Source organism: Lysinibacillus sp. BPa_S21 (assembly GCF_023337795.1).
Taxonomy (GTDB): Bacteria; Bacillota; Bacilli; order Bacillales_A; family Planococcaceae; genus Lysinibacillus.
On sequence record NZ_JALIRS010000008.1, the window covers coordinates 1 to 57,671 of the forward strand.

Here is a 57,671-nt window from a genome sequence, read left to right on the forward strand (position 1 = left end):
AAGCCAGAGTCGTGGATAGAAGAGCTAAAGTCGCGGACCAAAGCCAGAGTAGTGGATAGAAGAGCTAAAAACGTGGATAGAAAAGCCAAAGTCGTGGATAGAAGAGCCAGAGTCGTGGATAGAAGGCCAAAGTCGTGGACAAAAGCCAAAGTCGTGGATAGAAGAGCTAAAGTCGTGGATAGAAAAGCCAGAGTGGTGGATAAAAGCCAAAGTCGTGGATAGAAAAGCCAGAATCGTGGATAGAAGAGCCAAAGCGACGGAAGAAAGAGGCAGAACGACGGAAAGATAAGACCGCGACGGAAAGAAGAGCCGAAGCGACGGAAAGAGAAGCCAGAACGACGGAAAAAAGAGCCGGAACGACGGAAAGGTAAGGCCGCGACGGAAGGAAGAGCCGAAGCGACGGAAAGAGAAGCCAGAACGACGGAAAGAGAAGCCAGAACGACGGAAAGAAGAGCCTGAACGACGGAAGGAAGGTCTGGAACGACGAAAAGATAAGACTGCGACGGAAAGAGAAGCCGGAGCGACGGAAGGAAGAGCTCGAACGACGGAAAGAGAAGCCAGAACGACGAAAAGAAGAGTCAAAGCGACGGAACATCAAGGCGAACAAAAAAAGACATCTCAGAAATAAATCTGGGATGCCTTTGATAGTTTTATTTGCGGTCGTTACGATCCATAATTTGGTCGATTAGGCCATATTCTTTTGCGCGCTCAGCAGTCATGAAGTTATCGCGGTCTGTATCTCTTGCAATGACTTCAAGTGGTTGACCAGTGCGTTCTGATAAAATACCGTTTAATTTTTCACGTAAGAATAAAATACGTTTAGCAGCGATTTCGATTTCAGTTGCCTGACCTTGTGCACCGCCAAGAGGTTGGTGGATCATTACTTCCGCATTCGGTAATGCGAAACGTTTACCAGGTTCACCAGCTGCAAGTAAGAAAGCACCCATAGATGCTGCCATACCGATACAAATTGTTTGCACCTGTGGCTTGATCAGTTGCATTGTGTCGTAAATTGCCATACCGGCAGTGATTGATCCACCAGGTGAGTTAATGTAAAGAAAGATATCTTTATCTGGATCTTCTGCTTGTAGGAATAGAAGTTGCGCAACGATTGAGTTAGCAACGTTGTCGTCAATTGCACTTCCTAATAGGATAATACGGTCTTTTAGTAGTCGTGAATAGATGTCATATGCACGTTCACCACGACTTGTTTGTTCAATAACTGTAGGAATTAAATTCATGTTAAATCCTCCTTATAAAACTAAATTCGAATACTATTGCTGAAAACTTCCTTTGTATTTCAGCTGTATCCTTATCATACACATTATAGTCAGGGAAGGTCAAATATTAACCCTGTTAAAGTGAAATAAATTAAATCAATTTCACCTGGCGTAATTGTTGTAGGCACTTCGCTTTCACGCAGAAACCAATTGGAGCAGACACATTAAACAGAGCGGCAGTATTTGAATTGTGCCAATACAATTATGAGTGACATTCGCCGGGAGAGTATCTTTATTTAGTAGGTATTTTGACACGAACTTAGTGAAAATAAAAAAAGTTAAAAGGTTTTGCATTCTATAGTTGAATTATATGCCATACGTTTGTATAATTGATAAGGTCATAAGTTAAAGTACAGTACACTATTTTGCAGGTATGCTTCAAATGAGGGTTATCTACATCATGCTTTTCGTAAAGCCTAGGGTGAGTACTTTTTTTTTTGTTTAATTGCCCTCGTGGTGTAATGGATAACACGTAAGATTCCGGTTCTTGCACTGGGGGTTCGATTCCCTCCGAGGGCGCCATTTTACTGATTTATTATTTACTTTTATAACTCAATTCTCCTAATAAGTAGTTTAGCAGCCTGCTTAGTGGAGAAGTGAGAAGGGAAAATATGGAATCTTGTCTAGTAGGCATTATTCCCGTATTTGTTCCTTTCAAACCTTCAAAAAAGCAACAACTCCAAATTATTTTTTAGTGAACATACCGAACGTGAAGACTAGTTATACTAGTCGGAAAAAAGAATCCTATCTGAGGGGATTCTTTTTTTTTTGTTTGTTTACTAAATATGTAGAGGCTTGCCGCCCTGTAGTTAAAATAAGAGCAGTCCCATATGTGATGACGATCACACAGGGACTGCTCTTGTTTTATTAATGAAGGGGATTTGTTGTAGTGCCGTATGCATTAAGCATAGTATGCATATCCTGTTGAGAAAACTGAGGTACTTGATAGTAGCCATGCATATTTTGGTAAATAGATAATTCGTATGCCATTTCAATGCAGTTGGGAATACTATCGGCAACAACACGTCGAACGACAGGGTTGGTAGTTTCTGTTGCAGCAGCAGTCATACATTTCGCTGCCCCTTTTTGAGCACCTAATAGGAATCCAGAAATTGCTTCGTCGTTAAGCTCATTTGCGTTTTGCATTGGCTTTTTAGGCTGACCAGGATTCATTCCATATTTAAAATCATTCCCTGTCTCCATTTGATAGCGACCTGTAGGAACAGATGGATCATGTCCTGTGTTGAATGATTCCACAATAGTGTTATACATACCTAAAGTGAAATTATATTGGCTATCCAAAATGCTTAGTAACTCAGGATCCTTAACATGTGGACGTAAAAAAATGGATTGATTCATACCAGCAATGATTTCGCCGATTACTTCATGCATGTCCATGAGCTCATGTCCACCATGATTTAGGCTTTGTTGTTGGTTGAATGATGTTTGGTTTGATGATTCATTTTGAAACGATTGTGTCAAAAAAAGCGCCTCCTAAATATCATAGTTTGTTTTACAGTATTAAGTATGGCTCCTTAGATAAATTTCATACGGTATTAATGCATTTGCATATATGTAGTATAGAGATGTTTTTTTCCTACACATTAGTAGTAAGAAAAAAGAAAGCGAAGGAGGTTTAGAATTGAAAAAAATTTTTGGACCTATAGGAATGATCGTTATTATTTTAGTTGTATTAGCCTTACTATTTATTCCAAAATACAATAGCCTTGTGACTGCTGAGGAAAGTGTTGATTCGAAATGGGCTCAGGTTGAAAATCAGCTACAGCGACGCTATGATTTGATTCCGAACTTAGTAGAATCTGTAAAAGGATATGCTAACCATGAGAAAGATGTGATCGCTAGCATTACAGAAGCACGTGCACAAATGGGAAGTGCACATAGTCCAAAGGAACAGGCTGTTGCCAATGATGCATTGAACGGTGCACTTAGTCGATTGCTAGTAGTCGTAGAAAACTATCCAAATTTAAAGGCAGATGCAAATTTCCGTCAATTAATGGATGAATTAGCTGGGACAGAAAATCGCTTAGCGGTTGCTCGAGAAGACTACAACAATGAAGTGCAGGCTTTTAATAAAACGGTCAAACGTTTCCCGGGTAATTTAATTGCAGGGATGTTTGGTTTTGAACAGAAAGAATACTTTAAAGCAGCTGCGGGTACTGAAAAGGCACCTTCTATAGATTTTAGTAGTTCAGGTAAACAATAATGAAAAGCTTTTTTATTCAGCTCATGATTGTGAGTATCATGTTTATTTTATCGATAAGAATGGCAGAAGCCGCAATGCCGTCGCCAATGAAAAATACGTATATTCATGATTTTGCCAATGTTTTATCTTCATCCATGAAGGAAGAGCTCAATCATTATTCAGAGCAGCTAGATAAAGGTACAGGTGCTGAAATAATGGTCGTCACCGTAGATACTATTAACGGAGAAGAACCAAAAATGTATGCAACTAAAATGATTCGTTCTTGGGGCATTGGGGATGCCCAAAAAAATAATGGCGTGTTATTATTAGCAACGTTTGGGCAGGGCGAAGGTAATAATGATGTGGTCATTGCTGTAGGTCAAGGTCTTGAGGGTGCATTACCTGATGGTAAGTTGGGACGCATTTTAGATGCAGCGTTTTATCCGAATGCAAGTGCCGGAGACATTGATAAGGCATTTAAAGCTACGTACACTGAAGTATTTCAAACTGTCGCGGAGGAATACAATTGGGATGGAGAAATGCCTGAAAATACAGCTGACAAAGAGGAAATGCCAACGTGGATGATTATTTTAATCGCTATTATAGTACTTATTGTTTATACATTTATTTCTAATGGTAGAGGAGGCGGGCCTCGTTCTGGAAGACGTGGTGGACGTGGCGGTTTTTCGGGTGGCTTTCCTGGTGGTTTCGGAGGTGGCAGCTCTGGTGGCAGCGGCTTTGGAGGATTCGGAGGCGGCTCATCTGCTGGTGGAGGAGCAAGTCGGAAATTTTAACTTTTTTCCGAATCCCTATGCAATTATTCTGAGGGGATAGACTATATTTAAAAATTGAACTCATTGCAGTTCACTTTTTATCGGTTTTAAAGGTAATTATATTAATTTATACAAATATTTGACAATAATTGTAAAATTGCTATAATTTAATTGTATCGACAAACGATATAACATGTACTGATATAAGGAGGAATCATTTTGAAAAAAAGGTTTTTATCAGCATCATTAGCGGTTATTTTAACGTCATCTGCTGTCATTCCTGTATCTTTGCAGGAAGTGCGCGCTGCTAATGAAACTATCAGTCAAGTAAAAGTAAAAGAGGAACGTCTATCTGCTAAGGAGTTTCTAGATTTAACTGTAACAGCTCTAACATTCCAACATGGATCAGAGACAATGCGTCAGCAAATCATTGATCAATGGGTAAAAGGCGAAGAATTAAAAGATTTCAGTGTGAATATTAAACGTGATGAAGCGGCACGTATTTTAGTAAGAGCTTTAAATAAAGAGGAAAAAGAAGCAACACTTGCTGAATATCAAGAAAAAGCAAATAAGATAGGTTTATTTAACGGTCTCTCGAATAGTGAAACAATTACTAAACAAGATGCGGTCAAAATTTTAAACAATGCTAAAAATGTGAAAAATAGTGTTAACAATAATGAAGGCGTAAAAGAAATTTCGGTAGAAGATTTCATGAAAAACCCAGGAAACGCCGGCTATCATCTTTCACCAGACGGAAATTACATTACTTATAAATCTGCATGGGAAAATCGTTCAAATGTGTTCGTAAAGAAAATGAATGATGATAGTGAGCCAGTACGTGTATCTAGTTCAATGGATCGCGATATTGGGGGATCCTTCTGGAAAGATGATAATTTACTATATGTAAAGGATAAAGGTGGCGATGAAAACTTCCACATTTATTCAACAACATTTAATGGTAACGAGGAGAAGGATTTAACACCATATCCGAATGTAACAGTTGAGTTATTAAGTGATTTACAGGGCATTAAAGACGAAATCCTTATTACGATGAATAAAGAAGATGCAAAAGTCTTTGATGTATACAAGCTTAATGTGAAGACTGGAGTCACTACACATGTTGCGAAAAACCCAGGTAATATTTCAAGTTGGTTAGCAGATCATGATGGAAATGTACGTATGGCAGTAACTTCAGATGGTGTAGAAGGAACTATCCTTTACCGTGATTCAGAGAAAAATGAATTCAAGCCATTTATTGAAATGAAAGCAGGAGATGAAGTAATGCCAATTGCTTTCACTAAAGACAATAAACATATTTTCGCAACTTCTAATAAAGGAAGAGATAAAGTAGAAGTAGTTAAATATGATTTAGAAGGTAAAGAAGAAGTAATTATGTCCAACTCAGAAGTGGATGTAGCGGGTGTATTATATAGTTCTGAGAAAGATAAAGTATTGTACGGTGGGTATGTAACAGATAAGATACATTATCAATTCTTTGATGAGGAATTTGAAAAACTATTCCGTAAAATTCAAAACAAATTAGGTGTTCCTGAAAGTGATTTAGGTATTAATGATTACAACAAAGAAATGACAAAATTCATTGTAAACGTTTCTAGTGACACTGTTTACGGAAAATATTATTACTACGATTCAACAACAGACGAATTAAAAGAATTGGCAACATTAAGCCCTTGGTTAAAACAAGATGAGCTTTCAGAAATGCATCCAATTTCATATAAAAGTCGAGACGGCCTAACAATTAACGGTTATTTAACTTTACCGAAAAATAAAGAGGCTAAAAATCTGCCACTTATCGTCAATCCACACGGTGGACCATGGGCACGTGATATGTGGGGCTTTAATCCTGAAGTGCAATTACTAGCAAATCGTGGCTATGCAGTACTACAAATGAATTTCCGTTCGTCAGCTGGATATGGTAAAGAATTCCTGGAAGCTGGTAATAAGCAATGGGGTCTAAAAATTCAAGATGATATTACAGATGGTGTACAATGGGCAATCGATCTAGGCATTGCAGATCCTAAACGTATCGGAATTTATGGTGCATCCTTTGGAGGTTATGCAACATTAGCAGGTATCACTTATACACCAGATCTATATGCAGCAGCAGTTGATTATGTAGGTGTATCGAATATCTTTACACTATTAAATACAATTCCTCCATATTGGGAAACAATGCGTGAAATGCTTTATGAGCGTGTTGGGCATCCAGAAAAAGATAAGGAGCTATTAACAGCAGCTTCACCTGTCTTCCATGTGGATAAAATTAAAACTCCGCTATTTGTAGCTCAAGGTGCAAATGATCCACGTGTAAATAAGGCTGAGTCCGATCAAATCGTTGAAGCATTACGTGCTAGAGGCGTTGATGTGGAATACATGCTGAAAGATAATGAAGGTCATGGTTTCCATAATGAAGAAAACCGTATCGAATTCTACACTGCAATGCTAAAATTCTTAGATAGCCATCTGAAAAAATAATATAAAGAGGACTGTGCATAATTTCTTGCACAGTCTTTTCTAGTTGAAGACTCTAAATTGTTCTTATTTGGATGGAGAACCGTTATAAGAATTGAAAAGTATTTCGAGATATATCATTTTTTTTATTGTCAATTAATGTGATACAACGGGCTAGCTTTTCTACGCCAGCATTAATTTGACGCTCATCCACTTGAGAAATACTTAATCGAATCAGATTTTCCTTTTTATATTCTGGTAGGAACATTCTAGCTGCATCATCCACAAGGACATTTTGCTCTTGTAACAAATTGACAATCTGCTTTGCAGTCACTTTTTCGGGCAGGGAGATAGTAAGATAAAATCCTGAAGAAGGTTTCGTATATTGCGTGTTATTTGGTAGCAATAACTTACAAGCTTCCTGTAGATGTTGCATTTTTCTATAATATAGCTCTTTTATTTTCTTAATATGGCTATTAAACATTCCGTTTTTTAAATAAATTTCTAATGCTCCTTGTGAAAGAACCGAACTATTAAAATCGGCAGTAAATTTATAACGTAAAAAGTTGTTACTCATAATTTTTGGAAGTACTAAAAACGCAACTCGTAAACCAGGTAGAAAAACTTTAGAAAAACTTTTAATATAAATAACTCTGCCAGAAGGATTGTACGCGAATAATGGATCAGATTTAGTATTTGGATCCAAATCACCTAAAAAGTCATCCTCAACTATATAGACATCGTATTTTTCCGCTAATTCAACAATTCTTTTTTTCTCTTTATTCGTATAGCTATGTCCAAGTGGATTATGAAACCTAGGAACAATATAGAAGAACTTGATATCGTTATTGCGAAATATATATTCTAGACGATCGAAATCAATTCCATCCATAGATAAATCAATCCCGAACGTAGTCACTTTCTGTAAATTGGCAGATTCTGTAAAGCCAAAATAAGTAGGCTGTTCAATTAAAATATTGTTTTTCCCATTCGGAAATGGCATAGAAACTAATAAATTAAGAGCCTGCTGAGAGCCAGACACAATAAATAATCTTTCGGGTTCAGTGAATACCTGTAAGCTTTGCAAATACTTCACCAATTGAAGTCGTAGAGAGGATAGTCCTTGTTGATCGGTGTAAGTAAATAATTCTTCTTTATAAGTATCAATGGCCTGATTAATACAGTGCTGAAAATCAATGTAGGGCATGATGTCTTTATCAGGACCAGCAGACAAAAAGTCAATAATATCATTTTTACTGTCTGGATTTTGAAATTCATTGACAACATAATAACCGCTTTTGGGCACAGAAAAAATGAAGTGCTCTTTTTCTAGCTCCTCATACGCTTTAACAACTGTGTTTTTACTACAGGAGAATTTTTCTGAAAGTTGTCGTACTGAAGGAAGCTTACTACCTGCTATAAGTAATCCCTGTGCTAGTTGATCTTTAATTTCATCAATAACCTCATTATATTTTGTATACAATACAAAGCCTCCCTTATTCTGTACCAGGACAGATGGCGAAATATTCCGTTTATTTTTACGGTAGTTCCTCTTAATATTTATTATACCAGCACAAATGGTACAGATTTGTAAAAAATATAAGGGGATGGTCATAGTGCAGGACAATAAGAAGGAAAAAATGGGGTTATTATTAGGCTTAGTGGGCGTTATCTGTTTCAGCTTAACATTACCTGCAACCAGTGTAGCAGTAGAATATTTTGGGACTACAATTGTTGGCTTAGGAAGAGCGGTAGTAGCATCAATTTTAGTTACTATCGTATTGATTGTGAAAAAAGAAAAACTACCCACTGCTCGTCAATTCAAGAGCTTAATTATTGTCTCTTTAGGCGCAGTTTTAGGATTCCCCTTACTTACCTCTTGGGCTATGACAAGTTTGCCAGTTTCTCATGGAGCTGTAGAATTAGCCCTTTTACCTTTAGCTACGGCGGGGTTTGCCATGATAAGGGGAGGCGAAATTCCGTCCATTAAATTTGGGATATCAAGTATAGTTGGCGCATTGGCAGTAATGATTTACGCTACTTATCTTGGACTGGGCCAGTTACATGTTGCAGATTTAGCCTTATTGGCAGCAGTCATAATACTCGGACTTAGTTATGCTGAAGGTGGGGTACTAGCACGAGAAGTAGGAAGCTGGCAAGTAATCGCGTGGGCAATCATAGTAGCTACTCCTTTTCTTATTATTCCAGTGCTATTAAACGTATCAGCTGAAATGTTGCATGCTCCTTTAAAAGCTTGGATTAGCTTCTTGTATCTTGCTATTGTTAGTCAATTTTTAGCATATGTAGCCTGGTATGGTGGAATGGCTATGGGAGGCATTTCAAAAGTAAGTCAAATTCAATATTTACAGCCATTTTTAATGATTATTTTTGCAGCTTTATTTCTTAATGAATCCATTACATTATTTACTATTGTTGTAGCCATCGTTGTTGTCGTGTCAGTATTCATTGGCAAGAACACCACTGTTATTAAAAAAGATTCAGAATCAATGAAACAAAGGGAGTAATTACGGTATTTTGATTTTCGTTTTATAATGCTCTTATGGGAGGTGCTTTAATTGAAGGTTACATTTTTTAGTCGGGCTAATTGTGGATTGTGTGTAGAGGGATTACATACATTAAAGCTTGTACAGGAAGATATAGATTTCGATATTGAAATTATTGATATTGAAGAAGATGAAAGCATACATGAAAAGTATATGTTAATGATTCCGGTAGTAGAGAAGGATGGGCAAGTGATACAATATGGCAATTTAGATTACGCAACACTTGTGGAGCATTTGTCTAACGAATAACAAAGGAATCTGCTAAATGTACATACCAGAGGCTTTTAATGAGATGTTACTTTTACTCGAATTTTCAGCAGTAATAACCACAATTCACAAATTGTTCAATGAAAGCGTTTAGAATTTGAACAGTTTGTGAAGACCTTCACATTTGGCTTTATTTTTAAAAAAATAGGAGTAGAATAAGAATCAGTAAGAGGTTGTTATAAAACAGATGATCAAAAGTATCACATTTTTAGTGGTTGTTATATTACAAAAGCGAATTTGAAGGGAGATTTTACAATGTGGGTTATTACAGTATTTGAGAAAAAGGACGTTCGTATTTTTGAATACACAAATAAAAATGAAGCTACAAAAGCTTTATGCAGATTTAAGAAAAACGCAATTTTATCTTACACAAAATAAGCTAATAAAAATCCCGTAACCATGACATTTTGGTTACGGGTTTTTTATGCTAGATAACACACGATATTTAATTAATCAGACTCAGCACCAAAGCGAGGGGATGATTTCCGTTCCGGCTGGGCGCTTTGTTGCTGTCGCTTCGCTTTCGCACAGATAAAACATTTGTAGCTGCCGCTTTGCTTTCGCGCAGATAAAACATTTGTTGCTGTCGCTTCGCTTTCGCACAGATAAAACATTTGTAGCTGCCGCTTTGCTTTCGCTACAGAAAACATTTGTAGCTGCCGCTTTGCTTTCGCTACAGAAAACATTTGCCGCTGACGCTTCGCTTTCGCGCAGAGCAGAGCTTCCTGGGGGCGTTCGATGAGCCGCTTCACTCGCGTTCCTCTATTGCTGATCCCCAAGGAGTCGCCCAGCCTCCACTCCAATCACCCAATCAATTCTTTTTGCAATTGTCTTTCTGTTAAAAAGCTCATTTAACTTTAGATATCCACAATTAGGCCATTATGCTTAAAATAGAGAGTCCTTTATGTATCTACTTACAACGCTAATTCCGGGACATTTAAATAGCGAAGCTTTCCATTTAATTTAAATTACAATAGATCCTCAAAAAAGTGTACCTTTAAATTTCTCCGGTTTTTTTACATAGCTCTCGATTATAAATCCGCATTCTGTGCAAATAATATATTCAACAGTTGAACCGATACTCATCTTATTTTCTGGGTACATAACCGCATATCCATTATGCTTACCTTTTCCTAACTCTCTCCCACCACATTTTGGACATTCTGTTGCTCTTGTAGAATTCTTCAATTAGAAACCCTCCTCTATATATGTGAGCCAATTATTTTTTTAATATATCCTATTATCTATTATTACGAATGAATTGTAAAATGGTTCCATTTTATTAAACCTTTGAATCGTCACCGAGACGTGTGGTTGATTTCCGTTCCGACTGGGCGGTTTGTTGCTGACGCTTCGCTTTCGCACAGATAAAACATTTGCCGCTGCCGCTTCGCTTTCGCGCAGATAAAACATTTGCCGCTGCCGCTTCGCTTTCGCGCAGATAAAACATTTGTTGCTGACGCTTCGCTTTCGCTACAGATAAAACATTGTTGCTGACGCTTCGCTTTCGCACAGAGCAGAGCTTCCAGGGGGCGTCGGGGCAACACGATGTTGGTAACGAAGGCGTTATCACAGGACGTGATGCCTTTAGCCTTCGTTCCCCTCTCGCTAATCCCCTAGGAGTCGTCCAGTCTCCACTCCAATCAACTTATTTACATAGTAACGTTTTAATAAAAGTCATCCACAGTTTTTGGTGATCAACCCAACCTTTTCATAATTGTATAATGGAGAGCTGTATTTTACGTCTAATGATTATTTCTATTACTAAACGGTTTCATTGTAAATTAAACGCGTTTTTTGTCACTTTACATTATTTATAAAGAGTATTATAATGAAATTGTAAGTGGGACATAATTTTATATAGTGGGACAAAATACAACCCACTGATATTAAAAAGGGAGTAGATTAATATGTTATCTGTACCTGAGGCACAGCAAAGGCTACTTCCAGAAATGTATCCGCTGCTACAATCGAGATATCGTATATTGCAAACAGTTCAGCTTATGCAGCCAATTGGGCGTCGAACACTTGCAGATTCACTTAAAATGACCGAGCGAGAAATTCGTAAAGAAACAGATATTTTACGTGAGCAAGGGTTATTAGATTCTCAAAAGTCGGGTATGGTATGTACAGACGATGGTGAAGTAGTTATTGAAAAGCTTCGAACAATCGTCTATGAATGGTCTGGTCTTAAAAAACTGGCTAAATTATTGGAAAACCATTTCGGCTTACAGCATGTAATTGTTGTACCAGGTGATTACAATGAAGACGATACGATATTAACATTGCTTGGAAAAGAGGCAGCACAACAATTTATGTCAACAAGCTTTGATGGTCAAATAGTAGCTGTTACTGGTGGCAAGTCGGTTGCATCGCTTGCGCAATTTTTACATCCCATTGATGCACATAACATCACATTTGTTGCTGCTCGCGGAGGTATTGGACATGAAATGCAAATGCAAGCCAATACACTTGTCTCAGCATTTGCTATGCAAATGGATGCACAGTATCGCACATTGTTTTTACCGGAGCATTTAAGTGAGCAGGCCTATCGAGCAATGTTAACAGAGCCAATGGTAACCGAAATGATGAATTATTATGATCATGCAGATTGTGTGATTCATGGTATCGGCTCTGCAGAAGAAATGGCTGTTCGTCGTAATTCATCACCGGAGGATTTACGAATACTCGAAGAAAAGGGTGCAGTTAGTGAAGCATTTGGCTATTATTTCAATGCAGAAGGTGAAATTGTACATCGAATTCGAACAATCGGTATTCAGTTTGAGCAAATTCAAAGAAGTAAGCAATTAATTGCAGTTGCTGCTGGTAAACAAAAAGTGAAGGCAATGCTATCGTACTTTAAGGTAGCGCCAAAGCAAACGATTTTTATAACGGATGAGGTAGCCGCGAAAGCTATCGCCGAAGGTATACCATCGTTATAAATTACGATGTAACTCAATTTTTCAGTGAGTTCTACAACACTCTCTGAATGAGAATAAAGCCAATTGTGGATATTATAAATGTCCGAGGCAAAATTAATTATTTCAACAATATTGGAGGAATTGACAATGGCATTAAAATTAGCGATTAATGGATTTGGACGTATTGGACGATTAGTATTTCGTGAAGCGATGAAGCACGATGAATTCGAAGTGGTTGCAGTAAATGACCTAACAGATGCAGGTCAGCTTGCACACTTATTAACTTATGATTCAGTACACGGTATCTACGATGCTGATGTTTATGCAGACGGTGATTCTTTCGTAGTAAATGGAAAAAAAATTAAAGTGTATGCCGAAAAAGATCCGGCTAATTTACCTTGGGGTGAGCTAGGGGTTGATGTAGTACTTGAATGTACAGGTAGATTCCGCTCGATGGAAGAAGTAGGAAAACATATTCAAGCAGGTGCTAAAAAAGCGATTCTTTCGGCTCCTGCGAAGGGCGAAATGCCAACGTTTGTAATGGGCGTGAACCATGAGGATTACAACCCTAAAACAGATGATGTTATTTCAAACGCTTCTTGTACAACGAACTGCCTAGCACCTGTTGCTAAAATACTTGATGAAAAATTTGGTATTGAACGCGGTATGATGACAACAATTCACTCCTATACAAACGATCAACGTATCCTTGACTTCCCGCACTCTGATCCACGTCGCGCACGTGCTGGTGCAGTGTCAATGATTCCAACAACAACAGGTGCAGCAGTAGCAGTTTCAAAAGTATTGCCTCAATTAAAAGGTAAATTAGATGGCTTCTCGATGCGTGTGCCAACACCAAACGTTTCATGTGTGGACTTAGTAGTGGAGCTAAAATCAGAAGTTACAAAAGACACTATTAATGCTGCATTAAAGGAAGCTTCAGAAAACGAGCTTAAAGGTATTTTAGGATACAACGAACTACCATTAGTTTCAATTGACTACAATGGTAATCATAACTCTTCAACTGTAGATGGTCTTTCTACAATGGTATTAGAAAATAGTATGGTAAAGGTTCTAGCATGGTATGATAACGAAATTGGTTACTCTACTCGTTTAATGGACTTAGCTTTATATATCGCAGAAAAAGGATTAAACAATAAATAAGTGTCATAATTCGATAACTTAAGTAAAAAGTGTGACATAATACTGCTTTTTACGCATAAAAAGTATAGCCTTTATAATGTCTAAAAGATATAATATACAAGGGTAATGGGAGTAAGGGAAATTTACCCTTACTCCTTTTTTATACAAAAAATATAAGATGAGCGTGTGCTGAATATTCGGAATAGGCACTATCCTCTGACTGGTTATGTAATTGCAGGCATAGAACGTGACTTTTGCTACTATAAAAGCAAGTAAAAGGATACTTCACCATAGTGTGGGTTGATAATAACGAAATGGACCAAAGTTTTTTATCTCATACAGTTAAGTGAATGATGGGAGGAGCCAAGATGGGTGAATCCAGGAAATTCACGACTACAACTTTGAAGGGGGTTTCTTCATGTTAAATAAGAAGACGATGAAAGATATTGATGTAAAAGGTAAGCGCGTATTTGTACGTGTCGATTTTAATGTACCAATGGCAGATGGCGCGATTACTGACGAAACACGTATTCGAGCAGCAATTCCTACAATTGAATATTTAGTGGAACAAGGTGCCAAAGTAATTTTAGCCTCTCACTTAGGACGTCCAAAAGGTGAAGTAAACGAGGATATGCGCCTAACTGCAGTAGGTGTACGTTTAGCTGAATTAATGGGTAAACCTGTTACGAAATTAAATGAATCGATTGGTCAAGAGGTAGAAGAAGCGGTTGCCAACATGCAAAATGGTGACATGATTCTACTTGAAAATGTACGCTTCCACGCTGGTGAAGAGAAAAATGATCCTACTTTAGCGGCGCAATTTGCAAAATTAGCGGACGTTTATGTCAATGATGCATTCGGTGCAGCTCACCGCGCACACGCGTCAACTGAAGGAATTGCCAAGCATGTACCAGCAGTATCTGGTTTCCTTATGCAAAAGGAATTAGATGTGCTAGGTAAAGCTTTATCAAAGCCGGAGCATCCATTTACAGCTATTATCGGTGGTGCCAAAGTTAAAGATAAAATCGGTGTCATTGAAAGCTTATTAGAAAAAGTGGATCACTTAATTATCGGTGGCGGTTTATCATTTACATTCATTAAAGCGCAGGGCTATGATATCGGTAAATCTTTATTAGAGGAAGATAAAATCGATTTAGCAAAATCCTTCATTGAAAAAGCAAAGGCAAAAGGCGTGCAATTACATATGCCAATCGATGCAGTTGTCGCAAACGAATTTTCAAAGGATGCAGAAACACAAATTGTAGATGTAGACGCTATTCCAGCGGACTGGATGGGCTTAGATATTGGTCCAAAAACAGCTGCTAACTATGCAGAGGTTATTAAAGATTCTAAATTAATCATTTGGAATGGACCAATGGGTGTCTTTGAAATGGATAAATTCGCGAATGGTACAAAAACTGTAGCAGAGGCTATGGCAACTACAACTGGTTATACAGTGATCGGCGGCGGGGATTCTGCAGCAGCAGTAGAAAAATTTGAAGTTGCCGATAAAATGGACCATATTTCTACAGGTGGCGGTGCATCACTTGAATTAATGGAAGGGAAAGAGCTTCCTGGGATTGTGGCATTAAACGATAAATAAAACATTAACGTGGAATAAAAACATAGGAGGCAAGAACGATGCGTAAACCAATTATTGCAGGTAACTGGAAAATGTATAAAACATTTGAAGAGGCTATCCAGTTTGTTGATGCGGTACAGGACAAACTTCCTTCAAATGATAAAGTAGACGCTGTTGTTTGTGCACCAGCACTTTACCTACCTACGCTTGTGCAAGTTGCAAGTGAATCTGAGCTAGCAATTGGTGCACAAACGATGCATTATGAAAACGAAGGTGCATTCACTGGAGAAATTAGTCCAGCTCAACTTGCAAGTGTGGAAGTAGACTATGTTATTTTAGGGCACTCTGAACGACGTGAATATTATAACGAAACAGATGAAGCCATCAATAAAAAGGTTGCTGCAGCACTTGCGCATAATATCGTACCGATTATTTGCTGTGGCGAAACGCTTGAGGAACGCGAAGCCGGGACTACTGAGCAGAAGGTTGCTCATCAAATTACAGCAGCACTTGCTGGATTTGGAGCACAAGAAGTGGAGCATATGGTGATTGCTTATGAACCTATTTGGGCAATCGGTACAGGTAAAACTGCTACAGCAGAAGATGCTAACCAAGTATGCGGTGCAATTCGTGCAGTAGTGAAGGAATTATATAATGCTGAAACGGCCAATGCTGTACGTATTCAATACGGCGGTAGCGTAAAACCTGAGAACATTCAGGAATTATTAGCAAAAGAGCATATCGATGGTGCTTTAGTCGGTGGAGCAAGTTTACAACCAGAATCATATTTAAAATTATTGGAGGCGGCAGCAAATGCCTAAAAAGCCAGTAGCATTAATTATTCTAGATGGCTTTGCATTTCGCGACGAAACTTTCGGAAATGCAGTAGCCCAAGCAAACAAACCCAATTTCGATCGTTATTGGAATAAGTTCCCGCATTCCACTTTAACGGCAGCCGGTGAAGCGGTAGGGTTACCTGAAGGTCAAATGGGGAACTCTGAAGTTGGACACTTAAATATTGGTGCTGGACGAATTGTGTATCAAAGCTTAACACGCTTAAACAAATCTATTCGTGAAGGAGATTTCTTTACGAATAAAGCATTTTTGGATGCAATTGCACATGTTAAAGCTCATAATTCTAAGCTTCATATCATGGGTTTACTTTCAGATGGTGGCGTACATAGCCATTATGAGCATATGTTTGCGCTATTAAAGCTTGCAAAACAACAAGGCTTAGACAAAGTCTTTGTACATGGTTTTTTAGATGGTCGTGATGTTGGACCGACAACAGCTCTAGACTATATCGAAGAAACTGAAAAACAAATGAAGGACATTGGCGTAGGTCAATTCGCTTCCATCCACGGTCGTTATTATGCAATGGATCGTGATAAACGTTGGGATCGCGTAGCCCTTACTTACAATGTACTAGTAGATGGTGCTGGCCAAACAGCTGATAGTGCAGCAAGTGGTGTAGCTGAATCATATGAGCGTGATGTAACAGATGAGTTTGTGATTCCATTTAGCGTTCAAGAGCACGGAGAAGCAGTGGCAACAATTGATGATAATGACGCTGTTATTTTCTTCAACTTCCGTCCTGACCGTGCAATTCAACTATCTAAAGTGTTTACTAATAGTGAATTTGATGGTTTCGAATTATCAGCTAAGCATCCTAAGAATTTAAAATTCGTGTCATTCACTCATTACAGTGATGAAGTAAATGCTCAAGTTGCGTACGCAAATGACAACTTGAAAAATACGATTGGTGAAGTGTTAGCTTCTAATGGCAAAACACAGCTACGTATTGCAGAAACAGAAAAGTATCCGCACGTTACATTCTTTATGAGTGGTGGTCGTGAGGAGAAATTTGAAGGGGAAGAGCGTATTTTAATTGCCTCTCCAAAGGTTGCAACATACGATTTAAAACCTGAAATGAGTGCTTATGAAGTTACAGAAGCATTGCTAGCAGAGATTGCGGCCGATAAATTTGATGGCATTATTCTTAATTTCGCGAACCCTGATATGGTTGGGCATAGCGGAATGTTAGAGCCAACAATCAAGGCCATTGAAGCAGTCGATGAATGTCTTGGAAAAGTAGTAGATGCACTCCTTGCAAAAGGAGGCGCAGCTATTATTACAGCTGACCATGGTAACTCTGATGAAGTACTTACTTTAAAAGGGGATCCAATGACAGCTCATACAACAAATCCTGTTCCAGTCATTGTGACAAAACCAAATTTAATGTTAAGAAATGGTGGCATTTTAGCCGATTTGGCGCCAACCATGTTAGAATTATTAGAGGTGTCACAACCTTCTGAAATGACAGGTCAATCATTAATTGAAAAAGAGGAGAATTAATTATGCCATTTATTACACAAATCTATGCGCGCGAAGTTTTAGACTCACGTGGGAATCCAACAGTAGAAGTTGAAGTATTTACAGAATCAGGCGCTTTTGGACGTTCAATCGTACCATCAGGTGCATCTACAGGTGAATATGAGGCGGTAGAATTACGCGACGGTGACAAATCTCGTTACCTAGGCAAAGGTGTATTAAAAGCAGTTGAAAATGTAAACACAATTATTGCTCAAGAGCTAGAAGGTAACTACTCAGTTCTTGATCAAGTAGTCATCGACAAAGCTTTAATCGAGCTAGATGGCACAGAAAACAAAGGTAAACTAGGTGCTAATGCTATTTTAGGTGTATCAATGGCAGTTGCACATGCTGCGGCAGATTACTTAGATGTACCTCTTTATCAATATCTTGGTGGATTTAACTCAAAACAACTACCAGTACCAATGATGAACATCATTAATGGTGGCGCTCACGCTGACAACAACGTAGACATTCAAGAATTCATGGTAATGCCTGTAGGCGCAGAATCATTCCGTCATGCATTACGTATGGGTGCTGAAATCTTCCACAGCTTAAAAGCAGTACTGAAAGCGAAAGGCTATAATACAGCTGTAGGTGACGAAGGTGGTTTCGCACCAAATCTTGGTTCAAACGAAGAAGCCATTACTGTAATTTTAGAAGCAATCGAAAAAGCTGGCTATAAACCAGGTGAAGAAGTGAAACTTGCAATGGACGTTGCTTCATCTGAATTATTCAATAAAGAAGATGGCAAATATCACTTAGATGGTGAAGGCGTAGTCAAAACTTCTGAAGAAATGGTTGAATGGTACGAAGAGCTAACAAACAAATACCCAATCATCTCAATTGAAGATGGCTTAGACGAAAACGACTGGGCTGGACACAAATTATTAACAGATCGCATCGGCGCTCGCGTACAATTAGTAGGTGACGATCTATTCGTAACAAACACGCAAAAATTAGCTGCTGGTATTGAGCAAGGTGTTGGTAATGCAATCCTTATCAAAGTAAACCAAATCGGTACGTTAACAGAAACATTTGAAGCGATCGAAATGGCAAAACGCGCTGGTTACACAGCAGTGATCTCACACCGTTCTGGTGAATCTGAAGATGCAACAATTGCTGATATTGCAGTTGCGACAAACGCTGGTCAAATTAAAACAGGCGCTCCGTCACGTACAGACCGTGTAGCTAAATACAACCAACTTCTTCGTATCGAAGATCAACTTGGTTCAACAGCTGAGTACCTTGGTTTAAAATCTTTCTATAACTTAAAATAAGCTATTACTTAGTAGCTTTTCTAGTGTCGTCTCAAAGGTATTTATATACTTTTGAGGCGATTTTTTTGTTGTTTGGGCGGGCTATTGAGGAGGTGGTCTTTGGCAAAGTGATCAGGTGATTTGGAAAACTGCTCAGGTAGAAGTGTAAAGTGATCGGGTAATGTGGGGAAACTGCTCAGGTAGGGTGAAAAAGTGATCGGGTAACGTGGGAAACTGCTCAGGTAGGGCGAGAAAGTGATCGGGTGATGTGGGAAACTGCTCAGGTAGGAGTGTAAAGTGATCGGGTAATGTGGGAAACTGCTCAGGTAGGGTGAGAAAGTGATCAGGTAATGTGGGAAACTGCTCAGGTAGGGTGAGAAAGTGATCGGGTAACGTGGGAAACTGCTCAGGTAGGGTGAAAAAGTGATCGGGTAACGTGGGAAACTGCTCAGGTAAGAGTAAAAAGTGATCGGGTAATCTGGGAAACCTCAGGTTGGAAAGAAAAGTGAGCAAGGCCCCGAGTGAACTGCTCAGTCGAGGCCCTAGAAATTAGTTTTTAATTAGATTCATTATGAATTTTTAATTTCAATAAATATACAAGATGGTCATCTTGTATCATTTTTTTTACTTCATTTTCGTCCTGCAAGTCGTATGTTCGTATAGAGTTTCCTTTTGATTCTCTGTATACACCTAGTAAATAAGTTTCGTTCAATTTTAATTTTACTGTTTCATCTCCAATTGCATAATCCCATACACTAATACTAGCGTCAGACGGAATTTTGTCAATTTTTATCGGGTTTGCTCTCATACTTGGTCCATAAAGAAAAGCAAACGATTCATCATCAGTATTGATTATCCCGAACCCTATATTGCCTTCCTCTACTTTGTTTGGACTTTGCCCATATGATAATGCCGTTAATGAATTAGACTCTAATTGCCCATCTTTATAACTTTCAACCCAAAGATCCACCCAACGTTTATCGGCTTGATTTAATTTGAAATGAAAATCTAATACTGTACCTAAATTTAAATCCTTGAAAGTACTCACATATTTAGAATCGGTGTTAATTGAAATAGTCGCTAATTCTGAATCTTTTTGACTAGTGCAACCAGAAAGCAATAATAAAAATAATGTTGATAGGATACTAAAAATAACATACTTATTTCTCAATAAACCAAACCTACCTTTCAATAATTTACTGACTTTACCAAAAAAGGCAACCTGCTATATAAATTATTATTCGACAAATCTTGTAAAAAGACCTTTTAATTGGATTAAAAACGGTAGAGGAGGCATCAGAATAGATAGAAAATGGACCAACTCGCATGTATGAACATGAAACGCCAACGCACCAGTCGGAACGGAAATCACCCCTCGTTTTACAGTAGTGACATATTTTTAAACATCGCATTTGCCCTCAAAGATAATCCACAAAAAAAGAGACAGCCTTTAGTGATTAACACTTTAGACTGTCTCTATTGGAAAACGATTTATTTCTGTGCCCAGTATTTGTCTAGCTCTTGATCTAGATAAACCCAGCCCTTCCATGCGATATGAATCGTATCCATAATGAAGTAAGGATCATAGTCATGGCCTGAGAAATCAACAAATGGAACACCATTATCAGTTAAGATCTGATCCATTTTTTCGTAATATTTTTCACGACGATCTGCAGGATATTCAGTGTAGTCATACCAATGACCATTTACTGGAATCGTAACAAATAGTGGCTTTGCACCAGCATCCTTTAGAACATCAATGACTAGCTGTAAATCCTCATATTCAGGTGAAGTCGTATAGTCTTCGTTTTTTCGCATACCTTTAAACTTCTTAATATTAGCATTTACAAGTCGTTTATAAAATTTATTTTCAATCATTAAATCATTGGATACACGTTTTTCGCCATAATTCTCGGCATTTTGCAATTGTTGCTCAAATGTTTGGTCGGTAACTAGTTTGTCATTGCTTTTTAAGTTACTACCTTCTCGAGGGAAGAGCGAGTAATATAAATCTTTTTTCTCTAAAAAGGCCTTTTGGACATGGCCAGCAATCATGGCAAGTCGTCCAATGATTGGTTTTTCCTTACCGCCAGATAATTTATATTTATAAATTATTTTCAGCAGATCATCGCGATTCACCGTATCGAATTCAAGAAGGCGTTTCATGCCTCGATTTCGAAGATCCTCGTCAATGTCCTTATTGTATGCTAAATCATAAGCATGCAACATCGAATAGTTAGGAGAAAAATGTAATTCATTCATTCCCTTTTTCGTAAACCATTGCGGTGAAATGATGAAGACAATTTTCTTATCTTTTAAATTCTTTTCTTGTGCAGCAAAATTTAAAAAGTGTGTTATAGACTGCATACCACCACGCCCGACCATAAATGTCGTATAGGGAGCATTTGTAGCTCGAGTATAGTTATAAGGGTGGAAAGGATCAAAACGATTTAATTCTGAGGAGCCATATAAAGGCATCGTATTAGGCTCCTGCAACATTCGCTCCTGGAAGTACATCCCTTGGAACACTAACGGAGACATACTAGTCTTTGCCTGCTCTACATCTTCATCTGAAATCCAAGCTTTTATCCAGGAATTAGGGAAGAATAAAAGGGCAGCAAAAAGAACGAATGCAATTAGTAATGATAGAAAGCCTTTCTTTATCATTGTCTTTCAGCTAATTCCGCTGCAATACGATTTGGCGTGTTCCATTCCTCACGGTTAAAATCAGTAATTGGCACTGAGATATTAAAACGATTTTCAATTTCCACTAATAAATTAATTGTACCGAATGAATCAAGAAGCCCTTCTTCAAATAAATCGATATCTGGATTTTCTACAATGATATCGTCCTCACATAATTCTACTAGCATTTCTAAAACTTGTTGTTTATCCATATTATAAATCTCCTTTAGTGTTTAGGCTTCGTTATTCATAAAAATATGAACAGAGCCATTAATTAAAATAATGTTCCTGAAAAAATATAGAAACCAAAGCAAATGGCATTAAACGTAATAAATACGCCGATTGCATGAGTCCATTTATTTTTTGGCCAAATCTTACGCTTCTTATTCCAGCGTTCAAATTTATCGAAGCAGATTATTAACATGGCATGGTACAGACCGTAGACAACAAAGTGCAATTCTAATCCGTGCCAAATACCCATTAAAAAGAACAGTAAAAAGAAGCCAAGATAAGAAACTGTATATTTGTTTTTAATCCATTTTTTCTTCGTCATCCAAAGCACGAAGCGCATATAAACATAATCCCTGAACCAGAAGGAAAGACTCATATGCCAACGGTTCCAGAAGTCTTTAATATTGCGACTCGAGAATGGACGGTTAAAGTTAACTGGCGTTTGAATACCCATAATGCGACTGACACCAACAGCAAAAGCACTATAGCCCGCAAAATCGAAAAATAAATAAAAACTATACATATACATATACGCTATTTGCCCTTGAAAAGGTGTCAAATAATTGTACGTTTGATTTGGTAAATAAATAAGCGTGTAATTGTAGATTAAATAAGCCAAAATAAATTTATATAAAAAGCCTACAAATATACAATTGATTCCACTTAACAGTAGTTTTTGATAGTCTTGACTAGACGGCACTGTGTGCAAGTCTTTATCAAAGCGTCTCCAACGATCAATAGGTCCCGAAGATACTGTTGGGAAGAACAGTAAGAAATAAGCAAGCTCAACTGGTGAAATTTTATTTTTAATTAAGCCATCTCGTGTTTCTAAAATCATTTGTACCGCTTTAAAGGTAATGTAGGATACCCCTAAGAACCCGAATAAATTTTTAAGGCCGAGTATTGGCAGAACCTTCACAAGCACAAGTGGCAAAATAGACATTAGTACAGCAATGACAAATACAGAGGTGCTATTCTTCTGTGAGCGATATTTTTGGTAAACGATAATTAATAATAACTGAAATACTGTAAACAGTATTAGAGAAACGGAACCATTAAGGGAGTTACCAAAAATAAGAGCTAAAATGACAATCGAAATAAAGATATTATAGCCTTTAGCTGATTTCCCGCGTAGTCCTAAAATAATTGTTGGCATTAACAGAATACCAATGATGATGAAAAAAATTATATTTCCGTAAGGCGTCATACTGTTTCCATAACCGCCAATCCTTTACGATCAACTTTACCGTTTGTATTTAAAGGTAAAGTGTCAATGTATTTGAATGTTTTCGGAATCATATAAGATGGTAAATACTCCGATAACAATGCTTTAAGCTGCTTCGTCATTTTGAAAGCAGAGTCCGTCAATGGCTCTCGAAGAACAACATATGCACTTAGTGAAACAATCTCATCATCTTTTGAAACAGGTATAACTACACAGCTAGAAACAGCTGGAAGATTGCCGATTTGTTTTTCGATTTCCTCGATTTCTAAACGATAACCGTGCAGTTTCACCTGGAAATCTTTTCGTCCTGAGAAGAACAGATAGCCATCTTTTTCATAACCAACGTCCCCAGTTTTATAAATACGTTGATCTCCTATTGTAGGAAACGCTTTAAGTGTTAAATCAGGCGCACCAAGATAGCCCGCACTTACAGTTGGCCCAGAAATAATAATCTCGCCATCTTCTTGCAAGGATAGATTAGGTTCAGATAGAGGGGCGATTGGTAATTGGTCAAATTGATCTAAAAGCTCTTTTGTTACTTCTACATAAGAGACGGCAACGGTTGTTTCTGTAGGACCGTATAAGTTGAAAATAGATGCTTGTGGGAAGCGTTGCATTAATTCTTTAGAGACGGATACTGGTAAAACTTCTCCGCAGAATAAAAACGTATTTAACGAAGGCATTAACGCCTGATTCCATTCTTTGTTCATTAAACAGATCTTCGCAAAGGAAGGTGTAGAAGTCCAAACGCGAATATCAGATGAAGCTAATGATTCAAATAACGCTTTTGGATTAGCAATTTGTTCTTGCTTAATGGCGTAAAGTGTTTGCCCACCTACAAGTGCAGGGTATAAATCCATCACAGATAAGTCAAAGGAATAAGGCGCTTGATTTAGAAATACACCAGATTTCTGTAAAGGGAAATGATCATGCATCCAAGCAACAAAATGGGCTAAATTATCGGCTGTAATTTGGACACCTTTTGGCTTACCAGTAGAACCAGATGTGTAAATAATGTAATGAATTTCTTGGTCCTTCACCCATGTTGAAGGCTCTGTCGAAATGCTAGTAGTTTGTGCTACTAGATCACTTACTTCTACTACAGGGACTGCTTGAGCCGAGCTCAATGATTCCGTTTTTAGTAGCAAACAAGCCTGAGAAGCTTCTATTATAATTTGTAGTCTTTCGGACGGTGTAGAAGAGTCAACCGGTACATAAGGATGACCTGCCTTTACAGCACCTAAGAAGGCAACGATTTGTAAAGGTGACATATGCCCGTAGACGACGATAGGTTGTTGTCTTTTTAAATCAAGAGCCATTAAATATTGTGCTACACAGTCAGACAAATGCCAAAGCTCACCATAAGTTAAGGAATCACTGTTGGTTTGATAGGCCGTTTGATTTGGCTGCTGTTGTGCCACTTTTTGAATAGCCTTTAAAATACTTAACATAGTTTATATCTCCTTTTCTTAAAATTCAGTATATATAAATGGTCCTGCATTCATATCATGGAAGCCATGGATTAGAAATAAGAGCACTAAAATGATGAAGTAAAATAACGTAAAGCCTATAAAACGTAAAACCTCATTATTTTTAATGGATTGCATATGTCCACCCCCAAAAAAGCTTATAACTTTGTAAATATACTAAATAAATTGATATTTTTTCAAGTTATTTCTAAATTATTTTTACATTAATTAAATTTTTATTACTTTTGTGACGGATTGAAGATAAAAATGTTGCACATTTTCTTGTTTATTCATAAAATCATAAGATTATTTTAAGGTAAATTTAAGGTTTAGGAATAATGACTAAAATGAAAGTAAGAAAATGATTTTTTTTAACGCTTTGGTCCACTTCAACTTGAATTTTTACTAACCCGCAACAATTTCTATTATCGCTGTTTTTCCGCTTCATTTGTACTTAAAAAATCCTTAAATTTATCTTAAGGACGTTCGTTATATTAAGCATACTAGATGGAAGTAAAATCAAAGTAAACAGTATGGAAAATAGCGGTATAAAATATGTAAGGATTAGAGGGATCACCAAAATGGAACCTGCCCAAAAAATAAACAGATGATGAAATCGGTAATCTGAATCTACTGCAAGGCTTTCAACTTATGATAGCATCCTAATTTTTATCCCCTTATAACGGATGGTAATGTATATGTAAATGTCAGGATCAAGACTACGCAAAAGCTTTGATGAAGACTAAAAATCAGTGGTGGAGAAGAGTCCACCGCTGATTAAGTTTCACCTTACCCCGCTGTAACGGGCCCTTATTTAAGCATACTTAACACTTTTTTAGAAACGTAAAATTCAGTACCGTTGTAGACATTGATCGTATCAAACGTATGCGTTTTTACTGTTTTGCCTTGTTCGTAGATGACAATGTTCTTATTTACTGGGATTGTGATGGTTACCTTATTTTTTTGTGCAATAAATTTAGGGTTTTCTTTATTAGTGAAGTCAATTTTAGATGTGTAACCTTTGTCCGTAAACGCTTTTGTTGCAGGTATATATAAATCATCTGTCAGCTTCTTTAAATCGAAGCCCATAAACTTTGCCATCGCATATGCTAAGTCTGTGTTTTCTACAAGACCTGTAATTTTGGATGGTCCGAATGAGTATAAGAACACATCATCACCAGTATGCCCACCGGTTGTAAAGCCAAGATTAGCGCGGTTGGCAAGCATTTTCACCATTTCTTCTTCTGTATCTGTAGCTAATTGTAATGTTGCAAACTCGTCAGCAGATAGATTATCTAATCCATAAAGTGCGGCGACTTCAACAATATTTGATTTGTCTTCTTTTAAATGGCTCAGCGCACCTTCAATGGTCATTTTTGCTTTCTTTAGAGGATCGATATAGGCAGATACAGGTGTGTTAGGATAAGTGCTTGTCGTGTTGGCATTCCCCATAGAAATACCACTATTGCCATGGTCTGTTACAGCAATGACCATTGTATGGCCATCTTCTTTTGCAAAATCAACAGCTTTCTTGACTGCAGCATCGAACGATAAAATATCGCTAATCATGCCAATTGGGTCATTGGCATGAGCTGCCCAGTCTACTTTACTTCCTTCTACAAATAGGAAGAAGCCGTTATCATTTTTCTTAAGGGTCTCAATAGCTTTACTTGTCATCTCAGCAAGTGTTGGCTCGGATGCTCTTGTTTGAGCACGATCTAAATCATAGGCAAGGGCACCAGGAGCAAAGCTACCCCAAATTTTTGACGCGTTACTTTTAAAGAGCTCATCACGCGTTTTAACGATGTCATAGTTTTCTTTCTTAAGGACATCCACTAAATTCTCGCCGTCTTTACGAGCATTTTTAGTTGTGCCTGGTGCAAGAGATTCAAAGCCACCACCTAATACGACATCAATGTTTTGATAGACTTGTTGCTCAGCGATGTCATCATATCGGCTTCTATGTCTCACATGTGCAGAAAAACCAGCTGGTGTAGCATGCTGAATTTCCGAAGTAGCAATCAATCCAGTAGCCTTGCCTTGCTGTTTAGCCCCTTCTAAAACATTGGCTACAGGTCTATAAGCATCCTCTTTGGCAATTTGCTCTACACCTGGTGAATTAATGACGGAAGGTAGCACACCCACAAATTTATTATTTGATTTATGACCAGTTGCTAATGCAGTAGCGGCAGGTGCTGAGTCAGTAATGGCTGAATCGGCAGAGTATGTACGCACTGCCCCCGATAAAATTTCATCCATCGCTAAGCTTTGTCCTTTGTACCAACGGGAAAGTGTAACGGCGTTATTACTACTACCATCCATTACAAGCATAATCACATTGGTTGGCTTCTTTACTTGGGCTGCTTGTACTTGCGGCTGGGCGAAACTAATCGACGATAAAGCAATAGCACTTGCTAACAACAAGGATCTCCATTTTTTTGAGTATTTCATGATTTTTCCTCCTCAGGGTCAATTCATGTAAAGAAAAGGTTGTAAGTAAGGATGGATTACAGGGGATGTTGTGAAGGATAAGTCCTATCACCCCTGAGCGAGGACTTGATGTTCTTCTTTGTGTCCGCTCCAGGTACGATGATCTCAAAGGTGAAGGGGAAAATAGAATCTGCTTACTTTCCATGGATTGATGGAAGCTTGCAGATTCTTGAATTGGCTATAAATTTTGTGAATGTGTTTTACCATCATTCGTTTCGTATAATAATGCCCCTTTATCATCAATGAACAAGTTTAGAACCTCTTCCTCTACTAACACTTCTTCTGAGCCATCGTTTATAACTATCTTTGTTAAAAAGCCTCCATTATCATAATCACTGCAATAAATCGCATCGTCAATAGCTGCCAAGTAATAGCAGGCTGTTTCAGTCACTTGTCTATTTTGTTTTGTTGCCAAGTCATAGGCATAGACCATGTTATCGGTCATGCTATTATAATAAACAACATCGCCAACAGTATCTGCATACCACATATCATGCATAAAATCGTACGCATTGCTTGTCGCAGCAAAGTAGTTTTCATTTGCCCAAATATGATCTTCACTTAGTTTCTCGTCATTCACTAAAAAATATTCGTAGGAAATAGCATAAGGCTCAATAGGATTAATATCATTCCAAGTCGTGTCAATATGATACCAATCACCATTAACATTCACTAAATTCCACGCATGAAGCTGATTATCGCTATAGCCATATACATATTTAGCATCTAGACCAGCCGCCAAAAATAAACGATAGGCTAACAGCGCATAAGCTTGACAAACACCTGTTTCTTTAGTGATTAACGCATAAACCGATTGTCCCTCTGATGCATCCTCATCTGAATAAGTGGCTAGTTGTACGACAAAATCATTAACGGCTTTCGCACGATGAAAATCATCCATGTCATTTGTAATAAACTTAGTAGCAAATTCCTGAACATAAGCATCAATCTTCTTTTCTTTCTTGGCATCTGTTAAATATGTAAAATCAAAATCTACCTCGTAACCATTATCTACTTCCCAAGCTTCCCAGTTATAATTTTCGATATATCCCGCAGTATAAGGATTAACGAAACTAAGTATGTTATAAAGATCATTGAGCTGTTCTTCAAAAGTATCCCAATCTAATTTACCTCTATACATGACTGTAAAGTTCGGGTCAAATTTTGTTATCTGCTTTTCAACCTTTTTCGAAAATTGTAGTAAAGCAGGGTCTTCTTTGAAAAGAGTCGTTGAAAAAAGATCTTCCGCAGAAAACTCACCTGATTGAGCTTTACTAGTAGGCTCCTTAAGGTCTATAGAAGTTTCTTCTTCATATTCAGGTTCCTCTGGTACTAAAGCTTCGACAGCTTTGATAGCAGCTGAGCAAGCGCTAAGCATGCTTAAAATAATAAGTGAAAAAATCAGTAATATACTTTTTTTCATAATTCCTCCTATACGATTACATTTTGCATCATCTCTAAAAACGTATTCCAAGGAGTCGTCTCGATTTATTTAGTGATGATACTTTTAATAATTATAGGATAACGTGGTATTAATGTGGAACATAGCTTTTTAGAAAAACGAACCGATAGAGGGGGAAAAAGGGTATTTATGAATCTCAGTTTGTCAAGAGAACCTTTTTTTGTTATAATGTGATATGTTGTGATGTTCAAAGTTCGGGAGGTGCAGTGAATGCATACAGTATTATTAGTTTCATTAGTTATCGTATCCATAGCGTTAATCGTTGTAGTATTACTTCAATCTAGTAAAAGTGCAGGCTTGTCAGGTGCCATCTCGGGTGGAGCTGAACAACTATTTGGAAAGCAAAAAGCACGTGGTATGGATTTAATCCTTCACCGTGCAACAATTGTGTTAGCAATAGTATTCTTTATTTTAGCACTCGCTATTACAAAAATCTAATAGTTGAAGATATATCGCCTAACCTTTACTGGTTGGGCGTTTTCTTTTATGGTTACATCGTTGGTTCAGCAAAATTAATCGCGCGCGGAATAGGGAAATACCCGCGGAAGCAAGGCGAATACCCGCGGAGGCAAAGCGAATACCCGCGGAGGCAAAGCGAATACCCGCGGAGGCAAAGCGAATACCTGAGCGGAGCAAAGCGAATACCCGAGCGGAGCAAAGCGAATACCCGCGGAAGGAAAGCGAATACCCGCGGAAGCAGAGCGAATACCCGCGGAAGCAGAGCGAATACCCGCGGAAGGAAAGCGAATACCCGCGGAAGTAGAGCGAATACCCGCGGAAGCAAAGCGAATACCCGCGGAAGCAAGGTGAATACCCGCGGAAGCAAAGCGAATACCCGCGGAAGCAAGGCGAATACCCGCGGAAGGAAGGTGAATACCCGCGAATCGTAAAATCGCGGATGGAAAAGATAAAGTTGTGGATAGAATCCTCGAAATCGTGGATAGAAGAGCCCAAATCATGGATAGAATCCTCAAAATGCAGGAAAGAGCCATTAAAACCTCATAAAACAAGCGCCAAAACTTTTGAGGAAGCATTTGTATGGCTATAATAGTTATAGTACATATTTGGATGAAGGAGAGCTCGCAATGAAGAAATCGTTATCACAGCCTTTTTTCTTTCAAGCAGGACCTAGAGCTGTTTTGTTATTGCATGGGTTTACGGGAAGCTCGGCGGATGTGCGAATGCTTGGGAGATTTTTAGAGAAAAAAGGGTATACTACATTAGCACCTCATTATAAAGGTCACGGTGTGGAACCGGAGGAACTTATTACAACAGGTCCTGCTGATTGGTGGCAGGATGTCGTAGTCGCGTACAAAGAGTTGCAGGATGCCGGCTATGAGGAGATTGCTGTGGCTGGCTTGTCTTTGGGTGGTGTGATGGCTTTAAATATTGCGCTGAATAACCCGGTGAAAGGTATTGTGACAATGTGTGCACCAATGACGATGCGTACAACAGATGTTATGTTTCAAGGTGTACTGAAATATGCGAGGGATTATAAAAAGTTCTTAGGTAAAGATGCGGAGCAAATCGAGGCTGAGGTTGCGGTAATTGCTGAAAAGGGCATGCCATCTCTACAAGAGTTGCGAGAATTTATTGCACGGACACGACAAGAAATTGACATGATTTATGCGCCCATTTTTGTCGTACAAGCGACAAATGATGAGGTAATTGAGACAGAATCTGCCAACATTATATATAATCAAACTGAGTCACTTGAAAAACAGATCAAGTGGTATGAAAACTCAAAACATGTTATTACATTAGATCAAGAAAAAGATCAGTTACATGAAGATATTTATCACTTTTTAGAAAGCCTAAATTGGGCACAATAAAATTATAAGTAGGATTTTCTCATGAAGGAGGGAAATTATGAAAGAACAAAATAATTCACTACAAAGTCGTTTACTCGATTTTTTCGGTGAAGAAGAATATAAACCATTAACGGTTGGCGAAATCGAGGATGTATTTGGCTTTGAGGATGCTGACGAATTTAAAGAGTTAGTGAAAACATTAGTGCGTATGGAGGGCCAGGGCTTAGTTGTGCGTTCTCGCTCCAATCGTTATGGCCTACCGGAGCGCATGAATTTACTGCGAGGTAAATTTATCGGGCATGCGAAAGGCTTTGGCTTTGTGACGCCTGATGTTGAGGGGATGGATGATGTTTTCATTCCACCGCATGAAATAAATGGTGCGATTAACGGCGATATCGTTTTGATCCGTGTGTTAAAGGAATCATTCGGCGATCGCCGTGAAGGAACCGTGACAAAGGTAGTAGAACGTGGACAAACGAGCTTTGTTGGGACGTTCCAAGCAAATCGAGGCTTTGGTTTTGTTGTCTTAGATGATAAAAAACTACCGATGGACATTTTCATTGCTAAGGGAGATACGTTAGGGGCAGTGGATGGACACAAGGTTGTCGTTGAGGTTGCTACTTGGCCAGAGGATTTAAAGTCAGCAACGGGCTATATCACTAAAATTTTAGGGCACAAAAATGACCCAGGTGTAGACATTCTATCTATTTTATATAAGCATGACATTCCACCTGAATTCCCTGAAGAAGTGGTTGCAGCTGCGCAACGAGTGCCGGATGAAATTACAGAGGCAGATTTGGAAGGTCGTCGTGATTTACGCCACGAAACGATTGTGACAATCGATGGAGCTGATGCGAAGGATTTGGATGATGCTGTAACCGTAACGAAAAACGTAGACGGTACTTATAAACTTGGCGTACATATTGCAGATGTTAGTTATTATGTAACACAGGGCTCTGTAATAGATGTTGAAGCTTACGATCGTGCGACAAGTGTATATTTAACAGACCGCGTTATTCCAATGATTCCACATCGATTATCGAATGGTATCTGTTCATTAAATCCACAGGTTGACCGTCTAGTACTATCATGTGAAATGATTATTGATGCAAATGGTAATGTGGTTTCACATGAAATTTTCCAAAGTGTCATTAAAACAACTGAGCGTATGACTTATAGGGATGTTTACAAAATTTTAGAGGAGCAAGACGCAGAGCTAATGGCCCGCTACGAGCCTCTAGTGCCAATGTTTAAACATATGGCTGAGCTGTCTAACATTTTACGTACTAAACGTGAAATGCGTGGTGCGATTGACTTTGACTTTAAAGAATCTAAAGTGATCGTAGACGAAGATGGTTGGCCAGTAGATATTGAATTACGTGAACGTACAGTCGCTGAAAAATTAATTGAAGATTTCATGCTAGCTGCCAATGAAACAGTCGCTGAGCATTTCCATTGGATGAATGTACCGTTCCTTTACCGTATTCACGAAGATCCAAAGCCAGAAAAGCTGCAACGCTTCTTTGAATTTGTCACGAACTTCGGTATTTTAATCAAAGGTACAGGAAACACAGTGCATCCGAAAGCACTACAGGACGTATTACAGGCCATTGAAGGCATGCCAGAGGAGCCAGTTATTTCAACGATGCTTCTACGCTCGATGCAACAGGCAAAATATTATCCTGAAAGCATAGGACACTTTGGTTTATCAACTGATTTCTATACACACTTTACATCACCGATTCGACGTTATCCGGACTTAATCGTCCATCGTTTAATTCGTACGTATTTAATTAATAAAGATACATCAAAAGAAACAATTGCACAGTGGAGTATGGCGATGGATGAAATTGCTGATCATACTTCAGAACGTGAACGCCGTGCTGTCGATGCAGAGCGCGATACAGATGCGCTGAAAAAAGCACAATATATGTCCGATAAAATTGGTGAAGAGTTTGAAGGGATCGTCTCATCCATTACAAACTTCGGTATTTTCGTGGAGCTACCAAACACGATTGAAGGACTTGTCCATATTAGCAATATGACAGATGACTACTATCGTTTTGACGACCGTCAAATGATTATGATTGGGGAACGTACAAATCGTCAATTCCGTATTGGTGATGAAGTTACAGTCCGAGTAGCAAATGTTATTATTGAGGAGTCATCCGTTGACTTTGAAATCGTCGGAATGGTAACGTCTTATGGACGAACACGAAAAGCAGCACCTACAGTCATTCACGCACGTAAAAATTATAGCGACAACAAAGGTGGTCGTAATGGCCGCAGAGGTGGCCGCAATGAAGAGGAAAGAGGCGGGCGTGGCAACCGCGGTGGCCGCAACGAAGAAGAACGAGGCGGACGTGGCGGTCGAAATGGTCGCAATGAAGAAAGCCGTGGCGAACGAGGCGAACGCCGTGAAAACGACCGTGACCCACGAGGACGCCGCAAGGATGGCTCAAGCCCAGGCCCTAAAAAAGGCGTAAAGCAAAAGCAAAAGTTCTACGAGGGCATCGCTAAAAAAGGCAAAAAGAAAAAATCAAAACGTAAATAAGTAAAAGTATAGGTGAAGGCACCATTAGAAAACAGGTGCTTTCACTTTATCAATAAGAGCAGGTTGATCTTGCTCTACCTTTAAGTAGAGGTGAATTTATATGGCAAAAGGTACTGGGAAAGTATTAGCACAAAACAAAAAAGCCGGGCACGACTACTTCATTGAAGACACAATCGAAGCGGGCATGGTGCTCACAGGTACAGAAATTAAATCCATCCGTGCAGGAAGGGTCCAACTAAAAGAATCCTATGTACAAATCCGCAACGGTGAAGCATGGATCAACAATATGCATGTCAGCTCATTCGAACAAGGCAACCGCTTTAACCACGACCCACTGCGCGCCCGCAAGCTACTGCTTCATAAAAAGCAAATCGGCGAGCTAGTCGGTGCCGTAAAACGTGACGGCTACACAATTGTCCCGTTAAAAATGTACATTAAAGACGGCTATGCCAAACTATTAATCGGCGTCGGCAAAGGTAAAAAAGATTACGACAAACGTAACGACATGCGCAAAAAAGAAGCGAAACGCGATATGGAACGCGCCTTCAAATCTAAAAATCAATAGTACTAGATTGTTAGAGAGCTCACTATATTTAAATGGTGAGCTTTTTGCTATTTGGCAGCGTTTGGGACGGAGATGGATAGGAAGGAAGAACCGACGGATAGAATTTGCAAAGTGACGGAAAGAAAGGCGTAATCGACGGATTGAGTATGCAGAGTGACGGAAAGAAAGGCGGCAACGACGGATAGAGCTTGCAAAGTGATGGATAAGAAGGTAGGAACGGCGGATAGAGCTTGCAAAGTGATGGATAAGAAGGTAGGAACGACGGATAGAGCTTGCAAAGTGATGGATAAGAAGGTAGGAACGACGGATAGAGCTTACAAAGTGATGGAAAGAAAGGTGGAAACGACGGAAAGAACATGCAAATAGATGGAAAGGAGGGCAGAATTGACGGATTGAACACTGCACCCGAGGATTTTGCGCATGAGAGATTTTAAGATAGAAGATGATGAAATAAGGAGAGCTAGCCAATTTTTTCTACTATGTCAGGACACTTGAACTATAGATAGATTTGTTTTATAATAAGTATTACTGAATGCCAGATTACATGGAAGCGTACTTTTAGCTCCCACCGTACTAGAAGAAATTCTAGCTCCTTTGCTTGAACGAGGCGACATGCTTCGATTCATATTCAAGGGGACGTTACGGATTCGACAGGGATGGTTCAAGCTTTGGTCGCGCGTCGGAGGTCTCGGCTCCGTCATCAACGGAAGTTATATAATAACTGGCAAACAACAAAACTTAGCTTTCGCAGCGTAAGCTCGTAAGCGCTCTGCCTCTCTATCGCCCATGTAGAGAACGTGGGGCCCAACTTTAGTGGGATACGGTCGGTGGTGCCATCTGAGTCACCGGCAAGAGATTTCCAGGTTAGCGTACAGGACGCCTGTTTGTCGGCATAATGTTACGTGAATCGTAAATAGGCAAACTACACGCGTAGAAGCTGAAGTATTGGAGTTTCTGGACGCGGGTTCGACTCCCGCCGTCTCCATAATACGATTTCATTGGATTTCAATGAACGTCAAAACCCTTGTATATCAAGGGTTTTTTATTTTGTCTATGTCATATAGTTTCATTGAGTATCAAACGAACGTAGTCAAAAACGTAGTCAAAGCGTAGTCGCTCAACTACATTTCAATGTAGCTGGCGAACTTCTGTATAGCTTCTTCTTTCGCTTTCTTTGTAACGTGTGCATATATGTTCATTGTCGTTTGTACATCACTATGTCCTAAACGATCCTGCACTTCCTTTATACTAGCACCCGCTTCAAATAACAATGAACAATGTGTATGTCGTAAACCATGCGTCGTAATAGCACCTAGATTGTACTTCTGTTGTACTTGTAATATCCACTTACGAGTTTTCGTTGGCTGTAAATATTCATTTTGTTCATTACTAAACACAAGCTGCTTAGGTTGCATTGTATTGAAGCCTAGTATTAAATAATCCTGCTTCTGCTTTTTCTTCCACTCTTTTAATATTGCCATTGTTTTATCGTCCATTTTAATAGTACGAGCAACACCTGTTTTTGTAGATTTTACATATAGCTGATTATCTTTTCCTCTTGAAAGGGCCTTATTAATGCGTAGCTCGTTTGTTGTGAAGTTTAAGTCATTCCATGTCAGTGCCAATGCTTCACCTTTACGCATTCCGCTAAATGCTAGTAAACGGAATAGGGCAAACGCTTTGTAGTTACTCTCTTGTTCTAAGCATGTAAGGAATTGAATAAGCTGCTCACGTGTGTAGAAGTTTTCATCTTCATCATCATTGGTAACGCTAGTTTTCTTGGTTAGATTAGTAGGCATTTCTACAAGTGCAAAAGGGTTAGTTTGAATGAATCCACGCTTCATAGCAAAATCTAATACTTTAGCGGCGTATGATTTAACTATACGGAACTTCTTCAATTTTCCCGCCCATTCATTTACATGCTTTTGGCATATATCAATTGTAACTTTTTCGATTTTATAAGCACCCATTGATGGAAGGATATGATTTCTAAAAATGCCGGTTGTTTTAACAAATGTACTTTCCTCCACCGTATTTTCATATTGAATCACCCAAAGGTCATAAAGCTCCTGATATGTTTCAGCACGCTCTTGTTTATACGTACCATTCGCTACATCAAGCTTTAAACGTGCAAGTGCTAATTCCGCTTCCTTACGAGTTTTAAAGCCCCGCTTCATTGTCCGCTTCTGTTTACCTGTTAATGGATCAATCCCTAAATAGGCTGGGAATTCATATCGAGTTTCACCGTTCTTTAGCTTATAGCCTTTAATTGGCGATACTTTCTTTTTTGTCATTGTAGTATTTCCTCCTAAATCAGTTGCGGGGGCAAATGATTAAAAAGAGGATTTACCTCTTGATTATTATAACGAATCACAAGATAAATCCCACTATTAATTAAAAGCTATGTTCTTGAAAGAAGCGGTCAATCTCTTTACGTGATATACGCTTAATCCCTTCAATCTCACATACTTGTAAGCCGTGCTGACGATACTTTAATAGCGTGTTATACGATACACCAGCGTATTTAGCTCCTTCCTTTAATGAAAGCCACCCACTATCAACAAATTCATGCTGTGCGGCTTGTAATGCCTTTTGTACGGCTTTTATAACTATTTCTTCAATCTCAGTAGTTGTTAAATTTAAATTCATTTTTACATACTCCTCTTTCATTTAATCCCCGCAATTTAATTGCTGTTATAGATTTATACGAGGCGAAAAGGGCATTGTTAAATACAATTTGATGTTTGTTTTTAAATCATAGTCTATAAGAATATCCCTTTTTTTACTTTTAACTAAGTAAGCTTTTAAAAATAGTGGATAGAATATGTTAAAATTATCTAAACGACACACACTTGAAATTAGACAAGAAGTGCTCGTGTATTTCAACCTACATAAAAGAGTATTTTCGATGAAAGATGTAAAGACAGTATTTTTACTATCTAGGAGGTTTTTAATTTGCATACTCACGGTGAAGTACAAAATGAAACAGTACGTGAATGTATCGTAATGAATTCAGATTACGACAAATCAGCAAAAGTTATCGAGTTTTCAAGAATAGAAAACTATGTTGTAAAAAAAGTTTACTGCGCTAAATGTGAAGAATGGCAAGAAACAGATAGTCGATATTTTATAACTGATATATTCTGCCCTACTTGTTGTACAAATTGGGAATGATATTAACACGCCACTTAAATCAAAAAGCACTCAATAGGAGGAGGGGTTATAATGGCTATGCATGGTGAAGTCCGTAATACTTATGAACGTGAGTATCTCGTGAAGAATGAAACGCCTGAGAAAACAGCAAAGGTGATTGAACTATCAAGATTAGAAACATACATAGTGAAGGAAGTTTACTGTGGTAAATGTGAAGATTGGATGGAAACAGATAGTCGTGACATTATAACTGATTATCTATGTCCTAATTGCTGCACTAATTGGGAATGATATTCCCCCCCACTTTAAATCAAAAAGCTCTCAAAATGATAATACATATGCACGCCATTATAAAATGACAACAGCTAAAAGCAGTTACTAGAACATTTGTATGTTTTAGTAACTGCTTTTAGTTTTGTGCTGAAATAGATGAATTGAAAAAACTTTAAAAAATGATTTAACTCTGCTAAACAGTCCTCGTATAAGTTTATGTGGGCGGTTTAGACAGTTTTATTAGTTAGTAATTCTATAAGTAATTTAACTTTGCTAAATGGTTCTCGTATAAGTCATATGTGAGCGATATAACGACTTTATATAGTGAATTTACAAAACGATTTAACTATGTAATTTAGCTTGCGTATAAGGAAATGAAGGAGATGAAGCAGCATGAAAATTTACAACTAGAAAGTATCATTCAAATACACTGTAATCTTCATCTAAATTATGTTTGATAAAAACTTTTAAAAATAATTTAACTCTGCTAAATAGTCCTCGTATAAGTCATTAACGGAGGTGAAGCAGCAAGGAAGTTTACAACTAGAAAAGTATTATCGACTAAATGAGCGTAACCTTTCAATGGAAACGAATTGTTATAGCTTGTCAAATCAAATTCAATCACTGAACGAATAAAAAGTAACGTTTTAATAGGAATCTTCTAAATACCCCCCCGGTGCCTACTAAATCAAGTATTAGAGTGGGATTGGGCGGGAGCTACGTGATACCTATGAGAAATTTTTCGTGAAAATTGATGCGGGTTTAAAAAATTTTTTTAACTTTGCAAAATAAATTGCGTATATGTCCTATGTAAGCAGAAAAAGTATTTTTAAATATGATACAAGTTAATAACTAAAAAATTTAAAAAATAATTTAACTCTGTAAAATAGCTTGCGTATATGTCCTATGTAAGCAGAAAAAGTATTTTTAAATACGATACAAGTTAAAAAAATTAAAAAGTGATTTAACTCTGTAAAACAGCTTGCGTATATGTACTGTGTAAGCGTAAAAAGTATTTTTAAATACGAACAAGTTAAAAACAAAAAAATAAAAAGTGATTTAACTCTGTAAAGCAGCTTGCGTATATGTACTGTGTAAGCGTAAAAAGTATTTTTAAATACGAACAAGTTAAAAACAAAAAAATAAAAAGTGATTTAACTCTGTAAAGCAGCTTGCGTATATGTACTGTGTAAGCGTAAAAAGTATTTTTAAATACGAACAAGTTAAAAACAAAAAAATAAAAAGTGATTTAACTCAGTAAAACGGCTTGCGTATATGTACAGTGTAAGCCGAAAAAGTATTTTTAAATACGCTACAAGTTAAAAACAAAAAAATTAAAAAGTGATTTAACTTTGTAAAACAGCTTGCGTATTAATCAAATAAGGGGGCGAAAGCTTAGTAAAAATAAATATGCTACATGTTAAGCAGTAAATCCTATCTATGCTGCTATTCACTGTATAACCTTTCAGCATGAAAGTATTCGTTATAGAGTGTCAATCTTACATCACGAACATTACAAATAAAAATCAATGGTTTATCACAAATGATTTAATTCACCCCCGGTGCCTACATAATCACCTATTAAAGTGTTATAGCATGGGGACTAAGTGATACCTATGAGAAATTTTTCTGGAAAAGTGATGCGTATTTAAAAAATTTATTTAACTTTGCTACATACATTGCGTATATGGCAAATAAGGGCTAGCAACCCTATCAAAATTATTAAAGGAGGATTACTAAAATGAGTAATCAAAAAGTGAATTTATTAAAAGAATGGTTTAGCCAAACGGAAGGATATGTAGAATTTCGTTTAATCGGACAACAAGGTTTAGTGGAGCGTCGTTTTATGGAAGTAGAAGATGTAACAGAAGCGGTACTTGATAATTTAAATGAAGAAGGTAAGCAACAAAATGTAAATGTTTACTTTAGTGTTTCAACACGAAAGTGCAAATCTGGAAAAGAGGAAGACGTGTTACATGTACCAGGCTTATGGTTAGATATCGATCCAAAGCATGCAACATATGAAGAGGCGATGCAAGTAGTAAAATCACTACCTACACCGCCAACTGCCACTGTTTCTAGTGGAAATGGTATCCACGCATATTTTAAATTTAATGAACCATTTGAAGTGGTAGATGATCATTCATTCAAGTTCATTAAAGAATTGAGTTTAAAGCTGCATACATTTGCTAAGGCAGATAATACAGCAGATTTAGCCCGTTTATTACGAGTGCCAAATAGTATGAATGTGAAAAACTTAATGGACGTTAAGCTTTGCTCGCTAGTGGAATTCACAGGTGCTACTTATAGTTTAGACTGTTTTACATATTTAGATGATGTAGAAATTAAAACAGTAAGTAAAACATTAGAAACTATTGAAATCGAAGAGTTATCCCCTGTTGAAATCGATGCATTACAAGTGCCGTTTTCTATTAAAAGTTTAATAGTAAATGGCCCTGAAGAGGGGGAAGATCGTTCAAAAAAAATCTTCCATGTTGTAATTGAGTTATTAAAAGCTCAACATACACCCGAAGAAATCGCATTTGTATTATTAAATGATGAGTGGGCGATTGGAGAAAAAATTAGTGATCGACATCATGCAGCTAAGTTACAGTACATTGAAAGAGTCATTATAAATGCATCGCAAGTTTTAAATGAGGAACAAGATAATTTGGAGGTTGAGCAACTATTAAATAAGATAGATACAAATGAATGTTTAGTTTATGAGTATAATAATTGCTACTATGAAAAACAAAGAAGATTATCAAACTTCATCTTTGTACCTGAGGAAAGAGTACATGCAAATATAGACGAATATCTAAAAGGCCATATCGTTTTAAATAATGGCGAAATTTTAAAAAATATTGTATTAACAGCTAAAGCATTTAGTAGTAAGAAAGGCTTCATTGAAGAAATAAACAGTACTAAAATTAGCTGGTTAGGTGACGAAAAACATTTGCAATATTTAAAGGAACTATTTATGACAAAACAAGTTGTAGACAAATATGCTGTAAGTAAAATTGGTCTACACAATAACTTATTTATTACTCCGAATAAAGTCATTGATAGTGAAGGGATTGTTGAAAACAGTAAGTATATTTACATGCCAAAGCTCACTGAAGGGCAAATGGATCTTGAATTATCAATGGATATGCTGTCATCTTATTACTGGAAGGATCTTGCAAAAGAAGTATTGCCATTATTAGCACAAGTTAATGAAGAGGGGGTTATTAATACGATTATTGGTTGGCACTTTGTTACACCTATAGTTCCTTTATTACGTAAATATACAGATAATGCATTTCCACAGTTAATGATTTGGGGTACACAAAGTGCTGGTAAAACTAGTACAGCACAGTTATTCGGCAAATTATTTGGTAATCCAGAGGTTCGTTCTTGTACCCGACCCGCCTTCTCAATTACAAGGGAGGTCGATTTATTAAACGGTGTTCCGCTATATTTAGATGAATTTAGACCATATAATATGTCAGCTTCTAACTGGAAAGGTTTAAAGAACTTGGCCTTAAATGCGTATAAAGCAGCATTAGATAGTAGAGGCAATAAAAATCAAGGTACTGTCACTTATAGACTAACGGCACCAATTGTATGGTTGGGGGAGACAAGCTTTGAGGAATCGAACATGTTAGAACGTTTGATTATTGCTCAACTTACACCAAATACATTATGCCAAAATGACAGCTATAAAAAGGCATATAAAAAGATAAGCGCATTAAAAATGTCAGGGTTTATGCCTGGTTATGTACAGTGGTTACTAAATAAGATTGAAAGTGAAGATATTTTACTAGGTACGTTATATGAACATTATAAAGAAATGGTAGATTGTAAATATGATTTACATGAACGTCCGTTAGCGAATCTAGCTATGGTATTAGTTGGAGTGCATTTATTTAATGAATTGGCTAATGAATTACAAATTGATTGTACTATCGATCAGAATGTTGTGATTGAGGAACAAGTCAAGCACTTTAGAGACAATAAGATTCATAATGCTTTACAAAATCTATTTAAGTATACAGCAGCGATTGTACAAAGTAATAATTATGACTTTAAGAAAGGAACGCATTATGAATATAATGCTTCACAAAATAAGCTAACTATTGCTAGAGAAATGTGGCTCCCAGCAGTAAGAAAGTACATGAAGGAACATGATTATGTAGATGAACGCTTTTCTGATAAGCAAATTGAAAATTTATTAAAAGAAAATAAGTCACAATCAGGCTTTGTATTGCATACATCGGATCCAAGAACTATGGGCGGGAAATCAACTCGAAGCTATGTTATTGATACACAAAGATTAGAGGAAGAATTAGATATTCAGAAGGAGGTTTGGGAAGTACGTTTACATTTCTAGAAACACATAATTAGAATAGAAAAGGCTGTAGTTCACAATAGATGTGGCTACAGCTTTTTCGCTATTACTACACAAGAAATAAGACCTGAAATTACATTGTATCAGGGTGTTTATAGTACCAACTACAATAACTACAATATATAGATATATGTAATATGAATAGTTGTACACAAAGATTTTATTACTGTACATACTTCATGATAATAAGTAGTAATTGTAGTTTTATTTCATATTTATTACCGTAGAAATCCAATAGAAATCTACGGTAAGTTCGTATAAATCTACTATATTTACCGTAGAAATCTACGATAACTTTAGTAACTTATACGTCAAATCCAATAGAAATTTATTTTATATGACTTAGTGTTTTTCTCTTAATAGCAAAAAATGCAGAGGTGTGGTGCGTTTTCAAAAGTTGTAAATGCACCAATACACAATAAATTGCCCTCATAAAGTTATTACGCAACAGTTACTCATTATCTTTCCAAGCGATTAAAGACTCAATAAACATTAAAACAGCTTTTTGATCTTTCTTAGAACGACCTTCTAACAGACGTACAATTTTCTCTAACTCAAAGCTAAGCACTTTCGAGTGGGTTTCTTTATCATCAAATAGCTCTTCTAATGTAATTTCTAACGCAACACATACTTTTGCAACGCTCTCAATTGTAGCGTTCTTTTCTCCACGTTCAAGTTGTCCAATATATGTGTTATGCAAAGAAGCACGATATGCTAGTTCTTCTTGGCTAAGTCCACGTTCTTTACGTAAGAAGCGGATTCTCTCCCCAACTACTTTTGTTAAATTCGTCATGTAATCACCTCATCATTAAGGATTGACGAGAAATGATTCAAAAACCATATACTATAGATACAATTTTTTATTAAAATAAAATATACTATTGATATTGTTTTTGAGTGGAGGTAGTATAAGTACAGCCAGAAAAATATTTGAGGAGTGATAGAATAATGGATCACGAACAATTTGATGCTTGGACAATATGGGAACATGAACAAACGCTAGAAAATTTACAACAAAGTTATAAATGTAAAGAATTTAGAAAAGATTTGAAGCGAGGGTGGGGCTTTAAGTGTAGCAATTGTGATGAAAAGGTATCTAGTAAGACTCATCATGAATACTGGGGTTTTACAATATCGTTTTCACAGCAACCTGTACCGGATTTATACCGCTTCTGTTCAAAAGAATGTGGGGATGTTATTTATTATGGTTTATATCAAAAGCACTTAAATGAAATAGAACTAATTAAACAAAAGTATTGTTAATTCTGTTTTTATAAAGTTTGGTAAGCACAGTCCTTAGAGTCTGTGCTTTTTAATTTTGTCAAAAGCGAGATACTGCTAGGAGAATTAGTGAAATAGAAATGCTGTTTGGGAATTTGACCCATTAAAGAGGGTAATTTATACGCTGCGTATGTTATGATAGATGAAGTTGCTTTTATAATAAATTTATTTTAAAGAAGCTAATTTTATTGGCTATAGGTTTAATTTCATAATCAATTGTACTGTTTAAAATTAAATATCGGCTGTATTTAGTTTTTCATGTTTTAAATAATTAAAAGGTGGGATAGTTTTGATTTTTAAAGAACTTAGTATTATGAATTTCAGAAGTTTTGAAAATGTAACATTGGAATTAACAAATCGTAATATAATATTTGGATTAAATGATATCGGAAAGACAAACTTATTAGCAGCAATTCGCTTCTTGCTTGACAGCAAATTTAGAAATAATGGTTTAGTTGATTCTGATTTTTACAATAAAGATATAACTAAAGAAATCAATATCACTCTCAAGATAAATATTGCTGATGATGAAGAAAATGATGATAATAAAAAAATTTATACTATGATGCGAGGGGCTATTACATCAGAAGCGGAGGAGGTATTTATTCAACTTAAATCAGTATATGACGGTGAATCTCTTATAGGGCGGCCTAATCTATTTTGGGGAGTAGATATAGGGAATTTAGAAGCTATTCCAAGTAATCAGTCATTTTTTGACTTAGATAAGTATTTTAATGTAGTTTATATAGATTCTTCCATAAAATTAGAGGATGTATTTAAAAAATATTCAAGAGAGCTATTTAAAGGAGAATCTAGTATTAATGAAGATGAAAGAGAAGAACTGAATACACATATAAAAAATCTTAATGCAAGTGTAGGTCAGTTGAATACTATTAAAGCATTTGAAAATGAGTTGATAGAAGAATATAAGAAATTTAAAGATGACAAGAACTTTAAAGTATCAATTCGATCGGAAGTAGAATTAAGTAATATTCATAGTAAACTCAAACCCTATATATTGGATGACAAACTTGAAAATTATCCAACTTCGGGAGATGGTAGGAAAAAAATTCTTGCTTATACACTGTTTACACTTGAAAATCGAAGACTAGAAGATAAAAAGATTAATATATTTTTAATCGAAGAATTAGAAAATCATTTACATAGATCAATGGAAATCGCACTTTCTTATCAAATTTTTACGGATGAAATATTTAAATACTTGTTTATGACGACTCACTCTTCTTTATTAATTAGTCAAATGGATGATGTTAATCTAATAAAGCTATTTAAAGGAAATAAAGTAACAGGAAAGTCATATACATATACAGTACCTGAAAGTTATAAAACGTTAAAACAAAAATTAAATCAAAATTTAGCGGAAGCTGTCTTTGCTGATGTAGTCCTATTAGTAGAAGGTCCATCGGAGAAAATATTGTTTGAAAGAATACTTAAGGAAAAGTGTGAGAGATATGAGAGTTTCGGCGGATATATCTTAGAAGTAGATGGTATCAATTTTATTGAATATTATAAAGTTCTAATTGCTCTAGGAATTAAAGTGATTGTAAAAACAGACAATGATTTGAAAAAGGTTAAAGGAAAAGATTATTGTAATCTATTAGGAGTAAATAGGTGTCAGAGATTAATTGAATGCACAGAAAAAAATAATATAAAGATAGATCCTTCTTTATATGAAAGTGATTTGGATTATGTAATTGAAAAAAAGAGATATATATATAGTAAATTGCCTGTTACTATAAGTAGACTTAAGCGCAATAAAGTTTATCTATCTAAGGTAGATTTAGAAAATGATTTATTTGAAGTAATACCCCAAATTATGGATGACTTAGCTAAAAGAAACAATAGTTCAAAGTGCGGGGTGGATTACTTACAAAGCGCTAAACTCATTAATATGATTAAATTAAGCACATCTTTGGATGATAACGCAATAAATAGAATTTATAAAGATGAAAGGTTTGAATGTGTAAAAGCATTGGTGGATTTATGTTGCCGTTAGATAAAGATGTGAGAGATCAGATTCTTATTGCTGACACCAATGTAGTAATAAGTGCGAGTGCTGGTACAGGGAAAACACATACTACAATCCAAAGGATTATTAAAGATATTGAAAAAAATAATAATTATAAAACTTTCGCAGCTATTACATTTACTCGTAAAGCAGCAAGAGAAATAATCAACCGACTAGGAGTTAATAAAAGTGGTGGATTTGTAGGTACTAATGATAATTTTATTTTGTCAGAAATAATTCAGCCTTTTATGCATGATGTCTATGGAATTAAGTTTAAAATAGAAGTCAAGCCGGATTTTAATGATGAAAATCAAATAATGAATTTTTCAGAAGGAATCAAAAAAATAGAAGAAACTCAATTAATGTGTAAATACAGTGATATTAAAAAAAATTTTGCTTTTCAGTTAGCTCTAGATATTTTAAAAAAATCATATTCAGCAAGAAGATATTTGAAATCAAAATACTATAGAATTTATATTGACGAATATCAAGATAGCGATGTTGATATGCATTGTTTCTTTATGTATATTTGTGACGAACTTGATATTCCATTGTTTGTAGTTGGAGACACAAAACAATCTATATATGGTTGGCGTGGAGCTTATAGCGATGGGTTTGAAGAATTGTGTACAAAACCCGGTTTTAGAAAATTCGAATTATGGCATAACTTTAGATCTAATAAAGTGATTCAAAACTATTCAAATATATTTATGGAAAGTGTAAGACATCATTATAATCAAACGGATTTTAATGATGAAGTAATAGCATACAGATATGACACCGATGAGGAAGCGATAAATTTTATAAATAAATGGATAGATATTGATGAAAAATGTGCATTTTTGAATTTCAGCAATAATAATGCAGAAAATTGGAGTAGACGATTAAATGAAGTTGGCATACCATTTGTTTTTATACCTGGATCCCCTTTAGATAACTCCAACCTTGAAAGCGAGCATATTTGGGTTGCTAGGTGCATAGCAAATTATGAATTACAACAAAAATTTAGCGAATATGATTTTATGGATGAAATTCCGATGCCAGAAGCCTATCGAATAGCTGACTTAAAAAGGTTATTAGAACACATTAAGAACTCGAAAAATAATTATGCATTCTATGAAAAGAACTGTATAAAATTATATGAGTATCTAGGTTATGACGGAAATACTGAGAAAATAAAAAGAGAAATAGATTCTTTATTTAAAGTTATAAATGATGAAAAATATATACCTACTTATAACCAAGAGCGATACAAATTAACATGTGGAACAATTCATTCATCTAAAGGACTTGAGTTTGAACAAGTAATAATAAATGCACAAGACTATAACATGCATAGAGAAGGAACAAAATTCCTTCATTACGTGGCTGTATCAAGACCAGAGAAAAGATTATTGGTTATTGGTCAAACTTATTTTTTTGAAAGGTATATAAGTTATGTTGATGATGTCATTTTACAAACTCAGGGATTAGGAATTGAGATAAATAGTGAATCTATAATTAAAATAATTGAATAATTATAATATGTTGTTTTATTTAATGTAGTCCCAAAATGAAGTACTTTCGCAATATTGATTAAACTACATTTAAACAGTTGGTTCGAATTAAATTTCTTTTTTAAACAAAGGTTTTTGAAGTTCAAACCCTTGAATAGCAAGGGTTTTTATTTTGTCTATTAGAAATAAGGATGTGGGGTAGTAAATCTCCGGTCTGAGGAATACGAATCATAAAAGTATTAGAATAATTAACACAAAAAATTTCCCTTGCCTAAGTTATCAATATTGTGTTTTCCTCTGATGCATGTGAAGTGATTATAAAAAATAAAATGAGAATCTGATTAGGAAATACATTGTGAACTTTATCTGTATTGTTTTAGTGCTAAATTATATACGGAAATAATATATTTTAATTAATACAATTTTATTTCATATACAAGTTTCATTTAGAAATATAGCCTCTGTCTAAAGATTTTGTGAAAAGCTTGATATAATACCAATATGATATGATGGCTTATAGATTTTCATCAATTAAAAAGGATAAGAGAGGCATACGATATATGAAAAATAAATTAGAACTTACTTGGTTCGGTAAAGACGAAAAAATGAGTGTTGAACCTAGGTTACTAATTGAAAATAATAACCTATCTAACATACAGGAGGATCCAGATACAGAAAACTTTATTATACATGGTGATAATTTATTGGCATTGAAAGCATTAGAAAATAAATATGCAGGTAAAATAAAATGTATATATATAGATCCTCCTTATAACATTAATGCAGCTAATGAACATTATGATGATTTTGTTGAGCATTCAAAATGGTTGAAGTTAATGAAAGCCCGTTTAGAAATACTTAGAAGATTATTGGCTCCAGAAGGGTCAATTTGGATACAAATTGATGATGAGGAAATGGCATATTTAAAAGTACTATGCGATGAGGTTTTCAAGAGATGTAATTATGTAAATACTCTTTCGGTAAATATGAAAAATGTAGCAGGTGTTTCTGGTGGGGGAGAAGATAAACGTCTCAAAAAAAATTGTGAATACATACTTGTATACGCAAGAGACTATAGTAAAATGCCTACTTTCAAACCACAATACATTTATACGGAAATGTCGGATTTGATAGATCAATATTTAAAGGAAAAGAAAAGTTGGAAATATACTACGGTACTTGTTGATCCAGGACAGAAAGAATATTTCGGATCAACAGTTGATGGTGATGGTAACGAAATAAAAGTGTATTTACGAAAAAATGTAGTTACTATGTCAGTTAATCAAATTGCTAGAAGAGATGGTATTACGATTAAAGAAGCATATAAAAAATATGGAATAAATGTCTTCCGTACAACTAATGCTCAGTCATCAATTAGAACTAGGGTAATGGATTATCGTAAAGAACAGGATATTAAGGAAAGTATAATTTCAATAGAATATGTTCCTAAAACAGGAAAAAATAAAGGTGTAGTTTATGAACAATTCTACAAAGATGACAAATGTAATCTGTTTGTATGGTTAAGGGATACATCAGAAGTTATCGATGGCGAATTATACAAACGAGATTTATTAGGAACATATTGGGATATGAACGCATGGATGAAAAATGTTACTAAAGAAGGCGGAGTTAAATTCCCTAATAGTAAAAAACCAGAGCAACTTATAAGAACCATACTAGAAATGACTACGGAACCTAACGACATAGTATTAGATTCTTTCTTGGGCTCAGGTACTACCGCAGCAGTTGCGCATAAAATGGGTAGAAGATATATCGGTATTGAAATGGGAGACCATGCATATTCTCATTGTAAACCAAGATTAGATAGTGTAATTGCCGGCGAAGACGATGCAGGCATCACTAAATCTGCTGATTGGTCATCTGGAGGCGGTTATCGTTTTTATGAGTTAGCCCCTTCTTTAATCAATACAGATGGATTTGGAGAAACTATTATAAACAAGGAGTATAACGCTGATATGTTAGCTTCAGCTGTAGCACTTCACGAAGGTTTTATATATCAGCCGTCTAGCGAACTTTTTTGGAAGCAATCTAAAGGTAGTGATAATAGTTATTTATTTGTAACTACTAAACATGTAACAAAAAATTTATTAGATGCTATAAGAGGTACTATGGAAGATGAAGAATATCTAATAGTTGCTTGTTGTTCTTATGACTTAGGTATTGACAAGACGTACTCTAACATAGTGATTAAAAAAATACCACAAATGTTATTAAACAATTGCGAGTTTGATAAAGCAGATTATAATTTAAATATTATTAATCCTCCAGTATTTATAAATGAAGATGATGATGAGGAGTCTGATAGTGATGAATAATGCTTTCCCTCAATATAATACAGATTATATTAGTGGAGTAATGTCTTTAAGAAAACCACAAGAAGAGTCTTTAAAGAGATTAGAGAAAATTTTATCTAATGAATATCTGGCAAAAAATATAGACTTAGGGGAAATGTTGGGAAAGGTACATAATTTGTATCCAACCTGTTCAGATTTTGAGCGAGACTTTTTTTCGATTACTTTTGCACTCGCAACAGGAGTTGGTAAGACAAGATTAATAGGAGCCTTTATCACATATCTATATACAAATTATGGGATTAAAAACTTTTTTGTTGTAGCACCAGGAACTACAGTGTATAAAAAATTACGTTCAGATTTAGGAGATCCTAACAGCAAAAAATATGTATTTAACGGTATTGGATGCTTTTCAAATCCTCCACGAGTAATAGATGATGAAGAATATAAGGAAGCTACACTAAATTTATGGGAGTCAGATATTAATATATTTGTATTTAACATAGGGAAGTTCGACAAAGAAAAAACTAATATGAGGAAAATTAGTGAGTATTTAGGTCAATCTTTTTTTGACGAATTAGCTGGATTAGAGGACTTAGTAATGATTATGGATGAATCACACCATTATAGAGCGGAGAGGGGGGCTGCAGCATTAAATGAATTAAAGCCACTTCTAGGTCTAGAACTTACCGCCACTCCTCTATTTAAAAAAGGAAATAAACAAATACCGTTTAAAAATGTTGTATATGAATATCCATTGTCAAAGGCAATAGAAGATGGTTATACACGAACACCTTTTGCAGTGACTCGTTCAGATATTAGTTTCTATAATTTTGGAGATGAACAACTTGATAAATTGATGTTACAAGATGGACTTTTATGCCATGAACGTGCAAAAATCAAGTTGATTGAATATGCTGAGAATAGTAAAAAACATCTAGTAAAACCATTTATGTTAGTGGTATGTAAGGATACAAATCATGCTAAATGGGTAGAAAAATTTATTAAATCAGATGAATTTAGTAATGGGGGATATAAGAATAAAGTTATAACTGTTCATTCAAATCAGACAGGATCTGAAACAGAGGCTAACATGCAATTATTACTTGAGGTTGAACAGCCTAATAATCCTGTTGAAATAGTTATTCATGTAAATATGTTAAAAGAGGGATGGGATGTAAACAATTTATATACCATCGTTCCCTTAAGAACTGCAGCATCGAAAATACTTCGTGAACAAATGGTAGGGAGAGGACTTCGTCTTCCTTATGGATCACGAACTGGCGATAAAGACGTTGATGCGGTTATGTTGACAGCTCATGATAAATTTAATGATATCTTGGCCGAAGCACAAAAAGGTGATTCGATTTTTAAAGCGGGAAATATTATTAAGGCTGAAGACCTTGTTCCAGAGAAAATTGAAAGCACTCAGCTAACTCTTAAATTAGATGAAGATGAAAATCAATTACTAAAAAAGGCATATGAAAGTAGTAATATAAATAAATCAGAAAATACTGATAGCATAATAAAAATGGCTTCTAAGATAATTAAAGAAGAAGTCAGTAAACATATTCAGAAATCTAATGGTAGTAAGTCAAAGCCAATTGAAGCATCAAAAATTGTTGAAACAGTAAAGAAGAAAGTTTCTGAAAATAAAGATTTAGGTGATGTATTTAAAGAGAATGAAATGCCTTTGGCTGAATGGCTAAAGGAACAAACAGAAGAGACACATCGTGAAGCTATAAGTAAATTTATACCTATACCAAGAATAAAGGTTACTGAAAGTGGAATTGAAGAATATGTATTTGTAGATTTTGATATCGACTTTACTGATTTTACTCAAGTACCTATCAATAATGAATTACTTATTCAGAGTCTAGAAGATATGAAAGATCGTGAAAGAATTATTGGACATAATATTGATTTTGAAGGATATAATCCAACGAAAGTAATACTTAATGAGTTACGTATGAAACCAGAAATCGATTATGGGAAATGCTCAGATCTTTTATTTAAGGTGATAAATCAAGTATGCGAATACTTTACAGAACAACATGGAATCAATGGTATGAAAAATATTATCATGATGTACAAACGTGATGTTTCAACTAAAATATATACACAAATGATGCAAAATTTTTATTGTGAAAATGGGTTTTTACAAGAGGAAGTCATTGACGCAAGGGAATATAATTTACAACAAACTTACACATATGATGATCGTGTCGATTTATTTTCTAGCTATACAAAAAAAATTCAATCTGTACTTTTTGATGGCATTAAAAAGGGTGCTTTTAATATAGCCAAATTTGACAGTCATCCGGAGCTGGTACTAGCACGTATTTTGGAAGTAGACCCAGATGTTATTAACTGGTTAAGGCCATCCCCACAAGAGTTTAATATTACTTATAATAAGGGGAAATTATATGAACCAGATTTTGTTGTTGAAACAGATAAGGTTATCTATCTTGTAGAAGTAAAAGGAGAAGATAGACTAAAGGATCCAGATGTAATTGCTAAGAAGAATAGGGCAATTAAATATTGTGATATAGCAACTACTTGGGGTAAAGCAAATGGTTATAAGGAATGGAGATATTTATTTATACCTTCAAAACAAATAATGGCTAATTCTTCATTTACTCAGTTATCGAAACAGTTTTACACTTTATAGTATCTAGCGACGCCTAAAAATACCTTAATTTCCTTCTTATATCGTATATAGACTGATATTTTATAAAGACACTTCTATGAAGGATGAAATTTACGAATTATAATAGTTACTTACCTTATAACGTAGTCAACAAAATCAATTGCCCCCGAAGCTATTGATATAATAGTACTTTGAGGCGGTTGTTTCGAATCCCACTGAGTTAGCATCGGAGTTTACCATATTGCTGCTTGGTGGGTTCTTCTTATTACATATGATATTAACTAGCTACATCACTTTGTTATTTTCTTTATATTTAATTGAAGGTGCGAAACCATCTCTTTGAAAATAATGACCAGCTAGGTTTTCGTACTCGACAAGCCTTTATTCGAAAAGATTCTGATTGAAAGTATGAGGATGTTAGGCTGGACTTTTTCCACCCAAGCTCGTGGTGGAGTTACTAGTAATGAAACAAACACTGGTAGAGGTGGGGTTGGTGAAAGGGATCTTACATTTTACAGTGGCCTTGGTGCAAATTTAGCTTGGAGTTAAGTAAGATTTTTAACAGCTTGTCCCACTACCCTAATATCATAAAGATGCTCGATAAAATCAGGTGGCGTTACATTTATCGATTCATCTTCCTCTTTTACATTGAATGATTAGATTTTGTTAAGAAAAAAGATTGTGAGTTTTTTTTACCTAAATTAGAGGGGCGTTAGTGAAATAAGAATCCCAAATTAATTTAATTGATTTATATTAAAAATTTTATTATATGATAAATTAGTTAAACCGCTCATAACACCGATTATGGGCGGTTGTTTTTTATTAGAACTTTATTCTAACAAAGCTTTCGCACTTCAGGATTACGTTTTCCTGATCTTTTGAAACCTTTTTTAAAAAACACGTTTCCAGAAAAATTGTTCTACTGCTTTCATTATTATTGAAGTTTTAGACTATCTTCTATGTATTTGACAGATAGACAGAACAATTGCCATTTAGTCATTTTTTAGAGGGAGCAAATATGTAATTGTTTTTTTTTGTATGTCTAGAAGTAGAAAGTATGGAATGATTAAAAACCTAGTGTCGGGCTGTATCGCCCACGAATACTAATCGACTTCATTCGTATTAAACAAAGGATATGAAGAATTGGTATACAAAAGATCGTTATAACTACAGGAATATTGAGTTCCATATCATTAAAAGCGAAGCAGCCTTTGTACTGCGAGAGAATGGTGAAGTGTGAAGCGTATTGGTATATAATGTAATAATATGAGATTGGAGGTTTTTGAAGTGTATGATTGGAAGAGATACTGGAGACACAGGGGAGTTACAATTAATTATGATTCACAAGGGCTGTTTGATGAATCATTGAATTTAAATAAAATATGTCACTTATCAGATAAAGAAGATGAAAAATTACTAGTGTTACTGGGGGAACCTGGCATAGGAAAAAGCAATACTTTATTTGCTGAATTTGAAGGGATTAAGCACAAACACAATGCAATTTTTATTAATTTACGTGACTTTATAGATAGAAGATGGTTTGAAGAAAAGATTACTGAGACAAATGATTTTAATGAATGGAACCAAAATGAACGGAAAAATAGATTATATCTTTTTTTAGATGCTGTAGATGAAGCGATTATACAATCAAAACAAAATGTAAATAATATATTAGATTATTTATCTTCTATTGATGGGCCGAATCTTTTTATTAGAACGACATGTAGATCTTCTGAGTGGCCTGATTATATTAGTTCTCGGCTATCAGAAATGTTAAATGTTAAAAAGGATGAGTTTGAACAAAAAAATATCTTGGTGCTAACGCCATTAACATCAAGCCAAATAAGTTTAGCACTTGAAATTGAACAAATTAATTTTGGAGTATTTTGGGATATGGTGAAAAATGCAAGAATTTCATCTCTTACTATGCATCCGTATACATTGAGCATGCTTTTGTCGTTACACAAATATGAATATTCAATACCAACTTCGAAGAGAGATTTATTTAGTAAAGGTGCAGAAATACTATGTCAGGAACATAATGAAACTAGGTTATTCTATAATCCAAAAATTATTTCTCATAGTGATCTATTAGAAATTGCTCAAATACTAGCATTGCTTTCAATTATGTCAGGGAATTTAAATATAATTAATTCTACTTCGATTGAAAAAACAATCGGTTATTTAGAGTTGATTAAATTACAACCGCAATTAGAAAAGAAAATTTCCAAGATTACATTTGCATCTTTACAGCAAACGTTAAAATCAAGTCTATTTATTGATATGGGTCAAGGTTTATATACATGGTCTCATAAGATGATCGCTGAGTATTTGGCTGCGCAAGCTATTATTACTCTTAAAATAGATTTAGAAATTTTAAAAAATCTATTTGTAATTAGGTTAAAGGAATATGTTTCGATATCAAGAGAGTATTTAGGAGTTATTTCATGGTTATTAGATGAAAGAAAAGATTTATTGATTTTTATAATTGAATATCAACCGGAAATATTATTTGAAATTGAATTTGAAATCCCTAATGAATTGAGAGAAAAAGTAATTAAAAATATTTTTGCTAAAATATCAATTACAGACTATAGATCAAATTTTTACTTAGATAATAAGTATAAGGTATTATATTTTGATGGTATAGAAGAACTAATTAAAAAGAAGTTTGAAGTCGGAGATAATAACGCAAAGCTTGAGGCTTTAAAGATAATTCAAGACTGTAATTTAGTTAAGCTTTATTCGTTTGTAGAACAAGCTGCTACAGAGATTAAGGATTATATGGTATTGAAAAATATCATTAAGACTTTAATTCAATTAACACCTAGTGAAAAAAAAGTAAATGCATTGGAGTATTTAAAATTAGAAGATCCAGATGATGAGATTATCGGAATCGTTTTAAACGAGCTATGGCCAAATATAATATCTTTTAAAGAATTATTAAAAAATATTAGAACACCTCATAATACAAGTTTTTTAGGGAAGTATAGATCGTTGTTATATGACTTAGAAAAAAGGGATTTTACTGTAAGAGAAGTTCTTGATTTTACAGAATATATTATTGAAAATAAAGGGATATCAGATAATTACGACTTAAATAAAATAATAGATAGATTGTATAGTTCAACCATTCAATTAGTTCATACAGAAGAATACAGGGATTCCATATTTGAATTCATAAAAGTTTTACTTTCTGATGAAAGAAATTATGAAATCTATAGATATTTGTCGATTTTAAATACAGAAAATCGAAGACAGCTTATTATTTATTTAATTAGATGTTCAACTCCTTTAAAGGACTATTCTTGGATTTTAAAGGAAGAAGATATTGGGTGGATAATAGATAATTTATTAATAGAAAATGAGGGCAGTGATTTACTAGTAATAGTTATAAATTCGTTGAGGTATAGTATTTATGATAATAAAGAATTGGTTTTGAAATTATATCAATTAATTGAGGGAACTGATTTCAAGTCGCAAATTCCTTGTAGCTTATTTGATGCGTGGGAATTAGAGTACTATCTTTCTAAGCAGTATAAAAGGGAATATCTTGAAAGTATAGAGGGAGAAAAAGTAGCAGAAGTTTCTATCCCTAAAATACAAGAATTAATTCTAGAAATAAGTTCAGGTAAACCATTATATTGGGTAAAATTGTTACAAAATATTAGTTTAGGAAATTCTATACCCTATGAAAAATTAAATTTAAACTTTAATGCTTTACCAGAGAAATTGAAATCTGAAATTATTGAACAGGCAAAAAGTAATTTAGAAATTGATATAAATATAAAAGAATATTTAGGGAAAAATAGATGGTCGTATTATGAAACTAGTCTATTTTATATCTTTAATTTTGTTTTTGAAAATGAAAAAGAATATGTTTCAAATCTTTCAAATGAAACATTAAGAAAATGGTTAGCAATAATAATAAATGCACCAATTTATACAGGAGATAAAGAGAAAGAACAACAGGGTAAGATACTTGACTTTTTGTATGATTTAATTCGAGAGGAATTTAATGAAATAAGTAAATTGAGAATTGATATAGTAAATAAAAGCTTAGAATACCCATATAGAATAAGTGAAGATATAAAAAAATATGGCAACCAAGTTATTTTTGATTACCTTAAGGATATTTTGTATAAGCATAGAATAACTAATAAGAAGTTATATCAAGAGATTTGTCGTTTATTAATTTCAGAGGGACATAGGGATATTATTAGTTTCTTGAAAAAAGAAATTTTAAAAATGTCGAGATTAGATTTTGCAATACTAACTGCAGAAGTACTGTTAGAACAGAATGAAGGATGGGAATATATATTTCCACAGATGCTTGATTATCCAATGTTTTGTAACGAAATGTTATTGGTAATTGCTAAATATAGAATGAGGGATGTTTTATCTTATATACCTAAGCGGGATTATTTATTATTATATCAGATGCTAGAAAATAGTTATCCTAATATTAAGTTAGACAAAGGATTTACGAATGGTTATATGGGAAAGGATGATCATATCCATTTACTAAAAAATTCATTATTAAATGCTTTAGTAGATGAGGCAACTATCGCTAGTTATAGAGATATAGAAACTTTGAAACAAAAGTTTAATATGTACTCATATTGGGGAAATATTTTGCAAAATGCTAGAGAGACGTATTTTTCTAAAAATCCTATTAAGGTAAACCCGGAAGATTTCATTACAATATTAATGAATAGTAATTCTAGAATTGTTGAAACTGAAGAAGAGTTAGTAAATGTATTAATGAATGTATTAAATGCAGTACAAAGTGATTTATATGGTGAGAATTCAGAGTTGTTTTTATTATGGATACCAAATGGAAATTATATAAAGCCAAGAGGAGAAAACGAATTCTCTACATATTTAATAAATAGGATGAAACACTTCATTGAAAGATATAATGTTATATTAAATAGGGAAGTAGAGTGGAGACCGTCAAGATCTAGTTCTGAAGGTGAAAGAACTGATATACATGTTAATGCAAAAGGTACTAATGGAAATATAATTACTTGCATAATAGAAGTTAAAGGAAATTGGAATAAAGAATTAAAAACAGCTATGGATAATCAATTAGCTGATAGATATTTAAAAGATTCAAGTACACGTAGTGGAATCTATTTAGTAGCCTGGTTTGAAAGTGAAGAATGGAAAAAAGATTATAGAAAATCCCAGCGCCCGATTAAAGAAAAGCAAGAGGCTATTGATTTTTTTAATAATCAATCTGAAGAGTTAAATAAAATGGGATATTATATAAAGCCTTACGTTATGAATTTACCTTTTTAATCCATTTAATAATGTTATGTCCCACAAGACTTCAGGCGGCCTTAATTGTACTGACTATAGGTATGATCTATCGCCTCGTTTTTGGGTTCGTACATTTTTTCAGACGAACCCAAAACAAGCCCAAAAGCTCTTGTAGACCTTGCGTTAGAAATAGGGAAACCAAAGGAAAACGAGAAAATGATTGACCTGTTTCGTGGTGTCGGCACGTTCTTATTACCGTTCCCTGCACGTGTGAAGGAATTGGCGGGAAGCGAGATTGATGAGACATCAATTGAATCCGTAAAATGCAATGCCATCGATAATGATTTGCATAACATGGCATTCCTTGCCCATGATGCACCAAGGGGACTAGATGAGATGCAAGATCATAACGTTTCCGGATATTCTGTTGGTCGACACATCACGTTGCGGGGCTGGCGGGAGAGTGATTCGCCGCATTGGGTGCTCCAAACCAAAAAGATCGTCTATGTATCATGTAATCCTGACACATTCGTAACGGACGTAACTGAATTGCTGCCATTCGGCTACACGCTTCAAACAGTGCATGTAGAGGCGGTGGCGTGGTTGCATAAAATATAATACTCCCTGTTGAATTGTTTTAATAATAAAATTTAAAGGACCTCTCATTATTGGAGGCTCTAAAAAATTTACATATTTATTTTGAAGATTTTCAACCTTCTCCACCTTTAGATTTTTTGAGTGGTGGATTATGCTATGAATCTTATCTAAGCACAGGGTTCTTGCAGAATTTTGCTCCTTTATCGCTTTTTTCCTTAATAAAAGAAAACATAGGGCCAAACTCCACTGAAATAGGAATCGTGCCAAATAATTAAATCCACCAGCACCCTTGTGTTGCCACATATACTCGGCACATGTTGAGTGTGTGGATTGGGGCTGTAAATGTAGCCTTACAATAAAGTCTTTTGAATATCAAGTTGCTCAAACTCTAAGTTTATTAAAGAGAACACTTAGCCCCCGCAACATATTTTTTATCAAACGTAGTCAAGTACGTAGTCAAGCATTTTCGATAACCGTTATAAATCCTTATAGATACTGCTATTACAGCATTTCTAGGAGAAGGTGGTTCGACTCCCGCCGTCTCCATTTTACGGAATCAAATGATTTCAATGAGTGTCAAAACCCTTTAATGTCAAGGGTTTTGACACTTTTTTAGTTTCATTTGATTTCACTGAATTTCATTTAAATCTAGACAATTTTATTGAATGATCATGGAATAAATATAGAAGAGCTATTATCTGTAAACGAAGATGATAATGTAACTATTTCCGATACAGCGGAAATAGAAGTTTCCATGTTTCCTGCAAAAGAAGAAGGATTTAATCAGGTTTTCTTAAAAGAGCATACAAATGGTACTCAGTTCGTTTTTCCTTCAAGGACCGCCAGCGTTAATAAGGCTGATGAGAAAGAAAATTAGTGCCGAACTTTCTCATCGGCCT

46 protein-coding genes, 1 tRNA gene and 1 other RNA gene are annotated in these 57,671 nt (G+C 35.6%); 31 read left to right on the forward strand and 17 right to left on the reverse strand.

Annotated elements, in window-relative coordinates; genetic code table 11:
* Nucleotides 1-222 (forward strand): hypothetical protein (locus tag MOK21_RS15800; protein WP_249074955.1); only part of this gene is annotated, 222 nt, incomplete at its 5' end.
* Nucleotides 223-650: 428 nt separating this feature from the next.
* Here the strand turns inward: MOK21_RS15800 and clpP are convergent.
* Nucleotides 651-1,241, reverse strand: coding sequence for an ATP-dependent Clp endopeptidase proteolytic subunit ClpP (gene clpP / locus MOK21_RS15805; protein ID WP_249074956.1), 591 nt, complete (start codon nt 1,239-1,241; stop codon nt 651-653).
* A gap of 486 nt (nt 1,242-1,727) precedes the next feature.
* Here clpP and MOK21_RS15810 point away from each other — a divergent pair.
* Nucleotides 1,728-1,802, forward strand: a tRNA-Arg gene (locus MOK21_RS15810).
* A gap of 345 nt (nt 1,803-2,147) precedes the next feature.
* Here the strand turns inward: MOK21_RS15810 and MOK21_RS15815 are convergent.
* Nucleotides 2,148-2,762: a spore coat protein gene (locus MOK21_RS15815; RefSeq protein WP_249074957.1), complete on the reverse strand. Its 615-nt coding sequence runs from the start codon at nt 2,760-2,762 to the stop codon at nt 2,148-2,150.
* Between the two features lie 160 nt (nt 2,763-2,922).
* Between MOK21_RS15815 and MOK21_RS15820 the strand changes: the two genes are divergently transcribed.
* The 3 genes from MOK21_RS15820 to MOK21_RS15830 all read left to right on the forward strand — a co-directional run bounded on the left by MOK21_RS15820 (nt 2,923) and on the right by MOK21_RS15830 (nt 6,752).
* Nucleotides 2,923-3,504 carry a LemA family protein gene (locus tag MOK21_RS15820; RefSeq protein ID WP_249074958.1) on the forward strand — a complete coding sequence of 194 codons (582 nt, stop codon included), beginning with the start codon at nt 2,923-2,925 and terminating at the stop codon, nt 3,502-3,504.
* Nucleotides 3,504-4,277 carry a TPM domain-containing protein gene (locus tag MOK21_RS15825; RefSeq protein WP_249074959.1) on the forward strand — a complete coding sequence of 258 codons (774 nt, stop codon included), beginning with the start codon at nt 3,504-3,506 and terminating at the stop codon, nt 4,275-4,277. Before MOK21_RS15820 ends, MOK21_RS15825 begins: the two co-directional genes overlap by 1 nt.
* Before the next feature lie 198 nt (nt 4,278-4,475).
* Entirely contained in the window at nt 4,476-6,752 is a 2,277-nt protein-coding gene (locus tag MOK21_RS15830; protein WP_249074960.1) for a S9 family peptidase, read from the forward strand.
* 82 nt (nt 6,753-6,834) lie between these two features.
* Here MOK21_RS15830 and MOK21_RS15835 read toward each other — a convergent pair whose 3' ends face one another.
* A complete protein-coding gene (locus tag MOK21_RS15835; RefSeq protein WP_249074961.1) occupies nt 6,835-8,211 on the reverse strand; it encodes an aminotransferase-like domain-containing protein in 1,377 nt (458 codons plus the stop codon).
* Nucleotides 8,212-8,335: 124 nt separating this feature from the next.
* Here MOK21_RS15835 and MOK21_RS15840 point away from each other — a divergent pair, with 124 nt between their 5' ends.
* From MOK21_RS15840 to MOK21_RS23805, 3 genes are all read left to right on the forward strand, one after another.
* Entirely contained in the window at nt 8,336-9,253 is a 918-nt protein-coding gene (locus tag MOK21_RS15840; RefSeq protein ID WP_374110197.1) for a DMT family transporter, read from the forward strand.
* A gap of 51 nt (nt 9,254-9,304) precedes the next feature.
* Nucleotides 9,305-9,541: a glutaredoxin family protein gene (locus MOK21_RS15845; RefSeq protein WP_249074963.1), complete on the forward strand. Its 237-nt coding sequence runs from the start codon at nt 9,305-9,307 to the stop codon at nt 9,539-9,541.
* Nucleotides 9,542-9,814: 273 nt separating this feature from the next.
* Nucleotides 9,815-9,937 carry a hypothetical protein gene (locus MOK21_RS23805; protein ID WP_283164733.1) on the forward strand — a complete coding sequence of 41 codons (123 nt, stop codon included), beginning with the start codon at nt 9,815-9,817 and terminating at the stop codon, nt 9,935-9,937.
* Between the two features lie 71 nt (nt 9,938-10,008).
* On the opposite strand, the gene MOK21_RS15850 is transcribed toward MOK21_RS23805, so the two are convergent.
* The 3 genes from MOK21_RS15850 to MOK21_RS15860 form a co-directional block, all read right to left on the reverse strand.
* Nucleotides 10,009-10,311, reverse strand: coding sequence for a hypothetical protein (locus tag MOK21_RS15850; protein WP_249074964.1), 303 nt, complete (start codon nt 10,309-10,311; stop codon nt 10,009-10,011).
* Between the two features lie 229 nt (nt 10,312-10,540).
* Nucleotides 10,541-10,747, reverse strand: a complete 207-nt coding sequence (locus tag MOK21_RS15855; protein WP_249074965.1) for a transcription initiation factor TFIIIB — start codon at nt 10,745-10,747, stop codon at nt 10,541-10,543.
* Between the two features lie 94 nt (nt 10,748-10,841).
* Nucleotides 10,842-11,072, reverse strand: coding sequence for a hypothetical protein (locus MOK21_RS15860; protein ID WP_249074966.1), 231 nt, complete (start codon nt 11,070-11,072; stop codon nt 10,842-10,844).
* Nucleotides 11,073-11,469: 397 nt separating this feature from the next.
* On the opposite strand from MOK21_RS15860, the gene MOK21_RS15865 reads away from it, so the two are divergent.
* The 6 genes from MOK21_RS15865 (at nt 11,470) to eno (ending at nt 18,855) form a co-directional block, all read left to right on the forward strand.
* Entirely contained in the window at nt 11,470-12,501 is a 1,032-nt protein-coding gene (locus MOK21_RS15865) for a sugar-binding transcriptional regulator (RefSeq protein ID WP_249074967.1), read from the forward strand.
* A gap of 126 nt (nt 12,502-12,627) precedes the next feature.
* Nucleotides 12,628-13,644, forward strand: coding sequence for a type I glyceraldehyde-3-phosphate dehydrogenase (gap, locus tag MOK21_RS15870; protein WP_249074968.1), 1,017 nt, complete (start codon nt 12,628-12,630; stop codon nt 13,642-13,644).
* 397 nt (nt 13,645-14,041) lie between these two features.
* A complete protein-coding gene (locus MOK21_RS15875) occupies nt 14,042-15,226 on the forward strand; it encodes a phosphoglycerate kinase (protein ID WP_249074969.1) in 1,185 nt (394 codons plus the stop codon).
* A gap of 38 nt (nt 15,227-15,264) precedes the next feature.
* On the forward strand, nt 15,265-16,026 hold the full coding sequence (tpiA, locus tag MOK21_RS15880; protein ID WP_249074970.1) for a triose-phosphate isomerase: 762 nt from the start codon (nt 15,265-15,267) through the stop codon (nt 16,024-16,026).
* The gene (gene gpmI / locus MOK21_RS15885; RefSeq protein WP_249074971.1) at nt 16,019-17,560 is read left to right on the forward strand and encodes a 2,3-bisphosphoglycerate-independent phosphoglycerate mutase; all 1,542 of its coding nucleotides are present in this window, start codon (nt 16,019-16,021) and stop codon (nt 17,558-17,560) included. The genes tpiA and gpmI overlap by 8 nt, the downstream gene beginning before the upstream one ends.
* A gap of 2 nt (nt 17,561-17,562) precedes the next feature.
* Complete coding sequence (gene eno, locus MOK21_RS15890; protein ID WP_249074972.1) at nt 17,563-18,855, forward strand: phosphopyruvate hydratase; 1,293 nt, start codon at nt 17,563-17,565, stop codon at nt 18,853-18,855.
* 535 nt (nt 18,856-19,390) lie between these two features.
* Here the strand turns inward: eno and MOK21_RS15895 are convergent.
* The 8 genes from MOK21_RS15895 to MOK21_RS15930 all read right to left on the reverse strand — a co-directional run bounded on the left by MOK21_RS15895 (nt 19,391) and on the right by MOK21_RS15930 (nt 28,357).
* Entirely contained in the window at nt 19,391-20,005 is a 615-nt protein-coding gene (locus MOK21_RS15895; protein ID WP_249074973.1) for a hypothetical protein, read from the reverse strand.
* A gap of 320 nt (nt 20,006-20,325) precedes the next feature.
* Nucleotides 20,326-21,501 (reverse strand): D-alanyl-lipoteichoic acid biosynthesis protein DltD, encoded by a 1,176-nt coding sequence (dltD, locus tag MOK21_RS15900; RefSeq protein ID WP_249074974.1) that lies wholly within the window; start codon nt 21,499-21,501, stop codon nt 20,326-20,328.
* A complete protein-coding gene (gene dltC, locus MOK21_RS15905) occupies nt 21,498-21,731 on the reverse strand; it encodes a D-alanine--poly(phosphoribitol) ligase subunit 2 (protein ID WP_249074975.1) in 234 nt (77 codons plus the stop codon). The genes dltD and dltC overlap by 4 nt, the downstream gene beginning before the upstream one ends.
* A gap of 62 nt (nt 21,732-21,793) precedes the next feature.
* Complete coding sequence (dltB, locus tag MOK21_RS15910) at nt 21,794-22,957, reverse strand: D-alanyl-lipoteichoic acid biosynthesis protein DltB (protein WP_249074976.1); 1,164 nt, start codon at nt 22,955-22,957, stop codon at nt 21,794-21,796.
* Nucleotides 22,954-24,426, reverse strand: a complete 1,473-nt coding sequence (dltA, locus tag MOK21_RS15915) for a D-alanine--poly(phosphoribitol) ligase subunit DltA (protein ID WP_249074977.1) — start codon at nt 24,424-24,426, stop codon at nt 22,954-22,956. Before dltA ends, dltB begins: the two co-directional genes overlap by 4 nt.
* Before the next feature lie 18 nt (nt 24,427-24,444).
* A complete protein-coding gene (locus tag MOK21_RS15920; protein WP_049669007.1) occupies nt 24,445-24,582 on the reverse strand; it encodes a teichoic acid D-Ala incorporation-associated protein DltX in 138 nt (45 codons plus the stop codon).
* Nucleotides 24,583-25,254: 672 nt separating this feature from the next.
* Entirely contained in the window at nt 25,255-26,895 is a 1,641-nt protein-coding gene (locus MOK21_RS15925) for an alkaline phosphatase (protein ID WP_249074978.1), read from the reverse strand.
* A 217-nt stretch (nt 26,896-27,112) separates the two neighbouring features.
* Nucleotides 27,113-28,357, reverse strand: a complete 1,245-nt coding sequence (locus tag MOK21_RS15930; protein ID WP_249074979.1) for a transglutaminase domain-containing protein — start codon at nt 28,355-28,357, stop codon at nt 27,113-27,115.
* 249 nt (nt 28,358-28,606) lie between these two features.
* Here MOK21_RS15930 and secG point away from each other — a divergent pair, with 249 nt between their 5' ends.
* From secG to ssrA, 6 genes are all read left to right on the forward strand, one after another.
* Nucleotides 28,607-28,834: a preprotein translocase subunit SecG gene (gene secG, locus MOK21_RS15935; RefSeq protein WP_249074980.1), complete on the forward strand. Its 228-nt coding sequence runs from the start codon at nt 28,607-28,609 to the stop codon at nt 28,832-28,834.
* A 647-nt stretch (nt 28,835-29,481) separates the two neighbouring features.
* A complete protein-coding gene (locus MOK21_RS15940; RefSeq protein ID WP_249074981.1) occupies nt 29,482-30,228 on the forward strand; it encodes an alpha/beta hydrolase in 747 nt (248 codons plus the stop codon).
* 37 nt (nt 30,229-30,265) lie between these two features.
* Nucleotides 30,266-32,761 (forward strand): ribonuclease R, encoded by a 2,496-nt coding sequence (gene rnr, locus MOK21_RS15945; RefSeq protein WP_249074982.1) that lies wholly within the window; start codon nt 30,266-30,268, stop codon nt 32,759-32,761.
* Between the two features lie 100 nt (nt 32,762-32,861).
* The gene (gene smpB, locus MOK21_RS15950; RefSeq protein WP_249074983.1) at nt 32,862-33,326 is read left to right on the forward strand and encodes an SsrA-binding protein SmpB; all 465 of its coding nucleotides are present in this window, start codon (nt 32,862-32,864) and stop codon (nt 33,324-33,326) included.
* A 153-nt stretch (nt 33,327-33,479) separates the two neighbouring features.
* Entirely contained in the window at nt 33,480-33,692 is a 213-nt protein-coding gene (locus MOK21_RS15955; protein WP_249074984.1) for a hypothetical protein, read from the forward strand.
* 266 nt (nt 33,693-33,958) lie between these two features.
* Nucleotides 33,959-34,314: a transfer-messenger RNA gene (gene ssrA, locus MOK21_RS15960) on the forward strand.
* Between the two features lie 133 nt (nt 34,315-34,447).
* On the opposite strand, the gene MOK21_RS15965 is transcribed toward ssrA, so the two are convergent.
* Together MOK21_RS15965 and MOK21_RS15970 are read right to left on the reverse strand one after the other, a co-directional pair.
* On the reverse strand, nt 34,448-35,620 hold the full coding sequence (locus tag MOK21_RS15965) for a site-specific integrase (protein WP_249074985.1): 1,173 nt from the start codon (nt 35,618-35,620) through the stop codon (nt 34,448-34,450).
* A 100-nt stretch (nt 35,621-35,720) separates the two neighbouring features.
* A complete protein-coding gene (locus MOK21_RS15970; RefSeq protein ID WP_249074986.1) occupies nt 35,721-35,975 on the reverse strand; it encodes a helix-turn-helix domain-containing protein in 255 nt (84 codons plus the stop codon).
* 306 nt (nt 35,976-36,281) lie between these two features.
* On the opposite strand from MOK21_RS15970, the gene MOK21_RS15975 reads away from it, so the two are divergent.
* From MOK21_RS15975 to MOK21_RS15985, 3 genes are all read left to right on the forward strand, one after another.
* A complete protein-coding gene (locus MOK21_RS15975; protein WP_249074987.1) occupies nt 36,282-36,500 on the forward strand; it encodes a hypothetical protein in 219 nt (72 codons plus the stop codon).
* A 51-nt stretch (nt 36,501-36,551) separates the two neighbouring features.
* On the forward strand, nt 36,552-36,770 hold the full coding sequence (locus MOK21_RS15980; RefSeq protein ID WP_202342684.1) for a hypothetical protein: 219 nt from the start codon (nt 36,552-36,554) through the stop codon (nt 36,768-36,770).
* Between the two features lie 1,723 nt (nt 36,771-38,493).
* Entirely contained in the window at nt 38,494-41,124 is a 2,631-nt protein-coding gene (locus MOK21_RS15985) for a DUF927 domain-containing protein (protein WP_249074988.1), read from the forward strand.
* 469 nt (nt 41,125-41,593) lie between these two features.
* Here MOK21_RS15985 and MOK21_RS15990 read toward each other — a convergent pair whose 3' ends face one another.
* The gene (locus MOK21_RS15990) at nt 41,594-41,935 is read right to left on the reverse strand and encodes a helix-turn-helix domain-containing protein (RefSeq protein WP_249074989.1); all 342 of its coding nucleotides are present in this window, start codon (nt 41,933-41,935) and stop codon (nt 41,594-41,596) included.
* Nucleotides 41,936-42,090: 155 nt separating this feature from the next.
* On the opposite strand from MOK21_RS15990, the gene MOK21_RS15995 reads away from it, so the two are divergent.
* From MOK21_RS15995 to MOK21_RS16030, 8 genes are all read left to right on the forward strand, one after another.
* On the forward strand, nt 42,091-42,405 hold the full coding sequence (locus MOK21_RS15995; RefSeq protein WP_249074990.1) for a hypothetical protein: 315 nt from the start codon (nt 42,091-42,093) through the stop codon (nt 42,403-42,405).
* A gap of 307 nt (nt 42,406-42,712) precedes the next feature.
* Nucleotides 42,713-44,440, forward strand: a complete 1,728-nt coding sequence (locus MOK21_RS16000; RefSeq protein WP_249074991.1) for an ATP-dependent nuclease — start codon at nt 42,713-42,715, stop codon at nt 44,438-44,440.
* Entirely contained in the window at nt 44,431-45,969 is a 1,539-nt protein-coding gene (locus tag MOK21_RS16005; protein ID WP_249074992.1) for a UvrD-helicase domain-containing protein, read from the forward strand. Before MOK21_RS16000 ends, MOK21_RS16005 begins: the two co-directional genes overlap by 10 nt.
* A gap of 539 nt (nt 45,970-46,508) precedes the next feature.
* Nucleotides 46,509-48,284, forward strand: coding sequence for a site-specific DNA-methyltransferase (locus MOK21_RS16010; RefSeq protein ID WP_249074993.1), 1,776 nt, complete (start codon nt 46,509-46,511; stop codon nt 48,282-48,284).
* Nucleotides 48,277-50,931 (forward strand): DEAD/DEAH box helicase, encoded by a 2,655-nt coding sequence (locus tag MOK21_RS16015; protein ID WP_249075127.1) that lies wholly within the window; start codon nt 48,277-48,279, stop codon nt 50,929-50,931. Before MOK21_RS16010 ends, MOK21_RS16015 begins: the two co-directional genes overlap by 8 nt.
* A gap of 1,266 nt (nt 50,932-52,197) precedes the next feature.
* Nucleotides 52,198-56,214, forward strand: a complete 4,017-nt coding sequence (locus tag MOK21_RS16020) for an NACHT domain-containing protein (RefSeq protein WP_249074994.1) — start codon at nt 52,198-52,200, stop codon at nt 56,212-56,214.
* 177 nt (nt 56,215-56,391) lie between these two features.
* A complete protein-coding gene (locus MOK21_RS16025) occupies nt 56,392-56,793 on the forward strand; it encodes a class I SAM-dependent RNA methyltransferase (RefSeq protein ID WP_249074995.1) in 402 nt (133 codons plus the stop codon).
* A gap of 640 nt (nt 56,794-57,433) precedes the next feature.
* Nucleotides 57,434-57,649 (forward strand): hypothetical protein, encoded by a 216-nt coding sequence (locus MOK21_RS16030; protein ID WP_249074996.1) that lies wholly within the window; start codon nt 57,434-57,436, stop codon nt 57,647-57,649.
* Nucleotides 57,650-57,671 lie beyond the last annotated feature (22 nt).

Coding starts and splice junctions, on each gene's coding strand:
- clpP (WP_249074956.1), bottom strand. CDS start 1,241: ATGAATTTAATTCCTACAGTTATTGAACAAACAAGTCGTGGTGAACGT.
- MOK21_RS15825 (WP_249074959.1), top strand. CDS start 3,504: ATGAAAAGCTTTTTTATTCAGCTCATGATTGTGAGTATCATGTTTATT.
- MOK21_RS15840 (WP_374110197.1), top strand. CDS start 8,336: ATGGTCATAGTGCAGGACAATAAGAAGGAAAAAATGGGGTTATTATTA.
- MOK21_RS23805 (WP_283164733.1), top strand. CDS start 9,815: ATGTGGGTTATTACAGTATTTGAGAAAAAGGACGTTCGTATTTTTGAA.
- MOK21_RS15865 (WP_249074967.1), top strand. CDS start 11,470: ATGTTATCTGTACCTGAGGCACAGCAAAGGCTACTTCCAGAAATGTAT.
- gap (WP_249074968.1), top strand. CDS start 12,628: ATGGCATTAAAATTAGCGATTAATGGATTTGGACGTATTGGACGATTA.
- MOK21_RS15875 (WP_249074969.1), top strand. CDS start 14,042: ATGTTAAATAAGAAGACGATGAAAGATATTGATGTAAAAGGTAAGCGC.
- tpiA (WP_249074970.1), top strand. CDS start 15,265: ATGCGTAAACCAATTATTGCAGGTAACTGGAAAATGTATAAAACATTT.
- gpmI (WP_249074971.1), top strand. CDS start 16,019: ATGCCTAAAAAGCCAGTAGCATTAATTATTCTAGATGGCTTTGCATTT.
- eno (WP_249074972.1), top strand. CDS start 17,563: ATGCCATTTATTACACAAATCTATGCGCGCGAAGTTTTAGACTCACGT.
- dltD (WP_249074974.1), bottom strand. CDS start 21,501: ATGATAAAGAAAGGCTTTCTATCATTACTAATTGCATTCGTTCTTTTT.
- dltC (WP_249074975.1), bottom strand. CDS start 21,731: ATGGATAAACAACAAGTTTTAGAAATGCTAGTAGAATTATGTGAGGAC.
- dltB (WP_249074976.1), bottom strand. CDS start 22,957: ATGACGCCTTACGGAAATATAATTTTTTTCATCATCATTGGTATTCTG.
- dltA (WP_249074977.1), bottom strand. CDS start 24,426: ATGTTAAGTATTTTAAAGGCTATTCAAAAAGTGGCACAACAGCAGCCA.
- MOK21_RS15920 (WP_049669007.1), bottom strand. CDS start 24,582: ATGCAATCCATTAAAAATAATGAGGTTTTACGTTTTATAGGCTTTACG.
- MOK21_RS15925 (WP_249074978.1), bottom strand. CDS start 26,895: ATGAAATACTCAAAAAAATGGAGATCCTTGTTGTTAGCAAGTGCTATT.
- MOK21_RS15930 (WP_249074979.1), bottom strand. CDS start 28,357: ATGAAAAAAAGTATATTACTGATTTTTTCACTTATTATTTTAAGCATG.
- secG (WP_249074980.1), top strand. CDS start 28,607: ATGCATACAGTATTATTAGTTTCATTAGTTATCGTATCCATAGCGTTA.
- MOK21_RS15940 (WP_249074981.1), top strand. CDS start 29,482: ATGAAGAAATCGTTATCACAGCCTTTTTTCTTTCAAGCAGGACCTAGA.
- rnr (WP_249074982.1), top strand. CDS start 30,266: ATGAAAGAACAAAATAATTCACTACAAAGTCGTTTACTCGATTTTTTC.
- smpB (WP_249074983.1), top strand. CDS start 32,862: ATGGCAAAAGGTACTGGGAAAGTATTAGCACAAAACAAAAAAGCCGGG.
- MOK21_RS15965 (WP_249074985.1), bottom strand. CDS start 35,620: ATGACAAAAAAGAAAGTATCGCCAATTAAAGGCTATAAGCTAAAGAAC.
- MOK21_RS15970 (WP_249074986.1), bottom strand. CDS start 35,975: ATGAATTTAAATTTAACAACTACTGAGATTGAAGAAATAGTTATAAAA.
- MOK21_RS15980 (WP_202342684.1), top strand. CDS start 36,552: ATGGCTATGCATGGTGAAGTCCGTAATACTTATGAACGTGAGTATCTC.
- MOK21_RS15985 (WP_249074988.1), top strand. CDS start 38,494: ATGAGTAATCAAAAAGTGAATTTATTAAAAGAATGGTTTAGCCAAACG.
- MOK21_RS15990 (WP_249074989.1), bottom strand. CDS start 41,935: ATGACGAATTTAACAAAAGTAGTTGGGGAGAGAATCCGCTTCTTACGT.
- MOK21_RS15995 (WP_249074990.1), top strand. CDS start 42,091: ATGGATCACGAACAATTTGATGCTTGGACAATATGGGAACATGAACAA.
- MOK21_RS16010 (WP_249074993.1), top strand. CDS start 46,509: ATGAAAAATAAATTAGAACTTACTTGGTTCGGTAAAGACGAAAAAATG.
- MOK21_RS16015 (WP_249075127.1), top strand. CDS start 48,277: ATGAATAATGCTTTCCCTCAATATAATACAGATTATATTAGTGGAGTA.
- MOK21_RS16025 (WP_249074995.1), top strand. CDS start 56,392: ATGATTGACCTGTTTCGTGGTGTCGGCACGTTCTTATTACCGTTCCCT.